Here is a 55,529-nt window from a genome sequence, read left to right as displayed (position 1 = left end):
CCCCCCGTCCCTCCCCGAGCCGTTTACGGACGGGACGCGCCGTGAGGGACTCGCGTCCGCGCGGCGTGTTCCGTCCGTAAACGGCTCGGGGAGGGACGGGGGGTCAGGGCGCTAGGACCAGCTTCAGCTGCTCGACGGCCCAGTCGAGCTCGGTCGCGCGCACTACGAGCGGCGGCGCGATGCGGATGGTCTGCCCGTGCGTGTCCTTCACGAGCACGCCGCGCCCGATGAGCCTCTCGGCGATCTCGCGCCCGGTGCCGAACGCGGGGTCGATGTCGACGCCCGCCCACAGGCCTGCCACGCGCACCGCGGTGACGCCGTGGCCGACGAGGGCGTCGAGGCGTGCCTCGAGGTGCTCGCCGAGCGCCTTCGCGCGGGTCTGGAACTCGCCCGTCTGCAGCATCTCGACGACCCGCAGGCCCACGGCCGCAGCGAGCGGATTGCCGCCGAACGTCGAGCCGTGCTCGCCCGGCTGGATCACGCCGAGGACCTCCCGATCGGCGACGACGGCCGAGACGGGCAGGATGCCGCCGCCGAGCGCCTTGCCGAGGAGGTACACATCGGGAACGACGCCTTCGCGGTCGCACGCGAAGGTCTCGCCCACGCGGCCGAGGCCCGACTGGATCTCGTCGGCGATGAACAGCACGTTGTTCCGCGTGCAGATCTCGCGCACGGCCCGCAGGTACCCCTCGGGCGGCAGCACGACACCGGCCTCGCCTTGGATGGGCTCGATGAGCACCGCTGCGGTCTCGGGGGTGATCGCAGCCTCGATGGCGGCGGCATCCCCGAACGGCACGTGCACGAAGCCGGGCGCGAACGGACCGAAGTCGGCGCGCGCGTCGGGGTCGTCGCTGAAGCCGACGATGGTCGTGGTGCGGCCGTGGAAGTTGCCGTGCGCCACGATCACCTGCGCTCGATCGGCGGCGATTCCCTTGACGCGGTAGCCCCACGCCCGCGCGACCTTGATGCCGGTCTCGACGGCCTCGGCACCCGTGTTCATGGGCAGCACGAGGTCTTTGCCGCACAGCGCGGCGAGCGCAGCGGCGAAGGGCCCGAGTGCGTCGTTGTGGTACGCGCGGCTGGTGAGAGTGAGGCGGTTGAGCTGCTCGTGCGCGGCCGCGACGATCGCCGGATGCCCGTGGCCGAAGTTCAGCGCCGAGTACGCCGACAGCAGGTCGAGGTAGCGGCGACCCTCGACGTCGGTGACCCACGCGCCCTCGCCGCGCGAGATCACGACGGGGAGCGGGTGGTAGTTGTGTGCGACGTGGGCGTCCTCGTCGGCGATGATGCGGGCCATCGCGGAATCGACGGCGGTCGTTGCGGAGGTCATGGCGTCAGCTCCTTCGTCAGCGCCGCAGTTCGAGCGTGCAGCACTTGATGCCGCCGCCGCCGAGGAGAAGCTCGGACAGGTCGACGAGGATCGGGTTGTAGCCGCGCTCGCGCAGCTGAGCTTCGAAGCCCTTCGCGCGCGGCGAGATGATGACGTTCAGGCCGTCGCTGGAGGAATTGAGCCCGAACACGGCGCCGTCTTCGTCCGACACCTGGATCGCGTCGGGGTAGCGACGGGCGAGCTCTGCCTGCGAGGCCTCGTCGAACGCGTGCGGCAGGTACGCGATCGTCGCGTGCTCGACGCCGCCTTCGCCCTGCACCGGATCGAGCACGGCGATCGCGGTGTCGAGGTGGTAGAACCGCGGGTCGACGAGGGTGAGGCTGACGACCTCTTTGCCGAAGACGTCGGCGAGCTCGCGGTGGCTGTCACCGGTCGACCGGAAGCCGGTGCCGGCGAGGATCACATCGCCCACGAGCAGGAAATCGCCTTCGCCCTCGTTCACCTCGACCGGCTCGGCGACCTCGAAGCCGTTGGCGGCGAACCACTCCATGAACGCCGGACCCTCGGGCACGCGCTCGGCGAAGCGGAACTTCGCGCCGTACGCCACGCCGTCGATGAGGAACCCGCCGTTGGCGGTGTAGACCATATCGGGAAGACCCTCGATCGGGTCGATCAGGTGCACCTCGTGGCCGAGCTCGAGATAGGTGTCGTAGAGCTTCTGCCACTGCGCGACCGCCTTGGCGGTGTCGGTCGGGTTCGCCGGCTCCATCCACGGGTTGATCGTGTAGCTCACCGTGAAGTGCTCGGGACGGCACATGAGGTAAGTGCGGCGGTGCTGGATGCGGGCGACGGCTGCGGAATCGGCCGAGGTGGCCGGCGCGGTGCTCTGCGTGGACAAGTGTGCTCCTTGCGGGGTGCGGCGGACGCTGTCCACTGGCCCGGCGGACCTTCAGGGAGGGAAGGCGGCGAACCGGGCACGCCGGTGACCATTGTCTCACGGCCTCCGTGGAGTGCGCGGTTACAGTCAGCCCGCGGCGAGCGGGTCGACGCGGCGAAGACCCGGGATGCCGTCGAAGGCGGGATCCGGAGACGCGATCGTCTCGATGCCGTAGGCGAGGGCCGTTGCCGCGTGCACGGCATCGCGCCCGCGGATGCCGGTGCGCTCGATGAGCTCGAGCGAGAGGTCGAGCACTTCGCGGTCGAAGTTCAGCGTCGTCACCAGTGATGTCACGTAGCGGCCTTCCGCCGCAGCGACCCGGGGATCACCCGTGCGCCGGAAGCGGTGGTGAGTGAACTCCTGCACCATCTCGACGCTCGCATACGCCCTGACTGTGCCGCGGAGGAGACCAGCGAGGAATGCCCGCGCAGCCGAACGATGCTCGGGAGATTCGCCCATCGCATAGATCGCGGTCGCCGAGTCGATGAGGATCGCCTCGTCGCCCATCGGGTTCACGGGATGTTCCGGAGGTAGTCGCGCTCCATGAGCTCCTTCTCGTCTTCCCAGTCGATCCCTCCACGAGACGGATTCGCGTCGCCGCTGCGAAAGAGAGCCTCCATCGCCTCACGCGGGCTCAACCGGCGGCGTTCCCGCAGGCGTCCCTCCACCGCCTCGCGGATGTACGCGCCGACACTCAGCCGTTCTGCCTGAGCCTCGGCGAGCAATCTCTCGTAGAGCTCCTCGTCGAAGAGCACCTGCACACGTCGTTCAAGCGTCGCCATGCGGCACATGCTACGCCTCCTGCACAGCCATGCACAAGCATGTGCAGGTCACTCCCCGGCGAGCACGACGACCTTCCCGACAGCGTGCCCGGCATCCATGTGGGCCATCGCGTCGCCGGCCTGCTCGAAGGGCCACGTGCGCTCGAGCACCGGGGTGATGCGCCCGTCGGCAGCGAGGGTGGCGAGCTCGGCGATCACGTCGGGCTTGGCAACCGCCGCCACCGCAACCAGATGACGCCTCGCCCCGATCCCGAGCACGATTGCCCCGAGGATCCGCCCGATGGGTCCGAGCACGCGCCCGCCCTCACCCGAGACGAGCGCCACGACGCCCCCGTCGACGACGAGGCGCTGCAGAACACGCAACGGGGCTGTCCCGGCGATATCGACGACGACGTCGTACGACGCTGCGGGGAGGGCCGCGGCATCCGTCGTCCGGTACTCCCACGTGCGCGTCGCGCCGATGCCCTCGACCAGCGCGCGGTTGCGCTCGCCGCACAGGGCGTGCACCTCGGCGCCGCGGAGGGCTGCGAGCTGCACCGCGAACGTGCCGACGCCGCCGGAGGCCCCGATCACGAGCACGCGGCGGCCGTCGAGGTCGCTCTGGCCCGCCTTCGCCGCGCTCGCGAGCGCCTGCCACGCCGTGCCCGCGGCGACCGGGAGGGTCGCTGCGGTCACCGCGTCGAGGGCCGCGGGCCGCTTCGCGAGACGGGATGCCGCGACCACGGCGTACGCGGCGAGTCCACCGCCCGGCAGCTCGCCGACGACCTCGTCCCCCACGGCGAGCGCATCGACACCGGGCCCGACGGCGACGACGGTGGCGGCGGCATCCATCCCCCGCACGGGGTTGCGCGGGCGCCGGAGTCCGAAGACGAGCCGCAGCATCAGCGGCTCGCCGCGCATGACGCGCACGTCGCCGTTGTTGAGGCCGGTCGCCCGGAGGCGCACGAGCACCTCGCCCTTTCCGGGCGAAGGCACCGGGACCTCGGTCGCGACGAGGGTCTCGGGGCCGCCGTAGCGGGCCTGGGCCCAGGCGGTCATCGTGCGCGGCAGGGTGTTCTTGTTGTCGGCCATGTCATGCCTCCGGGTATTGGAAGATGTCGTCGAGCCCGACGCCGAACTCGCGGGCGATCTGGAAGGCGAGTTCGAGCGTGGGCGAGTACTTGCCCTGCTCGATCGCGATGAGGGTCTGGCGGGTGACGCCGATGCGCCCTGCGAGCTCGGCCTGCGTGAGACCGCGCGCCTCGCGCACCGCACGGATGGAATTGGTGACCTTGGTGGGCTTCACCATCAGACGAGCCCCCGGCGGTAGGCGATCACGCTCGCGATGCCGCCGACGATCGTCGAGACGGCGAAGCCGTAGTACATCGTGTTGGCGATCCAGAACCAGTCGACCTCGAACATGCACAGCACGATCACGCCGAGGCCGGCGATCACCAGGAAGGACTCGCCGACGCGGTTTCCCATCCGCGCGATGTCACGGTCGCGCTGATCGCTCGTTCCCACTTCGTCGGGGTGTCGGATGCCGGCGACGATTCCCCACAGGATGCTGACGACAATCGCTCCGACGATGCTCGCGCCGATCATCCACAGCATGATCGGCACCCAGTCGACGTCCGAGACCGGACCGCCGCCGGCGGCCTGGAGCAGGATGATCGTGTACACGATCGTGCCGACGATGCCCACGATCAGGCTCGCCCAGATGTTCCGCTCCTCGTAGGCCATGACGCCCTCCCTCGATGATGTCAAGTTCTCTTGACATCCAAGATAGACGGGCCTAGCGTTCGGTGTCAATAATCCTTTACACATCGAGGAGCAGTCATGACCACCGACATTCGCACCGCCCGCTGGACGGGCGCCGCCTACCTGGCTCTCGGCCTCGCCGGGATGGCCGGCTTCCTGCTGGTCCGCCCCCGGGTCGCCGCCGAGCCGCAGCTCGCGGCACTCGGCGTGACACTCGAACTCGCCGTCGTGATCGCGCAGGCAGCGGCCGCCGTCGGCTTCTTCGCGCTGTTCCGCCGCGACCGCCCCGTCGAAGCCTTCGCCACGGCGACCTTCGGGATGGGCAATGCGCTCGCGATCCTCGGCAGCGCAGCGCTGCTCACCGCGGCGATCGCGGTGTCGAGCGATCCCTCGCTGGCACCGGCGGGCGACCTCGACGGCACCGTCGTACTGCTGCGCGTCGTCGCCGACGCGTTCTGGTCGGTGGGCAACGTCTTCTTCGGACTGTGGCTGATCCCGATGGGCTGGTTCGTCCTCTCCACCCGACGCATGCCGGTCGTGCTCGGCTGGTTCCTCGTCGTCGGCGGCGTGGGATATGTGCTCAGCGCCGTGCTCGTCGTCACCGCGCCGGGGCTCGTCGCCGAGTTGATGGTCATCCCCGCAACCGTCGGCGAGTTCTGGATGATCGGGTACCTCCTGATCCGCGGCATCCGTCCCGCGATCGTCGATGCGAACCCGCAGTCCACGGCGATCTCCGAGCAGCGCTCGGTTTAGGATGCTGGGGCCGTCGGCGCCGACGGCCCCCGTCATCCCCCGGAGTTCTCATGCGCAAGCGCTGGATCGCGCTCATCATCGTCGTGTCCGTCCTACTCGTCGCCGTCGCCGGTGCGTACTGGGTCGGCCGCAGCCTCTTCCACATGCCCACCGCGAAGGGCGTCGACTCGGTCATCGGCGAGATCGGCGGCGAGCGCGTGCTCGGCGTCTTCGCCCACCCCGACGACGAACAGACCGTCAACGGCCTGTTCTGGCGCGCGAAGGACCGCGACGGCGCGTACACCGCGATGATCACGGCGACCGCCGGCGAGGCCGGGCACCAGGTGCCCGTCGTCGCGCGCCAGGAGGACCTCGGTCTCGTACGCACCGCCGAGGCGCTGAAGAACAGCTTCAACCTCGGCGTCGACGAGCACGAGGTGTGGAGCTATCCCGACGGCGGCGTGCCCGAGGTGGACGAGCAGGAGCTCGTCGACCGCCTCGTCGAGGCCATGAAGCGGATCGAGCCCGACGTCGTCGTCGGCTTCTGGCCCGCGTCGGGCGCGACCGGACACCTCGACCACATGGAGATGGGCCGGGTCACCGAGCTCGCGATCGCGCAGCTCGAAGAAGAGGCGGAGGCGGGTTCGTACGCCGGCCCCGACCACCTCGTCTACACGATCAGCCCCACCACCGCTCTGTCACTCTTCGGCGGCGAGCAGGGCCAGCTCGTCGTCGCGAACCAGCCTGACCCCGAGTACGCGATGTCGGCCGAGACCGGCAAGAAGCACGAGGGCTGGGCGATCCACGCCTCGCAGGCGAACTACCTGCAGGCGGCGTACTACCTGCCGGCGTGGCTCGTCTACGCCCTGTGGGACCAGGAGTTCTACCACGTGCGCGACCTGCAGGCCGACCCGCTCGGGTGATCGAGGCCGCGCACGGCACTAGGCTCCCGCGTATGGAGCTCGTCGTCGTCCTCTTCGTCTACCTCGTGCCGTTCGCCATCGGCGCGTTCGTGCTCTACTGGGTCGTCCGGGCGGCGGTGCTCAGCGCCCTGCGCGCGCACGACGAGGCGCGTCGGCCGGCACAGCCGGTCACCTCGCACCTGGATGCCGACGGCCTCTGACCCGCGTCAGATGACGGCCTCCGACCAGCGGTCGGGATTGCCGAAGCGGTGGGCGGTGATCGAGATCGACTGCTCGTGCAGGAACGGCAGCAGCTCGAGCCGACCGGCCGTCGTCACCTCGTTGTCGTAGACGGCGAGGTCGGGGTCGCCTCCGGTCGCCTCGGCGAGCGCGCGGTGCGCAGCGGCGACAGCATCCGTCGACCCGACGAGCCGCACGCGCGCCGGTCGATCCGGGGCCTCGGCCATGCGCTCGAGCCATTGCTCCTCGGTCTCGACGTACACCGGCACCTCGAGATCGCTCAGCACGCGCCGCACGGTAGCCGGGAGCCCGACGGGCGCGCTGATCGCGAACGGGGCACCGGCGCGGATGCCGGCCACCGCCACCCGCAGGAGCGCATGCCACGTGGCATCCCCCGTCGCCCGCACCGCGAGGCTCGCGATGGGCCGGTACCGGAAGAGGTTGCGCTCGACGCCGAGGCGCGAGACGTCCTTCACCTGTCCGAACTCGCGGTCCCACGCGATCGCGTCCGACAGCGCGCCGCGGCGCAGCCACTCGAACGCGTCGTAGTCGAGTGAGGGCTGTGCGGCCTCGATGAGCGCCGTGATGCGCGAGTCGAGCCCGCGCAGGTGCAGCGTCGCCGAAGACGTCGCCCCGGACGAGGGCCGCCACGAGCCGAGGCCGACGAGGTAGTTGGGGCCACCCGCCTTGGTGCCGGCGCCGACCGACGAGCGCTTCCAGCCGCCGAACGGCTGGCGCTGCACGATCGCACCCGTGATGCCGCGGTTGACGTAGAGGTTGCCCGCCTCGACCCGGTCGAGCCAGAGTGCGAGGTCGTCGGGGTTCTGCGTGTAGAGCCCTGCCGTCAACCCGTAGGCGACGGCGTTCTGCAGCTCGATCGCCTCGCTCAGCGAGTTCGCGTGCATGACGCCCATGACGGGGCCGAAGAACTCCTCGCGGTGGAAGCGCGAGCCGGGTGCCACGCCGACGCGGATGCCGGGTGTGAAGAAGCGTCCGGCGTACTCGGGTCCGCGATCGACGGCCTCGGGCTCGACCAGCCACCTCTCGCCCTCGTCCAGGGTCGACAGCGCCCACGCGAGCTTGCCGCGCGGCGCCTCGACGACCGGGCCGACCTCGCTCAGCGCATCGGTCGGCGGACCGACCCGGAGTGACCGCGTCGCGTCGACGAGCTGCCGGGCGAATCGCTTCGAGCGACCGACCGGGCCGACGAGGATGGCGAGGGATGCCGCGGAGCACTTCTGTCCGGCATGCCCGAACGCACTCTTGATGAGGTCGCCGGCGGCAAGATCCAGGTCGGCCGAGGGCATGACGATCATCGCGTTCTTGCCGCTGGTCTCGGCCAGCAGCGGCAGATCGGGCCGCCACGAGCGGAACAGCGCTGCGGTCTCCCACGCGCCCGTGAGGATCACGCGGTCGACGTCGGGATGCGACAGCAGCTGCTGCCCGAGCGATCCTTCGTCGATGTCGACGAGCGCGAGCACGTCGCGCGGAACACCCGCCGCCCACAGCGCCTCGGCGACCACGGCCGCGCAGCGCCGGGCCTGCGGCGCGGGCTTGAAGACGACGCCGGACCCCGCGGCGAGAGCGGCCAGCACGCCGCCCGCGGCGATGGCGACGGGGAAGTTCCACGGCGGGGTGACGACGGTGAGCCGTGCGGGCACGAACACGGCGCCGCTCACGGTGTCGAGCTCGCGCGCGGTCGCGGCGTAGTAGTGCGCGAAGTCGACGGCCTCGCTGACCTCGACGTCGGCCTCGGCGAGAACCTTGCCGGTCTCGGAGGCGGCGACCTCGATCAGCTCGGCCCGACGCTCCTCGAGCGCGCGGCCGGCGTCCGCCAGCACGGCGGCGCGATCGGCGGCGGGCTTCGCACCCCACGAGGCTGCGGCATCGCGAACCTGCGCCACGATGCGCTCGAGCACGTCGGCGTCGTCGACCCGCGCGGCCGCGATCGTCGCGTCACCGGCCGTCGACGACTCGATCCGCGACAGGATGTCGCGAGCCCATGCCCGGTTCGCCGGCAGCGCCGGGTCGGAGTCGGGCGCATTGCGGAACCCCGGCGCGCCCGTCGCGGCACGATCGGCCTCGCGGGGCGCGAACACCGCGGTCTCGACGAAGGCGTCGCCGGCGAACTGCTGCTGCTCGGCTACGGGCGCCAGCGGCGCGGTCTCGCCGGGATCCGACGTCGAGGCGCGCGCGATGCCGAGCACCGCGCGCGTGAGGTCGGCGTCGGCGGAGGGTGCGCTCGCTTCGTCTCGCTGCGCTCGCTCAGCGACCGAGATGTGCGGCTGCGCTCGCTCAGCGACCGAGGCCTGGGTGCGATCCTGCGAGCGGTTCGGACCGATGCGCAGGCCCGTGTCGGCAGCCCGCACGAGCGAGGCCGAGAACCGATCGCGCTCGCGCTGGAACATCGCCGGGTCGTCGGCGAGATCGAACGCGGCCGAGAGGAAGTTGTCGCTCGACGCGTTCTCCTCCAGCCGCCGCACGAGATAGCTGATGGCGACGTCGAACTCGTCGGGACGCACGACCGGCACGTAGAGCAGTACGGGCCCGACCTCGCGCGTGACGGCTTCGACCTGGCCCTGCGCCATGCCGAGCAGCATCTCGAACTCGACCCCATCGGCCACGCCTCGCTCGCCCGCGAGCAGCCACGCGTAGGCGACGTCGAAGAGGTTGTGCCCCGCGACACCGATGCGCACCCCCGCGGTGCGCGTGGGATCGAGGGCGAAATCGAGGCACCGCAGGTAGTTCGCGTCGGAATCGACCTTCGCGTCGTAGGTGGCCAGCGGCCACCCGTGCATCGCGGCATCCACCCGCTCCATCGCGAGGTTCGCGCCCTTGACGAGCCGAACCTTGATGCGCGCTCCCCCGTCCGCGACCCGCTCCTGCGCCCACGCGGTGAGCTGCTGCAGCGCCGGCAGTGCGTCGGGCAGGTAGGCCTGAAGCACGATCCCCGCCTCGAGATCCCGCAGGCGCGGGTCTTCGAGGATGCGCGTGAACACCGCGATCGTGAGGTCGAGGTCGCGGTATTCCTCCATGTCGAGGTTGATGAAGGTCCGGTCCGAGGCCGCCGTGAGGTACAGCGGCAGCAGGCGCTCGACGACCGCGTCGACCACTTCGTCGAACGCCCACATCGAGATGTGGCTCGCGATCGCCGAGACCTTCACCGACACGTAGTCGACGTCGGGCCGGCGGATCAGCTCGTGGATGCCCTCGAGCCGCCGCAGCGCCTCGCCCTCGCCGAGCACCGCCTCGCCGAGCAGGTTGAGGTTCAGCCGCGCGCCGCTCTCGCGGATCTTCGCGATCGCCGGTCCGAGCTTGTCGGGCCGGGCGTCGACGACGAGGTGCCCGACCATCTCGCGCAGCACGCGCCGCGCGATCGGCACGACGGGCGACGGCAGCACGGGCGCGACGGCTCCCCCGAGCTGAACGGCCGATCGCAGGTACCACGGCAGGAAGGCGGGCACGAGCGGTGCGACCCGATGGAGATTGGATGCCGCGGCGGCCAGACTCTCGGGACGCATCACACCGTCGACGAACCCGATCGTGAACGGGAGTCCGTTCGGGTCCTTCAGCACGCCGGCGAGCCGCTCGGCGGCGGGGTCGACCTCGACCTCGTCGGCCTCGGCGATCCAGCGCTCGGCCAGAGCGATCGCGGCGTCTTCGAGGGTGGCGGGCGGAGCGGGTTGCGAGGCCATCGGCATCCTTTGCAGAGGTGGGGTGCTTCCAGTGTGCGCCTAGGCATCCATCATGAAAAGCGATGATCTGCGATCATTACTCGTCGGGATCATCGATGAGTCTGCGAGGTGCACGCATGTTCGAGCTGCGACGGCTGCGCCTGCTGCACGAACTCGCCCTGCGCGGCACGCTCTCTGCCGTCGCCGAGGCCCTCGCGTACAGCCCGTCCACCATCTCGCAGCAGCTCGCGCAGCTCGAGAAGGACGCGGGCGTTCCGCTCCTCGTCCCCGATGGGCGCCGCGTGCGGCTGACCGAGCACGGCGCGCTGCTGGCCGCGCACGCAGCACGGGCCCTCGAACTCGACGAGCGGGCGCGCGGCGACCTCGAGGCGCTGCAGCCCGGGATCGCACCGGTGCGCGTGGCGACCATGCAGACCGCGGCCCACGCGATCCTGCCCGGAGCGCTCGCACTGCTGGCCGAACGCGAGCCCGACCTGCGGGTCGAGGTGACCGAACTCCCACCCGAGGAAGGGCTGTTCGAGCTGTCGGCACGCCGGTTCGATCTTGTGATCGCCGAGCAGTACCCCGGGCACACCCGCGCCCACGTCGACGGGCTCACTCGCCGCACTCTCGGCGCCGACGCGATCCGGCTCGCCGTCGGCCCGTCCGAGCCGCCGGTCGACCTCGCGGAACTGCACGATCGCGCGTGGGTGATGGAGCCTCCCGGCACTGCGGCCCGCCAGTGGGCGGTCCAGCAGTGCCGGGCGGCCGGCTTCGAGCCCGATGTGCGGTTCGAGCTCGCCGACCTCACGGCTCACGTGCGGCTCATCGCCGCAGGGCTCGCCGCGGGCCTCCTCCCCGACCTCATCTGGGCCGGGGCGGCGCCGCCGGTGCGTCTCATCGATCTCGATGGCGCACCGGCGCGAGAGATCTTCGTCGCGCAGCGCTCGTCGTCGACCTCGCGCTCGGGCATCCAGGCGGTCGATGCCGCCCTGCAGGATGCCTTCCCGGCGAGCCGGCAGACGTGAGGCTGCGACGGATCAGACCCGATCGGTGCTGTCGGCCGGAACCTCTGCGCGTCGGCGCGTGATCGGCTCATCGCCTGCGTGCGTCACCGAGGGGTCGGGGTCGCGCGTGATGGGCTGATCGGTCGCGGTGTCGGCCGACACCGGACGCCAGTTCTCGGTGCGCTCGCCGTCGGTGCGTCGGTTCTCGGTGCGAACACTCTCGGTGCGCTCGGGGGCAGCATCCGTCCGCGTGTTCTGGACAAAGGGGTCGACCTCGTCGGCCTTGCGGAGAGTCTCGGCGTGCTCGGCTCGCAGCTTCTCGGCATCCGCGCGGTGCTCGTCGATCGAGCCGGCGTGACGTTCGGCATCGATCGAGGCCTGGGCCGCCCGCGCCTTGGCCTGCTCGGCAGCGGCTGCCGCAGAGGCCTCGTCGGCGCGGGCCTGGGCGATCTGAGCCTCGCGCTCACGCGCGGCCATCTCGGTCGCACGGGCGTCTTCGCGCAGCTTCTCGGCCTTCTCGTGCTGGGCTGCCTCGTGGCGTTCGCGCGCTCGGCGCGAGTTCATCATGAGGACGACGACGATGATCACGGCGACCACCGCGATGCCCACGATGATCCAGATGAGGGTGGTGGTGTCCACGGCTCACTCCTTCTCGGTTCGGCGCCGAGGGGGTCGCGGCGCTCCGGGGTTCCACTGAACCCGACTCGACCGAGACCGACAATGCCCTTGCCACGGCGGCGCGAGTGCGCTACCGCGCGAGGCGGATCAGCGCCGGAGACTCAGCTCCAGACGCTCGGCGCCGGCTTCTTCGTCGAGGGCAGAGCGGATGCCGCCGCCCACTCGCTCACCCAGGGCTCGAGCTCGGGCAGGTTGTCGGGGCGGTGCAGAGCCTCGAAGAGCTCCTCGAGGGGCACGATGCCGCCGCTGCGGCGCAGGAATCGCGCGCGCACGATCATCTCGGCGTACACCTCGCCGTCGACCACGGCGCGGTGCACGAGGTACGACGACTTGTCGTCGTGGCCGAGGAGCCGCGACTCGACGGTGAACGACTGCCAGAGTTCGAGCGACTTCCGGAAGGTGATCGTCTCGCTCGCGACGACCGCGTACCAGCGATTGCGGTTCAGGAGGTCCCACAGCCCGGTGCGGATCAAGAGGTCGAACCGGCCGAGGTCGAACAGCGACCCGTAGCGCCCGTTGTTCATGTGTCCGAGCAGGTCGATGTCGGTCGGGAGCGTGCGCACCCGTACGCGCCCGACGGCCGTCGGCGCGATGGGTCCGTTGCGACGCAGCATCGCCTTCGCGCGCAGGATCGTCATGAGGGTGCGCCAGATCACGTTCACGAGGAGCGATGGTAGCGATCGACGAGGGTTCGCGACATTCCGTTGTGGGTTCCCGACAGGCGGGAATCGGCATCCGCTTTCCCCCTCCACAGCTCCGCCGGGTCGATTTCGCCCCGCGCCGACCCGAGCGTAGAGTCGCCCCATGGAAGCCGAACTCCAGACCGACATCGTCGTCCGTCCGGTCCGGGACGTCGACGCCGAGGCACTCGGACGCGTCCACGCCACCTGCTGGCACGAGACGTACGACCACCTGATCAGCAAGGCGGCCCTCGAGGCCGTCTCCCCCAAGCGACTCGCCGAGCTCTGGACCCACTGGGCCGTCCAGGGTCCCGACTTCAAGATGTTCGCCGCGCTCGAGGGCGGCGAGATCGTCGGATTCGCAGGCTCCGGTCCCGCCCGCGACAAGGACGCCCCGCGCTTCCGTGAGCTGTACTTCATCTACCTGCTCGACACCCACCACGGCACCGGAATCGGCCAGCGCCTCTTCGACGCCGTCGTCGAGGCCGACGAAGAGGTCTACCTCTGGGTCGCCGACGACAACCCGCGCGCGCACCGCTTCTACGTTCGCAACGGGTTCGCGCTCGACGGCGCCTCGCACACCGAGCCGTTCCTCGGCGAGACGCTCACCGAAGTCCGCTTCGTCCGCTGACCCGCACGGCTGACGTGCTGCAGGTCTGGGCCCTCGCGGGCATCCCCGAGATCACGCCCGGCACCGACCTCGTGGCGGCGATCGCGGATGCAGCGGCCGGTACCCTCGAGGACGGCGACATCCTGGTGGTGACGTCGAAGATCGTCTCGAAGGCCGAAGATCGCATCATCGCCGCCGAGGGCCGCGAAGACGCCATCACCGCCGAGACGGTCCGGGTCGTGGCCTCGCGCGTCACCCCGAACGGCGGCACCACCCGCATCGTGCAGAGCCGGCTCGGCATCGTCGCCGCGGCCGCCGGGGTCGACGCGTCGAACACGCCCTCCGGCACGATCCTGCTTCTGCCGGAAGACCCCGACGCCTCCGCGCGCGCCCTCGCAGCAGGCCTGCGCGAGAAGTTCGGCGTCGAGGTCGGCGTCCTCATCTCCGACACCCTCGGCCGCGCGTGGCGCGAGGGGCAGACCGATCACGCGATCGGCGCCGGCGGAGTGCACGTCTTCGAGGACCTGCGCGGGGCGACGGATGCCGAGGGTCGCCCGCTCTCGGTGACCATGCCGTGCGTCGCGGACGAGCTCGCCGGCGCCGCCGACCTCGTCAAGGGCAAGACCGCCCGGCTGCCGGTCGCGGTCGTCCGCGGGCGCGCCGACCTCGTCGGCTCGCTCGACCTGCCCGGCGCCCGGTCGATCGTGCGCCCGCTCGAGAGCGACATGTTCCGCCTCGGCGCCGACGAGGCCTACGCCGAGGGGTACGAAGCCGGGCTCAGCGCCCGCTGACCTTGCCGAACAGGCGCGCGATCGGGGCGAGCACGAGGGGTCGTGCCGCGACCCACGCGCCCGCGATGACGAGCATCGAGACGGCGAAGATCCAGAACCCGGTCCAGTTCATGGCGTAGGCGTCGGGATCGGTCGAGCCCTGCGCGGCGTACATGTGGTTGAGGTTGCGCAGCGCCCCGGTCGCGAAGACGAGCACGACGTGCACGAAGATGAACAGGCAGAAGTAGAGCATCACCGGGAAGTGCACGGCCCGCGCCCACTCCACCGGATACGCCTTGTTGAGGCCCGTGGCGTTCTTCGGCCAGATCCCCGACATGCGCACACCGGTGATCGCGGCGAGTGGTGCTGCGATGAACACGGTGGTGAAGTACGCGAGCTGCTGCAGCGAGTTGTAGTTGACCCAGCCGTTCTCGGTGGGCCAGTCCAGCGACACGTACTGCAGCGCCGACGACAGGGCGTTGGGGAACACCTCCCACGAGGTGGGGACGATCCGCATCCACTGCCCCGTGGCGAACAGCAGCACGACGAAGATCGCGCCGTTGACCAGCCACAGGATGTCGAGCGACTGGTGGAACCACAGGTTCAGGCTGATCTTGCGCTTGCCGTTGTTCCGCGGCGACCAGAACACGCTCGGCCGCTTCTCGGTCCGCACCTGCAGCCCCGAGCGGATGATCAGCACCATCAGGAAGACGTTGAAGAAGTGCTGCCACCCGAGCCACGCCGGGAACCCGACGGGCGCCCCCTCGGGCAGGTGGTACTCGCCCGGATACGTGGCGAGGAAGTCCACCATGAAGTCCAGGCTCAGGAACCACCGCACCGCGACGACCAGCAGCAGCCCGGCGTACAGCAGGCCGCCGCCGCCGATGATGACGGCACCCGCCCACTGCAGCTTGGTGAAGGGTCCGATGCGGACGGGGTCGGGCCGCCGCTCGGGCCGCGTGAATGCGGCCTTGCCGGGCCACACCGTGGGCGTGAACGGCAGCGGGGTCGACACGTCGACGGTCGGGCGGACGGATGCCAGGGCCGCGGTCCCCACGGCGGGCGACGTGTCGGCGACGGGGGCGGTTGCGTCCGCTGTCGCCGAGGCGGCAGCATCCGTCGCCGTGGTCGTGGCGGCAGCCGCGGGCACGAAGTCCGCCGGAGGCCAAGGCTCGCCGCCCGCGACGCGCGGCAGTCCGCGACGCACCGACGGCGCCGCGGCTGCGGCGGCCACAGTCATCTCCGGGGTTTGGGGCGTCTCAACGGCAACGGCGTCGGCGTGTTGCGGCGTGTCGTGCACAGACGGCGCCCCGAACCCGGCCGGAGCGGCGGCCGACGCTGCCACAGCCTCGGCCGCCGTCGTCCTAGCAGCCTCAGCCACCTCGCCAGTCTCAGCCACCACCGCCGCGACGTCGACCGGCGCGTCTCCACCCGCGGGCCACGCCTCGCCACCCGCCACGCGCGGGAGCCCGCGACGGATCGCCGTGCCGTACGTCGCCATCCGGGCTACGCCTTCTTCGCCTCGAGCGCCGCGATGAGCTGCGGCACCACGGTGAACAGGTCTCCGACCACGCCGAAGTCGGCGATCTCGAAGATCGGGGCGTCGGCGTCCTTGTTGATCGCGACGATCGTCTTCGCCGTCTGCATGCCGGCCTTGTGCTGGATCGCGCCCGAGATGCCGAGCGCGACGTACAGCTGCGGCGACACCGAGACACCCGTCTGCCCGACCTGGTACGACTGCGGCACGTACCCCGCGTCGACGGCGGCGCGCGATGCGCCCACGGCGGCGCCGAGCGCGTCGGCGAGCTGGTCGACGAGCGAGAACTGCTCGCCCGAGCCGAGTCCGCGCCCGCCCGAGACGACCTTCGCGGCTCCGCGCAGCTCGGGACGCGACGACGACACGACCGCTTCCTCGACGGCGCCGACGGTCGCGGTCTTCCGCCCCGACCGGACGACCTCGAGCGTCTCGACCGCGGGCGAGGCCACGGCATCCGCCCGCGCGTCGATCGCGCCCTGGCGGATCGTGATCACGGGCGCTCCCCACGTCACGGCCGAATCGACGTTGTAGGCGCCGCCGTAGACCGAGTGGTGGGCGACGACGCCCTCGGCATCCCGTGAGACGCCCACCGCGTCGACCGCGATGCCCGAACGCGTGCGGGCGGCGAACCGGCCGGCGACTTCGCGGCCTTCGATCGAGTGCGACACCAGGATCGCGTCGGGCCGAACCAGGTCGGCGGCCGAGGCGAGTGCGTCGACGGCGGGCACGGTGAGGCCCTCCGTCGGGGCGGCGACGAGGACGGATGCTGCGCCGAGCGCCGCGGCATCGGCTGCGAGCTTCTGGTCCCCCACGACCACCGCGACCGGAGTGCCGACCGAGGCTGCGGCGCCGAGGAGACCGGCGGCGGACTTCGCGAGCGCGCCCGACGGGGTCACGTCGAGGAGGACGAGGATCGAGTCATCTGCGAACGTCATGGCAGCCATCCCTACGCGAGCCGGTTCTGGATGAGGAACTCCGCGAGCTGCTCGCCCGCGTCGCCCTCGTCGACGATCTTGACGCCCGCCTCGCGGGGCGGCTTCTCCGCGATCGCGATCACGATCGAGCGGGCCGCTGCGGGATCGTGCGCGTCGATGCCGAGGTCGTCGAGGCTGAGCGCCTCGAAGGGCTTCTTCTTCGCCGCCATGATGCCCTTGAAGTTCGGGAACCGGGCGTCGGGAAGGGCCTCGGTGATCGAGATCAGCGCCGGGTACTCGGCCGACATCTGCGCGGTCGCGCCATCCGACGCGCGCACGCCCGAGACCTGCGTCTCGGCGATCTCCACCGACGAGAGAGAAGTCGCCGACGGCACATCGAGCAGCTCGGCGAGCATCGCCGGCAGAACTCCGCCCGAGCCGTCGGTGGACTGGTTGCCCGTGATCACGAGGTCGAAGCCGGTGCGCTTGAGCGCTGCGGCGAGCACCTCGGCGGTCAACCCCAGATCGGCGCCGAGCAGGGCGTCGTCGACGACCTGCACGGCAGATGCCGCACCCATCGCGAGTCCCTTGCGCACGGTCGCGGTGGCATCGGACGACGCCATCGACAGCACGACGACCTCGGTGCCGGGGTTCTTGTCGGCGTACGACAGTGCCACCTCGAGCGAGCGCTCGCCGATCTCGTCGAGCACGCGGTCGTTCGCGGCGCGATCGGCCAGACCCGTTTCGAGACTGAGCTTGCGGTCACCGTAGGTGTCCGGGACTTCCTTGACCAGGACGACGATCTTCATACTCACTTCACCGTTCTGCAGCGGACGTTCGTCCTGCCGAGTCTATTCAGCCCGCGGCTCCGGCGACGCCTCGCCCAGAGGAAACCGACTACCGTGGAGCACGATCTCAGGAGGTGCGTTGTGGCACGCGTGAAACGCCTGACCGTGGATCCGATCGCCGAGGCCAAACGGCAGTGGCTCTCCCACGGATGGACGGATGCCGCCGCCGGCATGACCGCGGTGACCTCGATCATGCGCGCACACCAGCTCATGCTCGCCCGCGTCGACGAGACGCTGCGACCGTTCGGCCTCACCTTCGCGCGCTACGAGCTGCTCACCCTTCTCAGCTTCACGAGAGGGGGACGGATGCCGATGGCCTCGGCATCCGCTCGTCTGCAAGTGCACCCGACGAGCGTCACCAACACCGTCGACCGGCTGCAGACGGACGGGCTCGTCGCGCGCGAACCGCACCCCGACGACGGCCGCGCGACCCTCATCGTGCTGACGGATGCCGGTCGCACGCTCGCCGAGCGGGCGACGGCGGCGCTCAACGCCGAGGTGTTCACACAGCCGGGCCTGGACGCCGCCGACACCGACGAGCTCGTCTCGATCATCGCGCGGCTGCGCCGGGATGCCGGCGACTTCGACGACCCCCGCCCCTCGCCCGACCCGCTCTGACGTCTCAGCGGTTCTGGAAGTCGGGGGCCCGCTTCTCGCGGAAGGCGGCCATGCCCTCCTTCTGATCGACGGTGTCGAACAGCGACGCGAACACGTGCCGCTCGAAGCGCAGTCCCTCGGTGAGTGGCACCTCCATCGCGGCGTCCAGCGCCGCCTTGGCCGCATAGAGCGACGGCAGCGACTTCGACGCGATGGTCTCGGCGACCTTGCCGGCCTCGGCCAGCAGGTCGGCTGCCGGCACGACGCGTGAGACGAGGCCCGCACGCTCGGCCTCTTCGGCGCCCAGCATCCGTCCCGTCAAGACGAGTTCGGCGGCCTTGTAGTACCCGACCGCGCGGATCAGGCGCTGCGAGCCGCCCATGCCGGGGATGACGCCGAGGTTGATCTCGGGCTGCCCGAACTTCGCGGTGTCGGCGGCGAGGATGATGTCGCACATCATCGCCAGCTCGCACCCGCCGCCGAGCGCGTACCCCGACACTGCCGCGATCACCGGCGTCCGTACCGCCGCGAACTGCGCCCACCCGCCGAAGTGGTCGGCCATCAGCATCTCGAGGCCGGACTTGGACTCCATCTCCTTGATGTCGGCGCCTGCCGCGAACGCGCGCTCCGACCCGGTGACGACGATCGCACCGATCCCCTCGTCGGCGTCGAAGGCGGATGCCGCGACCACGATGTCCTTCATCACCTGCGAGTTCAGCGCATTGAGCGCCTCGGGCCGGTTGATCGTGATCCAGCCGACGCGGCCGCGCGTCTCGACGAGGATCGTCTCGAAATCGGTCATGGTTCTCCTCGGTGTGCGTTTCGTCTCGCTGCGCTCGCTCAACGACCGTCGCGGATCGTGTGGATGATCCCCGAGAAATCCTGCCCTGCGCCGGGGCCGTCCGCGAACTGCCGGTACAGCTCGCGCGCGAGCATGCCCATGCGCGCGTCGACGCCCGTGAGCGCGATCGCCTGCTCGGCGAGGCCCAGGTCTTTGTTCATAAGGGCGCCGGCGAACCCCGGCTGGTAGTCGCGATTGGCGGGGCTCGTGGGAACGGGGCCGGGCACCGGGCAGTTCGTGGTGAGCGCCCAGCACTGCCCCGACGCATTCGAGGCGACATCGAACAGGGCCTGGTGCGACAGCCCGAGCCGCTCCCCCAGCACGAACGCCTCGGCGACCGCGATCTGCGACACCGCGAGGATCATGTTGTTGCAGACCTTCGCCGCCTGCCCGAGCCCGGCACCGCCGCAGTGCACGACGCGCCTGCCCATGGCAGCCAGCAGCGGCTCGGCGGCCGCGAAGTCGTCGTCCGATGCCCCCACCATGAACGCGAGCGTCGCGTTCTCGGCCCCAACGACGCCACCCGAGACGGGGGCGTCGATGCCGCGATGACCGGCCGCCTCGGCCAGCGCATGCGCCGCCCGCGCGTCGTCGACGGCGATCGTCGAGCAGTCGATGAAGAGGGTTCCGGGCGCGGCCGCGGCGAGGAGGCCTTCGACCCCGTCGGCTCCGCGATAGGCGCCGAGCACCTGCGCGCCGGTCTGGAACATCGTGATCACGACGTCGACGCCCGAACGCACGGCGTCGACGGCCGACGCGGCGACAGCGAGCCCCGCGACGGATGCCGCCTCGGTCGCTGCCGGAAAGACGTCGAACCCGACGACGGCGTGCCCGGCGGCGGCGAGGTTCTTCGCCATCGGCAGGCCCATGTGACCGAGGCCGAGGAACGCCACGCGGGTCATCGCGCGCCGCCGAGCAGCTCGCGCCCGATGATGACGCGCATGATCTCGTTGGTGCCCTCGAGGATCTGATGCACGCGCAGGTCGCGCACCACCTTCTCGATGCCGTACTCCTGCAGATAGCCGTAGCCGCCGTGCAGCTGGAGGGCCTCGTTGGCGATGCGGAACCCGGCATCCGTCGCGAAGCGCTTGGCCATCGCGCACTGCATGTTGACATCGCTCGACGCGGCGCCCGGGTCTTTCGCATCGAGCGCGGCCGCGGCATCGCGCACGAGCGCCCGCGCCGCGTGCAGGTCGGTCGCCATGTCGGCGAGGGTGAAGACCACCGACTGCTTCTCGGCGAGGGGCTCGCCGAAGGTGAAGCGCTCGTGCACATAGCGGATCGCGCGATCGAGCGCCCACTGGGCGCCGCCGAGTGAGCAGGCCGCGATGCTCAGCCGCCCGCCGTTGAGGGCCGACATCGCGATCTTGAACCCCTGCCCCTCGCCGCCGAGGACGCTCGTGGCGGGCACCCGCACCTCGTCGAGGATCACCTGGCGGGTGGGCTGCGCGTTCCAGCCCATCTTCTTCTCGTTCGCGCCGAACGAGAGTCCCGGCGTCCCGTCGGAAACGAGGAACGCGGTGATGCCCCGCGCACCCGGCTCGCCCGTGCGGGCCATCACGATGTAGACGGATGCCGCGCCCGCGCCCGAGATGAACTGCTTGACTCCGGTGAGTACGTACTCGTCGCCGTCGCGGATCGCACTGGTCGTGATCGCGGCGGCATCCGACCCTGCGCCGGGCTCGGTGAGGCAGTAGCTGCCGAGGTGGGTCATCGCGGTGAGCTGCGGAAGCCACTCGGTGCGCTGATCGGCCGACCCGTAGGTGTCGATCATCCAGGCGACCATGTTGTGGATCGAGATGTACGCGGCGATCGCGGGATCGCCCATCGCGAGCGCCTCGAAGATGAGCGCCGAGTCCGACCGTGACAGGCCGGTGCCGCCCACATCCTCGCGCACATAGATGCCGCCGAGACCGAGATCGCCGGCGCGCTGAAGCGTGTCGAGCGGGAAGTGCTTGCGCTCATCCCAGTCCAGCGCGTGGGGGGCGAGTTCCGACTCGGCGAAGTCTCGGACCGCCTCGAGGATCGCGGCGCGTTCGTCGTCGCTGATCGTGGTGGCTGCGGGCGGGGTGATCGTCATCGACACCGGGGCTCCTTCGGCTTTGCGGACGCCTTCGTGGGGCATCCTGCTGAGCGTGTGCGTGCCGGCATTGGCACGGTGATCATTTTACATGGACGTCCTTGTATTTGCGAGGACTCCCGCGAATGCCTCCTGTTCGCCCGTCGTTCACCGGCCGCACACCGCGGGTCGGTACGACGGACTTCGGCACGCGTCCGCGTGCCGACCTCCCGACCCGAGGACACCGATGCCTTCGCCTTCGCCCCGGCGCACCGCCGCGATCGTCGCCACGACCGCCGCCGTCTGCGCGCTCACGCTGACACCCCTGACCGCGGCATCCGCCGCGATCGTGCCCGACCCGATCACGCACTCCGCCGATGCGGCTGCACTCGCTCTCGCGCCGCTCGGCACCTACGAGACCGGCGTCTTCGACGCGTCGGCAGCCGAGATCGTGAAGGCCCACGGCGATCGCCTCTACGTCGTCAACGCGCAGGCGGGCGCGGTCGAGGTTCTCGACTACTCCGATCCGGCCTCGATCGCCTTCGAGTACGCGATCGAATCGGACGGCATCGCCAACTCGGTCTCGATCCGCGCCGACGGCCTCGGCGTCATCGCCTTCGAAGCTTCGGTGAAGACGGATGCCGGCCACCTGGTGTTCTTCGACGCGAACGCCGATGACGCCGAAGACGCCTACCTCGGCGAGGTCACCGTCGGCGCGCTGCCCGATATGGTGACGATCACCTCCGACGGCAAGTACGCCGTCGTCGCGAACGAGGGCGAGCCCGCCGACGACTACACCGTCGACCCCGAGGGCTCGGTCAGCGTGGTGAAGCTCCACCCCACGAAGCTGCGCGCATCGAACCAGGGGAACGTCCGGACGGCGGACTTCCATGCGTTCGAGGAGGGCGGCTCGAAGACCCTGCCCGCGGACGTGCGCGTCTTCGGCGAGGTCCCCGAGGCCGGGAACCCCGTCTCGCGCAACCTCGAGCCCGAGTACATCACCGTCGTCGGCACGACCGCGTACGTGACGCTCCAGGAGGCCAACGCGGTCGCGGTCGTGAACCTGAACTCGGCGACGGTGAACGACATCTGGTCGCTCGGCTTCAAGGACCTCGGGGTCCCGGGCAACGGCATCGATCCGAGCGACCGCGACCCGCGCAATGCGCCGACCTTCGGCATTCGCACGTTCGAGGACCTGTACGGCATCTACATGCCCGACGCGATCGACTCCTACTCCGCCGACGGCGAGACCTACCTCGTCACCGCGAACGAGGGCGACGCGCGCGAGTGGGGCGACTACGTCGAGCCGGTTCGCGTGGCGGACCTCGAGGATGACGGCTACGGCCCGGTCTGCGCCGACAGCCCGCTCGCGGGTCTCACCGGAGCTGCCGATCTCGGCCGCCTGAACGTCACGATCGCCAACGGCTTCGACGCCGAGGCGAAGTGCTACAGCGAGCTGTACGCCTTCGGCGGCCGCTCGTTCTCGATCTGGACGACCGGCGGCGAGCAGGTCTTCGACTCGGGCGACGCGTTCGAGCAGATCACGCACGCTGCCGCGCCTGAGTTCTTCAACTCGAACCACACCGAATCGAACCTCGAGGGCCGCAGCGACGACAAGGGTCCTGAGCCCGAGAGCGTCGTCATCGGCGAGATCGGCGACCGCACCTACGCGTTCATCGGGTTCGAGCGCGTCGGCGGCATCGCCGTGTTCGATGTCACGACACCGGCGGAGTCGTTCTTCGTGACCTACGTCAACAACCGCGACTTCTCGGTCTCGGTCGAAGACGCCGATGACACCGACGCCGCTCTCGCGAGCGCCGGCGACCTGGGTCCTGAGGGCATCGCCTTCATTCCGGCCGCATCGTCGGCCACGGGCACTCCGCTGCTGGCCGTCGGCAACGAGGTCTCGGGCACCACGACGCTGTTCGAGATCACCGAGCTGCTCGACTAAGTACCCGTCCGGCCGGGTCGTGGCCCCCTCCCCGTCATCGGGTGAGGGGGCCACGTGTTTCGCGGGCTCAGGCCTCGGCATCCCACGGGGCGAAGGCGCGCAACTCGATCTGGCCGTTGCGGGCCATCGGATGCCGCGATGCGATCTCGATCGCCTCGTCGAGGTCCGTGACCTCGAGGATGTCGAATCCGAGGATCACTTCGCTCGTCTCGGCGAACGGCCCACGGGTCGCGAGCACCTTGCCGCCGCGCACGCGCACGACCGTGGACTCCGCCGGCGGCGCGAGGATCTCGCCGATCACGCGCTTGCCGCTGGAATCGAGGGGGTCGACCCACAGGTCGATGTCGGACTCGTCGGACGGCTGGTCGGGCTGGGCGTCGCTGACGACGAACATCATGTACTTCATGGTCTGATCCTTCCGTGGTGAGGCGGGCGGATGCCACCCTCACTGTGGGCGTCGACCGGCACCGGGCCACATCGACACTTCCGGGCATCGTGTTCTGACCCCCTGGCGGGCTCGGATGCCGGGTGCCATGCTGACGCGCGGGGGAACGCACGAAAGGATCGCGACTTCAGTGGACATCTATCTGCACCTGCCCGGCATCGTCGGCCCTTCGATCGACAAGGCGCACAAGGACTGGATCGAGGTCACGAGTGTCACGTGGGGCGTCGAAGGCACGCGCAACCCGGGCCGCGGCGGCGGGGGCGGCGGCGCGGGGCGGGCGACCCAGCATCCGCTCATCGTGTCGACGACCACCAGCATCGCGACGCCGCTGCTGTTCGAGGCGGTCGCGAAGGGAACCCGCTTCGCGACGGCTGCGCTCGAGGTCGTCCGGGCCACCGCGGGAGCGGCCGACGTCGTCCATCGATGGGAGTTCGAGGACGTGCAGGTCGTGATGCTGGATGTCGCCGGCGCCGAGCCCGGCTTCACCGACGTCTTCGAACTGACCTCCGCTCGCACGAGACTCACCGTCTCGGCGCAGGATCCGCGCGGCGGCGCCGGCACGCCGGTGACCGAGGGCTGGGACTTCACGGCGCAGCGCGCGTGGTGATCTGACCGGGCGTCGAGACGGCGCAGAGTGTCGCTGTGGCCATCGCCACAGTGCACTCTGCGTCGTCTCGACGGGGATGGGGCGGATGCTGCGGCTCAGCGCGCCCGCTTCGTGTGCGCGCCGACCGGCTCGCGGTCGACGAGCACCGCGACCGACCGCGCGGGCACGGTGACACTGCCGGTGGCGGCATCCCACGTCGTCGTCTTCACGACGGCGTCGGACCCGTTCGCGAGCGCCGGCGTCAGCGAGAAGCCACGACCGGCGAGCGCCGAGACCGCCTGCGTCGTCGGTTCGACGCCTGCGTTGAACACCACGAGCGCGCCCTCGAGGGCCGGATCGACGTCGGCGCCGACCAGGTCGTCGATGAGCATCACGATGACGCCGGGGGCGGCATCCGTCCCGCTGTTCGGGAACGACACCTTCTCGCCGATGAGCTCGGCAGACCCGAGCCGCAGCAGACCCACCTCTTCGCGCACCTGCAACAGGTCGAGCGCCGCCGCCTCAGCCGCACCGATGTCGGACGCCGCGGGCTTGAGCGCCGGGTTCGCGAGGAGCGGGCGCATGGTGTCCCACTTCTCGGCGTTGTCGGCCGCGCGCGGCAGGCCCGAGCCGAAGGTCGACTCCTGACCGGTCCAGTCGATGCGGTTGAACCAGTCGCCCGAGTTGTAGCTGTTGCGATCGAGCGACTTCGAGCGGAGGAGCTCGGTGCCGGCGTGCCAGAACGACGGGGTCTGCGAGAACGTCGTCGTCGCGAGCGACAGCGTGTTCATCCGCACGCGATCGCCCATCGACGTGCCGACCGGCAACTTCAGCACCGACAGGTCGTAGAGCGTCTCGTTGTCGTGCGCGTCGACGTAGGTGATGATCTCGTCGGGCTGGTCGGCGTAGCCGGCCGGCGCCCCGCGGTAGTCGAGCTCGTCGCCCGCCTTCACAGCGCCGGTGTGGTCCGTCAGCGTGTAGTCGCGGAGGTTGCCCGCGAGCCCGAGCTTGACCAGATCGGTCTGGTGCGCGAGGTCGGCGAGGGCCTGCTCCGTCGTGCCGTTGATCGGCGCGCCGTTCGGGTCGGTGCCGAGCCCCGTGCCGAAGCCCTGCTGCTGGAAGGTCTCGGCCGCCACCGGGCTGCCGCCGTGCACCGCGTCGCGCAGGCGATCGCTGAACGTGCCGATGCCGGTCTTGCCGAGCTGCCCCTGCGTGGCCTGGGTGAAGAGGGCGTTGTTCGCGACCTCACCGAAGTTCCAGCCCTCGCCGTAGAGGTAGATCGCCTGTCCGTCGACCCCGTCCTGCTTGAGCGTGAGCTCGTCGAGCGCATCGCGGATCGCGAGCATGTTGTCGCGCGAGTGGTGACCCATCAGGTCGAAGCGGAAGCCGTCGACCTTGTAGTCGCGCGCCCACGTGACGACGGAGTCGACCATGAGCTTCTGCGCCACCTCGTGCTCGGTCGCGACATTCTGGCAGCAGGTCGAGGTCTCGACGGCACCTGCGAGATTCAGTCGGTGGTAGTAACCGGGCACGACCTGGTCGAGCACCGATTTGGCGCCCTGACCCGACTGCGCGGTGTGGTTGTAGACCTCGTCGAGCACGACCTGCAGGCCCATGCCATGGAGCGCCCCGACCATCTCGCGGAATTCGCCGACGCGCGCACCGCCCTCGGGGTCGACGGCGTACGAGCCCTCGGGAACCGTGTAGTGGTACGGGTCGTAGCCCCAGTTGAAACCGTCGGCGTCGGCGACCCCTTCGACGCACGCCTGCTGCTCAGCGCTGTCGGCGGCGAACGACGTGAGGTTGCAGTCGGGCACGGCCTGAAGAGAGCGGTCCTCCTCGATCGTGGCGATGTCGAACGACGGCAGCAGGTGCACGGTGTTGATGCCGGCGTCTGCGAGCTGCCGCAGCTGCTGCGTGCCCGCGCTGTCGCGCGTGAAGGCCCGGTAGGTGCCGCGCTCCTCGGCGGGCACGGACTCGTCGCCGATCGAGAAGTCGCGGATGTGCAGCTCGTAGATCGCGCGGTCGACGGGGCGGTCGATGATCGGCGCCTTCGTCTTCTCCCACTGCTTCGGCTTGAGCTTCTTGTCGTCGAGGTCGACGGCGACCGAGCGCTCGGAGTTGATCGTGAGCGCCACCGAGTACGGGTCGGTCACCGTGTTGGTGACGATCGCGCCCTCGGTCGGCGCGTAGACCACGACCTCCCACAGGTACTCGGCACCGGCGAGTGACTTCGCGCCCTTCACCGACCATGCTCCGGATGCCGCGTCCCACGTCGCGGCGTGGCGCGCGGGCTCGCCCTCGGCGCCCGCGTCCCATGTGAGGAGCGTCGCCGACGAAGCCGTCGGCGCCCACAGGCGGAACGTCGGCTTGCCGCTCTTGAAGGTCACCCCGAGGTCGAGGTCTCCGACGCCGTCGGCGTAGAGGTCGTCGAGCACGCCCGGGATCTGCACGCCGGTGTAAGCCGTGAGGGTGCCCTCGGCGTCGCGCTGCGACACCTTGAGCTGGCCCTGCAGCAGGGCGGCGACGGCATCCCGATCCGCTCCCTCGACGCGCAGCGCGACGAAGTCGGCGAGCGCGGGGAAGCGCTCCTGCTGGGCGTCGGTGAGTCCGCCGTCGACGACGGCGAGATCGAGGGCGTCGCCACCGCTGACCTGCTCGTCCTCGAGCGTAAGGGTCGCGTCGGCAGAGGAGTGCAGCTGCCAGCTCGCACCCACGGCGTCGGTGCCGAGGTTCGTGGGCCACGCGATCGTGTCGGCGTCGATCCAGTGCGCGCGCAGCTCACCGGTCCCCGCGAGCGGCGGGTTGGCCACCTCGATCTCGAGCGTGTGTGTGGCGAGCGTGTAGCGGAAGACGACGGCCTCGCCGTCGGACGTGCTGAACGCGTAGTTCGCGCCGCCGGGCACTCCGTCCTGGCCGTAGTTCTCGCTCCAGCTGAGACCGTGGGCGGCCTTCGCCTCATAGGCGCCGGCGGCGATGCCGGCGGTCGAGAATTCGTACACGCCGTCCCTGTCGCCGTCCGCCATCATGGTCGCCAGGCACTCGGGCGCCCAGTCGCCCGCGCAGCCGACTTGACTCTGGTAGTTGCCGGGAAGCGTGACGATCGGGCCCTCGGCCGACGACTGCACGATGTTGGTCCGCGGGTCGTAGTAGAACGTGACGGTCGCGTCCTGCGCGAGCGTGAACGCGATGTTCGCACCGCCCGGCACGCCGTTCGCGCCGTAGTTCACGGTCCAGTTGCCGTTGAGGGCCACCTTGTACTCGTACGAGCCGGCGGGCAGCGCGAAGGATCCGGTGTAGATGCCGTCCTTGAGCGTCAGCTTCGCCTTCTCGCACGCGGGATCCCAGTCGCCGCCGCAGCCCATTTCGGTGTTGAGGCTGCCGGGAACGGTGACGAGCTCGGTCGGCACCTCGGGCTCCTCTGCGGCGAACCCCGCGATCGCGAACGTCGAGGCGGCGGAGTGGGCGCCGGCGGCATCCGTCGACACCGCGCGGTACTCGACGAGCGTGCCCTTCGCGAGGTCGCCGACGTCGTGGAAGACGCGGGGGTCGGTGTCTTCGGCGGTGCCGAGGGCGTTCCAGTCGTCCGAGCCCACCACGCGCCACGCGAAGCTCGTCTCGCGCCACGTGTCGCCGGCGCTTGCCGACACCGCGGCCTTGCCCGAGACGCCGGAGCCTGTCGCCGGTGCGGTGATGGTGAGCTCGGCCGGCTCTGCGGGGGCGGTAACCGCACGGTCGGCGCGGTAGACGACCGCCGAGAGCGCGGGGACGGTGACGGATGCTGCCGCTGCGGCATCCGTCGACACCGCGTCGCCGCCGCCATAGACCGGCGTGTACGAAGCGCCCGCGGTGAGCGTCGTGAGGCTCACGGTCTGCGCGGTGGTCGCGTTGTTGAGCGCGACAAGGTACTCGACCTTGTCGGTGCGGTCGATGCGCGAGAAGGCGTAGACGCCTGCGCCGTCGGCGGCGTACCGCTCGATCTGCGCTCCCGTGACGAGCGTCGGGTGGTCGGCGCGCAGCTGCGACAGCGCCGCGATGTGCTCGTAGACCGGCACATCGGTGGCGAACCGGTCGACGGCACCGGCGATCTCGCCGGTGACGAGCGGCTGCTCGACGTACTCGGCGACCTGCGAGGCGAACAGCGTCTGGCGCGCGCTCTTGTCGTTGCCCTCACCGGCACCGGCGAAGCCCTGCTCGTCACCGTAGTAGACGACCGGCTGGCCGCGCCCGAGGAACATCAGGTCGTGGGCGAGCAGATCGCGCTCGAGGGTCTGGCCGGAGTTCTTGAGGAAGAACCCGATGCGGCCCATGTCGTGGTTGCCGAGGAAGGTCGGCAGCGCCGTCGCGGACGAATCGGGCGTCGTGTAGTGGTCGTCTCCGGCGAAGAGGCTCCGCAGGCCCCTCGCCGAGTTGCCCTGCGCGAAACTCGACGCGGACGACTGGAACGTGAAGTCGAGCACCGAGTTCATGTCGGTGTCCCGGACGTACGGCGAGAGCTTGACCGGATCGGCGTCGTAGACCTCGCCGAACATGAAGAAGTCGGGCTTGCCGTTCGCGTGTGCGTAGTCGAGGACTTCGGTGGACCATTCCTCCCAGAACTCGAAGTTCACGTGCTTGGCGGTGTCGATGCGGAAGCCGTCGATGCCGAGGTCGATCCAGTCCTGGTACACGTCCACGAACCCGTCGACGACGGTCGGGTGCTCGGTCATGAGGTCGTCGAGGCCCGAGAAGTCGCCGAGCGTGACCGACTCCCCGCTCCAGGTCGAGTCGCCGCGGTTGTGGTAGAGCGTCGGGTCGTTCAGCCACGCCGGGACCTTGAGGTTCGCATCGGCGGGCGCGATGACGGGCGTGTACGGGAAGCTCGTGGCGGCATCCAGCGTCGGGAAGGTCTCCGAGCCTGCGTTCGCGGCGATGTCGAAGGGCTCACCCTCGGCGTCGCGGTAGGGGCTCGTCGCCTGATCGATGTAGGAGTACTGCCCCTCCTCGTACGAGATGACGTCCGCGGTGTGGTTCGTGATGATGTCGAAGTAGACCTTGATGTCTTTCGCATTCGCCTCGGCGATGAGCGCCTCGAGCTCGGCGTTCGTGCCCAGGTGCGGGTCGAGCTGCGTGAAGTCGGTGATCCAGTAGCCGTGGTACCCGGCGCTCGCGTTCGCGCCCTCGCCCTGCACGGGCTTGTTCTTGAAGCTCGGCGTCAGCCAGATCGCGGTCGTGCCGAGCCCGTCGATGTAGGCGAGGTTCTCGCGCAGGCCCGCGATGTCGCCGCCGTGGTAGAAGCCCTTGTCCGTCGGGTCGAAGCCGTGCGCCATGCGGTCGCCGGCGATCGCCGCGGTGTCGTTGGACGTGTCGCCGTTGGCGAAGCGGTCGGTCATGACGAAGTAGAACTGCTCCTGGCTGCCGGGCTGCCGCACGGGATCGGCGACGAGCGCGTCATCGGCCTCGGTGTAGCCGGCGCGGAGGGACTCGGCCTCGACCACGACCTCGACCTGCTTGGCGACGTCGTCGAAGACGAAGCGCAGCGTCGACGGACCGCCGACTGTGAGCGGCACGTTCTGCCCGTCGATGCCGTACGACTCGTCCCACGCGTGGTTCACGGCGATCTTGTACTCGAACGTACCGGCGGGCACGGTGAACTCGGCCTCGTACACATCCGGCGTCGTGGTCGCGGTGAGGTCGGTCGCCGTGCACGACGGCTGCCAGTCCTCGGTGCAGCCGAGCTCGTTCTGCAGACTCCCGACGAGCGTGAAGGTGCGCTCATCGGCCGCCGCGGGGGCTGCGACGACGATGCCCCCGGTCAGGATCACCGCGGCGGCGGTGAGGACCGCGGCGAGTCGTCGTGCACGTGCGGAGGTCGGCTTCGAGCGCATCATCTTCGACACAGGGGCTCCAGGGGGAGGAGGGGCACGGCGACGTGCCCGAGGTGCAGGTGTTCCGCCGACGCTAACCCGGATGATTCGAAACTGCAAGCGCTTACATTGTGAGAAAGGCTTAATACGGCGGATGCCGGGGCCTCGGCATCCGTCCCCAAGCGCATAGGAGCAATCGCTTGCACCCGCCGTCGGGCCCTCAGAGCCTCTCGATGATCGTCGCGTTCGCCAGGCCGCCGCCCTCGCACATCGTCTGCAGGCCGTACCGCCCGCCGGTCGCCTCGAGGTGGGCGACGAGCGTGCCGAGCAGGCGCGTCCCCGACGCGCCGACGGCGTGGCCGAGCGCGATGGCGCCGCCCCACGGATTGAGCTTGGCCGGATCCGCGTCGAGCTCTCGCGCCCACGCGATCGGCACCGAGGCGAACGCCTCGTTGACCTCGTACGCATCGAGGTCGGAGATCGCGAGACCGCTGCGCTCGAGGATGCGCCGGGTCGCCGGGATCGGCCCCGTCAGCATCATCATCGGATCATCGCCGACGACCGCGAAGGCATGGAATCGCGCGCGCGGCGTGAGTCCCAGCTCGGCGGCCTTCTCCTCGCTCATGATGAGGGCCGCCGATGCCGCATCGGTGAGGGGCGACGCGTTGCCCGGCGTGATCCGCCAGTCGAGGTCGGGGAAGCGCGCGGCGAGCTCGTCGGTGCGGAAGGCCGGGTTCAGCCCGGCGAGGCCCTCGGCGGTCGTGCCGGCGCGGACCGTCTCGTCCGTCGTCACGGCCTCGGCCGACCCCGGCGCGAGCACCGGCAGCACCTGGGAGTCGAACCGTCCCTGCGTCCACGCCTCGGCTGCGCGCCGGTGCGACTCGGCCGAGAACGCGTCGAGCTCGTCGCGCGAAAGCCCCCAGCGCTCTGCGATCAGCTCGGCCGAGACCCCCTGGTTGACGAGCCCGTCGGGGTAGCGGCGCGCGAGCCCAGGCGCGAGAGAGCCGCCCTGCCGAGACGACCCCAGCGGCACGCGGCTCATCGACTCCACGCCGGCGGCGATGACGATGTCGTACGCGCCGGCGATCACGCCCTGCGCGGCGAAGTGCGCGGCCTGCTGACTCGATCCGCACTGGCGGTCGATCGTGGTCGCGGGCACCGTCTCGTCGAAGCCGGCGGCCAGCACCGCCTGGCGCCCGATGTTCATCGCCTGATCGCCGATCTGGCTGACGCAGCCCATCAGCACGTCGTCGATCTGGCGCGACGCGAGGCCGTTGCGCTCGAGGATCGCGGTGAGCACCCCCGCAGCGAGGTCGACGGGGTGCACGGCGCTGAGCGCTCCCCCGGGCTTGCCGCGACCCGACGGGGTGCGGACGACGTCGACGATGACGGCTTGGCGCATGAGAGCCTCCTGTTCCTCCACCCTAGAACGCCGGACGCATGCCGGCCCTGCCCACCCGGACCGGGGGCCTCGTCTGCATTCGGGCGCTGTGTTACTGTGCGCCTAGATGCGCGGAATCGCGCGTCATCTCGGTGCCTCGCGGGGGAGGAGACGATGAAGCGATCGGCTGCGCTCCTCGCGATCGTCGTGGCCACGACGCTCGCCGTGTCCGCCTGCGGACGCACCGATGCTCCGGAAGACGACGGCCGCATGACCATCGACGACACTCCTGCGACCGGCGAGATCACGGTGTGGACGGCGGGCGGCAACGGCGCAAAGCTCGAGCCCTTCGTCGCGGCGTTCGAAGCGGACAACCCCGACGCCACGATCGAGGTGACCGACATCCCCTGGAACGAGGTCACGACCAAGATCCGCAGCGCCCTCGCCGCCGGCACTGAGCCCGACCTCGTGCTGATCGGGCTTCCCGATGTCGCCATGCTCATCGCGACGGACGAGTTCCAGCCGGTTGCAGACGGCGTCGTGGATGCGAGCGGCATCCTCTCCGACGTGCAGGAGGCGACCGAGCACGACGGGCTTTCTTATGCCGTCCCGTGGTTCGTCGAGACGAGGCTGTTCTGCTACCGCAAGGACTTCGCCGCACTCGCGGGCGCCACCGCCCCGACGACGTGGGACGAGCTGCTGGCGTTCTCGGACGACCTGCGCACCCTCGGCACGATCGAGACCCCGCTCCTGGTGCCCATCGGCCCCGATCAGCGAGTCGGGGAGTTCCTCATGCCCCTGCTCGCGCAGGCCGGCGGGTCGGCGATGAACGACGACGGCACCGCGTTCACCCTCGACACCCCCGAGATGGTCTCCGCCCTCGAGTTCTACGGCCGACTGTTCGCGGAAGGGCACGCTTCGCCTGGCGGGACGACCGGCGGCAACCCGATCGGCGATGCCCTGGCCGGGCGCATCGCCGCGTTCTATGTCGGCACATGGATCATCCCCGCGATCGTCACCCAGGTCGGACAGGCCATGGTCGACTCCGCCGTCGCGTGCATCACCGTTCCCGCGGGAAGCGCCGGCAATGCATCGCACCTCGGAGCCGCCACGTGGGCGGTCCCCCGCGACGCAGAGAACGCCGACGGCGCGTTCAAGTTCGTGCGGTCGCTCGTCTCGCTCGAGGCGCAGCAGGCACTGTTCGACGCCACCCACGAGCTTCCGGCCCTGACCGCCGCGTGGGAGCACCCGCCGCTGCAGGACGACCCGTGGATCGCGACGGCGCTGACCCAGCTCGACAGCGTCGTCACCAATCCGCCGGTGCCCTCGTGGAGCGAGCTCGAGCAGACCGTCGGCGCCGAAGCCGAGAAGGTCGCGCGCGGCACGAGCACACCCGAGCAGGCCGCTGCGGCGATGCAGCAGAAGGCCGACGAGCTCGGCGTCGGCTGGTAGCGGCGGTGCCGGCCCGGTCGCGCGGCTCACTGGCCGCCAACCGGCGGCGGACGCAGGGGTGGGCGGCGTGGCTGCTGGCACTTCCCTTCGTGGTGGTGTTCGCCGCGTTCATGCTGCTCCCGATCGCCGGGTCGCTCGCGATGTCGTTCACCGACATGACCGTGCGCGATGTCGGCACCCCGTTCGCGGTGAACCTCATCGGCTTCGATCAGTACGCAGCGCTGTTCGCAGACCCGCTGTTCGTGCAGTCGCTCGGCAACACGGCCGCCTTCGTGCTCGTCTGCATCCCGATCACGATGGCGATCGCGCTCGCGATGGCGGTGGCTCTCGACGCCGGCATCGAGCGCCTGCGCACCGTCTTCCGTGTCGGGTTCTTCGCGCCGGTCGTGACCGCCGTCGTCGCGATCGCGATCGTCTGGCGGTTCATCCTGCAGCCCGACGGCCTTCTCAACGCGGCGCTGGCGGTCGTCGGCATCGAGGGACCGGATTGGCTGAGCGACCCCGCGTGGGCGCTGCCGGCGATGATCCTGATGACGGTGTGGCGCAACTTCGGACTGCTCGTGATCATCTTCCTCGCGGGGCTCCAGGCGGTGCCGCCCGAACTGCATGAAGCCGCCGCGGTCGACGGCGCGGGTGCGGGGGCGCGATTCCGCCGCATCACCCTGCCGATCCTCACGCCGACGCTGCTGCTGGGCGGCGTGCTCCTCTCGGTGAGCTACCTGCAGTTCTTCGAAGAGCCGTTCGTGATGACCGGGGGCGGACCGCTCGGGTCGACGACATCGGTCAGCCTGTTCGTCTACAACCAGTTCGGCTTCGGCGACTACGCGTTCGGCGCGGCGGGCGCCTACGTGCTCTTCGTGATCATCGCCGCCGTCTCCGCCGCATGGTTCCGCCTGCTGCGGTCGCGGGAGTGAGGCGGTGCGGCAGATGAAGCAGAGCATGACACGGGCGCCCGAGACCGCCGGGACGGCGCGGTGGCGACGCCCGCGCGCCGGCGCGGCGGCCGCGCTGTACCTCGCCGTATCGATCGCCCTCATCCTGACGCTGCTCCCCTTCGCGTGGATGGCGCTCGGGTCGCTCAAGACCGAGGTCGAGTTGAGCCTGAGTCCGCCCACCTTCCTGCCGCTCCAGCCGACGCTCGACAACTACTCGACGTGGCTCACGCAGCTGGACTTCCCGCTGCACCTCGGCAACTCGCTCATCGTCGCGGTGGTCGTGGTCGCCGGGAACCTCGTCTTCTGCACGATGTTCGGCTATGCCCTCGCCAAGCTCGATTTCCCCGGCAAGCGGATGCTGTTCCTGCTCGTCATGGGCACGCTCATGGTGCCCGGCATCGTCACGATGATCCCGCTGTTCGTCATCGTCGCGAACCTCGGGCTCGCCGACACCTATGTCGCGCTCATCCTGCCGTTCATCGCGACACCGCTGGGCGTCTTCCTCATGCGGCAGTACATGCTCGCGATCCCCGACCCGCTGCTGGAGGCGGCGCGGATCGATGGTGCGGGCGAGTTCCGCGTGCTGCTGCGCATCGTGGTCCCGCAGTGCGGGGCGCCGCTGGCGACGCTCGCGATCCTCACGTTCCTGTCGTCGTGGAACAACTTCCTGTGGCCGCTCGTGGTCGCCCAGTCCGAGGAGTTGTATACGCTGCCGGTCGCACTCGCGCTCTACGCGATCGGCCCGAACGGCATCCAGTACGGCCTGCTGATGGCCGGCACCGTCCTCGTGGTCGCACCCGTCCTCGTGCTCTTCGTCGCGCTGCAGCGCTTCGTGATCCGCGGAATCGCGACCACCGGCATCCGCTGATCGAGCTTCGACCGCTACGCCCGGCGACCCTCAGGTGTTCCGTAGGCGCTGCGCTGCGCGATGACGGCGAGCGTGCACCGCGAGATGCAGACGAGCTTTCCCGCATCGTCGACGATGCGGATCTCCCACACGTGCGCGCGGCGGCCGATGTTCACGGGCGTCACCGTCGCCGTCACCCAGCCCGACGAGATCGGGCGGATGTGGTTCGCGTTGATCTCCTGCCCGACGACGTGGAACCGCTCGCGGTCCACCGCGAGGTGGCCGGCCCACGACGCGAGCGTCTCGGCGAGCGCGACCGACGCCCCACCGTGGAGGACACCCGCCGGCTGCACGGTGCGCCGGTCGACCGGCATACGGCCGATCAGCGCGTCGTCCTGCACCTCGAGGATCTCGATGCCGAGATGCTCGATCAGCGTCCCCGACGCCATCGCGTCGAGGTCGACGTCGGCGAGGTCGCCGTGCCAGATGCTCATCCCTCGGCTTCCGCCTCGCGTTCGGCGGCGGCGAGGGTCGCGGCATCCGCCTCGTAGCCGTCGATGTGGCGCTCGTCGGGACCGTTGTACTCCGACAGCGGGCGGATGAGCGCGTTCGAGGCGAGCTGCTCCATGATGTGGGCGGTCCAGCCGGTGATGCGCGCCGCGACGAACAGCGGCGTGAAGGTCAGCGTGTCGAAGCCGATCAGGTTGTAGGCCGGACCCGAGGGGTAGTCGAGGTTCGGGTAGATGCCCTTGCGGCCGACGAACTCCGACTCGAGGGTGTCGTAGAGCGCGGCGACATCCGGCCGGTCGTAGTGCGCGACGAGCGTGTCGAGCGCCGCCTTCATAGTCGGCACGCGCGAGTCGCCGCGCTTGTAGACGCGATGCCCGAAGCCCATGATCTTGCGCTTCTCCGCGAGCGCGGTGTCGAGCCACGGGCCGACGTTGGCGGCTTCGCCGATCTCGTCGAAGATGTGCAGCACGGCCTCGTTCGCGCCGCCGTGCAGGGGTCCCTTGAGCGCGCCGATCGCGCCGACGACCGCCGAGTACAGGTCGCTGAGCGTGGAGGTGATGACGCGCGCGGTGAAGGTCGATGCGTTGAAGGAGTGCTCGGCGTAGAGGATCATCGACCGGTTGAAGGCGTCGACGACCACGCGGTCGGCCTCTTCGCCGAACGTCATCCAGAGGAAGTTCGCCGAGTAGTCGAGGTCGTCGCGCGGCGCGATCGGCTGCTGCCCACGACGCCGGCGCTGGCCGTAGGCGACGATGGCGGGAAGCACGGCGAACAGCCGGATGCTGCGCGCGAGGTTCTCCTCCGCGCTCCCGCTGACGTCGAGCACCGAGCCTGTGCCGGCGAGGTCGCGCGCGCCGATGATGCTGACCGCCGTGCGCACCTCGTCCATCGGGTGGGCGTCCACCGGCACGAGGTCGATGGCCGCCCGGACGTCGGCGGGCAGCGAACGGTACGACCGCTCGGTCGCACGCAGTTGTGCGAGCTGCACGTCGGTCGGCAGCTCGCCGTGCCACAGCAGGTACGCCACCGCCTCGAAGGGCTGGGTCGCCGCCAGCTCCTGCACGGGATACCCCCGGTACAGCAGGGAGTTCGTCTCAGGGTTGACCTTCGACACCGCCGTGTAGTCGACGACGACTCCGGCGAGGCCCTTCTTGATGTCGGGTTCAGTCATGGAATGCTCCTCTAGCGGGCGATCTGGAAGTTGAAGACGTCGGTGTCGAAGTGGTTGTACTGCTCGTAGTCGATCAGGTCGTACAGGTCGGCGCGGTGCTGCATCTCGCCGAGCTTCGCAGTGAGGTGGCCCTCGTCGTCGAGCGTGTCGAGAGCACGGGATGCCGCACCCATCGCGATCCGCAGGAGCGAGACGGGCCAGATCACGATGTTGACGCCGACGTCTCGCAACTGATCCGTCGAAAAAAGCTCGGACTTCCCGAACTCGGTCATGTTGGCCAGGATCGGCACGTCGACGGCGGCGCGGATCGCGGCGAACTCCTCGAGCGAGCGCATCGCCTCGGGGAAGATCGCGTCGGCACCGGCATCCACCAGCGCCTTCGCGCGATCGATCGCGGCATCCAACCCCTCCACCGCGCGGATGTCGGTCCGCGCCATGATCAGGAAGTTCGGGTCGCGGCGCGCATCGGCGGCCGCGCGGATGCGCTTGATCGCGGTGCCCTCGTCGACGACCGACTTGCCGTCGAGATGTCCGCAGCGCTTCGGGTTGATCTGGTCCTCGATGTGGGCGCCGGCGAGCCCGGCGTCTTCGAGGGTCTGGATCGTGCGCGCGACGTTCATCGGCTCGCCGAACCCCGTGTCGGCATCGATGATCGCGGGCAGGTCGGTCATGCGGGCGATCTGCTGCCCGCGACCGGCGACCTCGGTGAGGGTCGTGAGGCCGATGTCGGGGAGGCCGAGGTCGGCGGCGAGCACCGCACCCGAGATGTAGACGCCCTCGAAGCCCTTGCGCTCGATGAGTCGCGCGGAGAGCGGATTGAACGCCCCCGGGAAGCGCAGCAGCTCGCCGCTGGCGAGACGCTCGCGGAACGCCCGGCGTTTCTCGTGCGCGGGAACGGCGGAGTACAGCATCAGAACAGGCCCTTGGGGGCCGGCGCCGAAGCCAGCACACCGTGCTCGGCGACGATCGTGAGCTGCTGCACCTCTTCGGCGCTGAGCTCGGGCAGACGCTCGGCGAGGCCGAGGAACCGCTCGATCTCTTCGGCCGACAGAACGGGCTCGGCGAGGATGCGGAACTTGCGGACGTAGTCCTCGCGCGCGAACGGCCGCGCTCCGAGCGGGTGCGCGTCGGCGACGGCGATCTCGTCCTCGATGACGGTGCCGTCGGTGAGGGTGATGGCCACGCGACCGCCGAAGGCCTTCTCGTTCGGATCTTCGGAGTGGTACCGGCGCGTCCACTCGGCATCCTCAGCCGTCGTGATCTTCTTCCACAGCTCCACGGTGTCTGCGCGCGCCGCGCGTTCGGGCGTGTACGAGTCGACGTGGTGCCAGCCGCCGTCCTGAAGCGCCACGGCGAAGATATACGGGATCGAGTGGTCGAGGGTCTCGCGCGACGCCGTGGGGTCGTACTTCTGCGGGTCGTTCGCGCCCGACCCGATCACGTAGTGCGTGTGGTGCGAGGTGTGCAGCACGATCGACTCGACCCGGACATCGTCCGGTCCCTCACCGAGCGCCGCGTGGCGCAGCGCCTCGTGCTCGCCGTGCAGGCGCCGGGCGAGGTCGATCCAGGCCTGCGCCTGGTACTCGGCGGAGTGCTCCTTCGTGTACGAGTCGAGGATGCCGCGCTTGGGCTCTCCGGCAGCCGGGAGCGGAACGTCGTACGACGCCTCGGGGCCGTCGAGCATCCAGGCGATCACGCCGTCTTCACCCTCGTAGATGGGCGAGGGCGAGGTCTCGCCCCGCATCGCGCGGTCGACGGCTTCGACCGCCATCTTGCCGGCGAACGCCGGGGCGTGCGCCTTCCAGGTCGAGATCTCGCCCTTGCGCGACTGCCGCGTCGCGGTCGTGGTGTGCAGCGCCTGCCCGACCGCCTGGTAGATCGTCTCGGTGTCGAGCCCGAGGAGCGTGCCGATGCCGGCGGCGGCCGACGGGCCGAGGTGGGCGACGTGGTCGATCTTGTGCTTGTGCAGGCAGATGGCCCGAACGAGGTCGATCTGGATCTCGTAACCGGTCGCGAGCCCGCGCACGAGCGCCGCGCCGTCGGCGCCGACGTGCTGGGCGACCGCGAGGATCGGCGGGATGTTGTCGCCGGGGTGCGAGTAGTCGGCCGCGAGGAACGTGTCGTGGTAGTCGAGCTCACGCACCGCCACGCCGTTGGCCCACGCCGCCCACTCCGGCGATGTGCGTCGCTCGAGCGGGCAGCCGAACACGGTCGCGCCGTCGCCGCCGACCGAGACGGCGTGGTCGAGCGCCTGCTGGCGCGCGGCGCTCACGGGGGCGCGGGTGAGGGATGCCGCAGCCACCGCCGCGTTGTCGATGACGCGGTTGATGATCATGTCGACGACGTCGGGCTCGACCTCGACAGGGTCGGTGGCGACCTCGGCGATGTGCCAGGCGAGCTGGCCCGAGCGTTCGAGGTTCTCGTCGCTGCGGTGGACGCGGAGGTGATGGGTGACGGTCATGATCGTCCTTCAGGTCAGGGATTCCAGGATGTTGGTGAGCGCGTTGTGCAGATGCACGTGCGTGGCGTGCGCGGCGAGGTCGGCGTCGCGCGCGGCGATCGCGGTGGCGATCAGGCGATGCTCGGCGACGGATGCCGCGAGCCGGTCGGGGTTGTCGCGCGCGAGGCGCCGCACCCGCACGAGGTGCGTGCGGACGCCGCGGAGCGCGGCGGTGAGGTAGTCGTTGGCGACGGCGGCGTCGAGCTGCCGGTCGAAGCGCGCGATCACGGCGTAGTACGCGTCGAGCCCGCCGACGAGATCTGCGTCGCCGAACTCGCGCGCGAGGTCGGCGAAGGCCGCGGCATTCCCCCGCTCGGCGGCGAGACGGGCGGCGGTCTCCTCGAGTGCGCGACGCACCTCGAAGATCTCGCGGATGTCGTCGGCATCGATCGGCGTGACGACCGTGACGCGCGGCGACTGCTGGGCGACGAGTCCGTCGGCGGCGAGGCGGCTGAGCGCCTCGCGCAGCGGCGTGCGGCTCACCCCGAGGCGGGCGGCCTGCTCGACTTCGCCGAGCACGGCCCCGGGCGGCAGGGAGCCGGACTGGATCTCGTCGAGGAGAGTCGAGTACGCACGGTCGCTTGCACGCACAGCATCCACCTCCTCGACCGATCGTCCTCCGTCATTGTATACATAAGCGATGGACGAGGGTCAAACAGGTATACCGAGAGGCCTCTCGGTATACACAAGTGCCGCAAACGCGGCGCGCCTCAGCTGTCGTCCGTGTCGGTGACACCTTCGTAGAGTCCGATGCTGTTGCCGTCGGGGTCGGCGATGACCGCCCACCAGCTGGTTTCGGTGATCGGCGACTTCGCCATGAGCACCTCCGCGCCGGTGGCGGTGGCCTGCGCCACCGTGGCATCGATGGAGTCGACCTCGACGTACGACCGCGGCTGCGTGAAGCCCTCTCCTCGTGGAGCGAGCCCGCCGCCCGAGATCTGGTTCGGCGCCCGCCACATGGGGTACCCCTCGAATCCGGGCAGCTCGGCGATCTGCCAGCCGAAGAGCGCCGAGTAGAACTCCGTCGCCTTCGCGAGATCGCTCACCGGGATGTCGATGTGCGTGATGTCTCCGTGCGCCATGGCACGCTCCTTCCGCCGGTCCGCCCAGTCTTGTCTCGCACGCCGGCAGGTTCAAGGGCCGGGCGCACGTTCGGATCCGTCAGAGTATTCACAAATTTGTGAATTCGGCGTAGTGTCACCGCCATGACCAGTGTCATCCGCACGAACGGCCTCACGAAGCACTACGGCCGCGTCCGCGCCCTCGACGGGCTCGACCTCAGCGTCGAAGCCGGGCAGATCCACGGCTTCCTCGGCCCGAACGGCGCCGGCAGGTCTTCCAGTTCGACCCGCGCAAGAAGGGCCGCGCCTATTCGAAGGGCAACCGGCAGAAGGTCGCCCTCATCGCCGCGTTCGCGGTGCCCGCCGACCTGTACATCCTCGACGAGCCGACGAGCGGCCTCGATCCCCTGATGGAAGTGGTCTTCCGCGGCGAGATCGCCCGTGTGACGGATGCCGGTGCCACGGTGCTGCTGTCGAGTCACATCCTCTCCGAGGTCGAGCTCCTGTGCGACCGCGTGTCGATCATCCGCGCCGGCCGGATCGTCGAGGAGGGGACCCTCGAAGAGCTCCGCCACCTCACCCGCACCGAGGTCTCGTTCGAGGGCTCGGACGCCGCTGCGGCTGCCGGCATCCCCGGCGTCCACGACGTGGCAACGGGCGATGGTCGCGTCCGCTTCACGGTCGACAGCGACGCGATGACCGGGATGCTGCCCGAGCTCGCAAGGCGCGCCGTGACGGGCCTGCGCGTCAACCCGCCGTCGCTCGAGGAGCTGTTCCTGCGCCACTACGGCGACGACCTGTCGGCATCCGCCGAGAACCCCGCCGAGCGCGCATCGTGAACAGGTTCGCCGCCCTCTACCGTCAGCGCCTGCACCGCGACGGGCTGCAGCTGTCGCTGTGGATCGTGGGCACCGCCCTCTCGCATTCGCCGCGTATGCGGGGGTGCAGGACTCGTTCGGCAGCGAGCAGGACCGCCAGATGCTCCTGGTGGCCGCCATCGCCAATCCGGTCATCCTGCTGTTCCGCGGACTGCCGTCGGGCGCCGACGAGGGGGCGTTCATCGCGTTCCTGATCGTGCCGTTCCTGTGCATGCTCGCGGCGTTCATGAGCTCGTTCCTCGCCGTCCGCCACACCCGCGCCGAGGAAGAGAGCGGCCGCGCCGAACTCGTCGGAGCGACGCCGGCCGGGCGCATGCTGCCGACCGTCGTGACGCTCGTGCACGGACTCGTCGCGAACTTCGCGCTCAGCATCCTCACCGCCCTCGCGCTGATCGCGGTGGGCCTCGAGGCCCCCGGCTCGTTCGTGGTCGGGTCTGCCGCGGGCGTCGTGGGCGTCTTCTTCCTCGGGGTGGGACTCGTCGCCGCCCAGTTCATGCGCACCTCGCGTGGCGCGAACACGGTCGCCGTCACGGTGCTGCTCTCGACATATCTCCTCGCCGGCATCGGCAACGCGCTCGGCACCCCGAGCGACGACCTGCAGCGCATGGAGAGCTCGTGGCTCACGTGGCTCTCGCCGTTCGGGTGGGCCGAGAACTCGCGCCCGTTCGCCGACGACGACCTGTGGCCGCTCGTGCTGTGCAAGCTCGTCGGACTCGCGCTGGCCGCCACCGCCATCGTGCTGCAGAGCAGGCGCGACATCGGATCCGCCTTCGTCGCCGAGCGCCCCGGCCGCGCCGACGCGCACCCGGCGCTGTCGACGACGACAGCCCTCGTGTGGCGACTGTCGGCGGGGTCGATCGTCGGCTGGTCGATCGGCGCCGCGATCTCCGGGCTGCTCGCGACGACGCTCGCGTCGGTCGTCGAAGAGATCGGCGCCGAGAACCCCGCGGTCGAGGCGATCCTCGCCCAGATCACGAGCCGGCAGGGATCTATCGCGCAGGGGCTGCTCACGACGTTCTTCGTGATGATCGGCATCCTCGCCGCATGCGCCGCCGTGCAGACGATCACGCGGGCGCGGCAGGAGGAGACCCACGGCACCGCCGAGCCGGTGCTGGCGTCCCCGATCGATCGCGTTCGATGGCTGGCCGACTTCGTGGTCGTGGGGTTCGCGGCGGTCGTCATCATCCTCACGGCCGGTGTGGCCGCGGCATCCCTCGGGATCCTCGTGAACGACGGCGACCCCGATCTGTACCGCGGGGCGATCACCGTCGCAGTCGGCCAGGTGGTCGCGGCAAGCGTGTTCCTGGTCGTCACGGCGCTCGTCTTCGTCGTCGCCCCACGGTGGACGATCGCCGCCGGGTGGACGCTCGTGCTGTTGGCCGCCGTCGTCGGCCTCTTCGGCCCGATCTTCGGGATGCCGGAGTCGCTCACGTGGCTCTCGCCCGTCGCCGCAGCACCGGTGCCCGTCCCCGACGGTGTGGATGTGCGGGGGCTGTGGTGGCTGCTGGGTGCGATCGCCGTCGCCGGGGCGGCTACCTTCGGACTCATGCGCAGACGTGAACTGGCGGCCGGCGGTTGAGTGGCGTGGAGTTCCCCGGAATCGAACCCGCCGAACAGGCCGCGGCCATGATGACGGCCGCAGGCATGGCGCGCATGCCCGCCCGTGTGATGATGGCCCTCGTCGGCTCGCCCGACGAGGGCTACACCGCCGCCGAACTCGCCGGTCGCCTCGGCGTCTCGGCCGGCGCCGTCTCGGGCGCCGTGCGCTACCTGCAGTCGATGCGCATCATCCAGCGCCTCTCGCGCCCCGGCGACCGCCGCGACCGGTACGACCTGGCCGACGACGCGTTCGCCGGCGTTGTGACCGGCAACGCGCCGCTGTACGCGCGGCTCGGCGACCTCATGGAGCGCATCGCCGACGAGAACACCGACGCCCCGATCTCGGTGGCACGCGCGCGCGACGTCGCCGACTTCCTGCGGTTCCTCGCCGAGCGGATGCCGCAGCTCGCCGACGAATGGCAGGCGCAGCGCGCCGCACGGGAGCGGTAGCCTTGCCCGAGTGAGTGACACCCCCCGCTACATCGTGGCCACCGACGGCGCCTGCAAGGGAAACCCCGGCCCCGCCGGCTGGGCGTGGGTCGGCGAAGACGGCGAGTGGGCCGCGGGCTCGGTGCCCGAGGGCACCAACAACATCGGTGAGCTGATGGGCCTGCTGAAGGCGATCGAAGACCACCCCGACGTCGAGAACCTCGTCGTCCAGGCCGACTCGAAGTACGCGATCGACACGTACACGAAGTGGATGGACGGCCACCGGCGCCGCGGCTGGAAGACCTCGACCGGCGCGCCGACGAAGAACGTCGACCTGCTCGAGCAGCTGATCGTCGCCCGCGACGCCCGCCGCGCCGTGGGCCTTCCCGACGTCGTGCTCGAGCACGTGCGCGGACACTCGGGCCACGTGCTCAACGCCTGGGCCGACGAGCGTGCGGTGCGGGCTTCCGAGCACGCCGCCAAGGGCATCGCGAGCGCATGGTCGTCGCTCGGCGGCAAGGAGCGGCTCGACGTCTCGAGCGCACCGAAGAACGGGCGGTGAGCGAGTTGCCGCCGGCGAACGCCTGACCAAAGAAGGAGGCCCCATGCGCGCCATCGTGCAGCACCGCTTCGGCGATCCCGCCGACGTCCTCGCCGTCGAAGACGTCGATCTCCCCGAGCCCGGACCGGGCCAGGTGCGTCTGCGGGTGATCCTCTCGCCGATCCACAACCACGACCTCTGGACGGTGCGCGGCAGCTACGGCTTCGTCCCCGACCTGCCGGCGCGTGCCGGCACCGAGGCCGTCGGCGTCGTCGATGCCCTGGGCGAAGGCGTCAGGGGCTTCGAGGTCGGTCAGCGCGTCGCCACCGGCGGCACCTTCGGAGTCTGGGCCGAGTACGTGATCGCGCGAGCGGGCGGGCTCATGCCCGTGCCCGACGGCCTTTCCGATGAGGCTGCGGCGCAGCTCGTCTCGATGCCGTTCAGCGCCATCAGCCTGATCGACGACCTGGGGCTCGGCGCCGGCGACTGGCTGGCCCAGAATGCCGCCAACGGTGCAGTCGGGCGTCTGGTCGCACAGCTCGCCGCCGCTCGGGGCATCGAGGTCGTGGGGCTCGTGCGCCGCGCGGCGGGCGTCGACGAGCTCGCCGCGCAGGGCATCGGCCACATCGTCGCGACCGACCGCGCCGACTGGCGCGACGAGGTGCGCGCCCTCACGGGCGGCGCTCCCATCCGAGCGGGCGTCGACTCGGTAGGCGGATCGGCGAGCGGCGAGCTGCTGTCGATCGTGGCCGACGGCGGATCGCTCGTCGTGTTCGGTTCGATGGAGTCGCCGGTGGTCAAGGTGCTCTCAGGTGACGTGATCTTCCGCGGCGTCACAGTGCGCGGATTCTGGGCGAGCACGGTGGCCGCCCGGATGCCCGCCGAGAAGCGGAACGCTCTCTTCGGTGAACTGATCGCCGGCATCGCATCGGGGGCGCTCACGCTCCCCGTCGCCGGGACCTTCGACCTCGCCGACATCGGCACGGCAGTGGCGGCGTGCGCTGAGCCGGGCCGAGGCGGCAAAGTGCTCCTGCGCCCCTGATCGAGGTCAGCCGCCCGCACTCGCCACGTGCTCGGCGAGCGCGTCGAGCGCGGCGCGCTGGCCCGTCACGAGGCGATCTCGCGCAGCATCCGCACCCGTCCACTCCACCCGGTCGACCTCGGGGAAGCGCGCCGTCCGCCCCGATCGCGGCGGCCATTCGAGCTCGAACTCGCCGAACACGAGCCCGTCGAGCGAGAAGCCGGGGCCGTCGGCGATGAAGACCGTGACGCGCTTGCCCGAGGAGTAGGCGAAGGTGCCGAGCTCGGCGTACGGGCCCGCGGGCGGCTCGAGACCGAGCTCTTCGCGGAACTCGCGCTGCGCGGCATCCAGCGCCGGCTCATCACCCTCGTCGAACTCGCCCTTCGGGATGGACCAGGCGCCGGCATCCTTCTGCGCCCAGAACGGCCCGCCCATGTGTGCGATCAGCACCTCGAGGGTGGGGCCGAGCCGGTAGAGCAGGATGCCGGCGCTCGTGGTCATCTCACACGACGCGGGTCTTCGGTGAGACCGTGTAGGTCTCTTCGGGGTCGGTGATCGCGACCGGCGCGAGCGCCGCGTCGATGGCGGCGACCGTGTCGTCGTCGAGGGTCACGCCCGAGGCTTTGACCGTGTCGTCGAGCTGCTCGGGGCGCGAGGCGCCGACGAGGGCGGCGGCCACGTTCGGGTTGTGCAGCACCCACGCCAGCGCGAGCTGCGGCATCGTGAGCCCGGCTTCGGCGGCGATCGGCTGCAGCTTGTGCACGGCCTCGAGCACCTCGTCGCGGAGGAACCCCTTGATGAAGTTCGCACCGCTCTTCTCGTCGGTCGCGCGCGACCCCGTCGGCAGCGGCTGGCCCGGCAGGTACTTACCCGTCAGAACGCCCTGCGCCATCGGCGACCACACGATCTGCGAGATGCCGAGCTCTTCCGAGGTCGGCACGACCTTGCCCTCGATGACACGCCACAGCGCCGAGTACTGCGGCTGGTTCGAGACCAGCTGGAACTTCATCTCCTTCGCCAGCGCGTGACCCTCGCGCAGCTGCTCGGCGGTCCACTCCGAGACGCCGATGTAGAGCGCCTTGCCCTGGCGGACGACGTCGGCGAACGCCTGCATCGTCTCCTCGAGGGGCGTCTCGTAGTCGTAGCGGTGGGCCTGGTAGAGCTCGACGTAGTCGGTGCGCAAGCGCTTCAGCGACCCGTTGATCGACTCGAGGATGTGCTTGCGGCTGAGGCCGGTGTCGTTCGGGCCCTTGGGCCCGGTCGGCCAGTAGACCTTCGTGAAGATCTCGAGCGACTCGCGGCGCTGGCCATGGAGCGCCTCGCCCAGCACCGACTCGGCGAGGGTGTTGGCGTACGTGTCGGCGGTGTCGAAGCTCGTGATGCCGAGGTCGAGCGCGCGATGCACGGTCTGGATCGCGGCGTCGTTGCCGACCTGGGAGCCGTGGGTCACCCAGTTGCCGTAGGTGATCTCCGAGACTTTGAGCCCGCTGTTGCCGAGGTATCGATAATTGACCATCCGTCCACGCTACCCGCGGGAACGGGCAGGCGGGTCAGTCCTCGGCGGGCGTCGCTGCGGCGACCGCCTCGTCGTCTTCGGTGGCGACGAGCTGGCCGCACGCGCCGTCGATCTCCTTGCCGCGGGTGTCGCGGAGGGTCGTCGGGATGCCGGCGTCGTTGAGGCGGCGCACGAACTCGTTCTGCACATCGACGTCGGAGGCCGTCCAGATCGAGCCCGGGGTCGGGTTGAGCGGGATCGGGTTCACGTGCACCCAGCCGCGACCGCGCTGATTGAGCTTCTCGGCGAGGAGATCGGCGCGCCACGCGTGGTCGTTCATGTCCTTGATGAGCGCGTATTCGATCGAGACGCGGCGACCGGTCTTGTCGAAGTAGTCGCGCGCGGCGTCGAGGGCCTCATCGACCTTCCAGCGCGAGTTCACGGGGATCAGCTCGTCACGCAGCTTGTCGTCGGGGGCGTGCAGCGACAGCGCGAAGGTGACCGGGATGTCTTCGTTCGCGAGCTTCGTGATCGCAGGGACCAGCCCGACGGTCGACACGGTCACACCGCGCGCGCTCATGCCGATGCCGTGCTTCTTGTCGGTCATCACGCGGACGGACTGCATCACGCGCGCGTAGTTGGCGAGCGGCTCGCCCATGCCCATGAACACGATGTTGGTGACCCGCTCGCCCTCGTGGCCGACACGGCGCGGGTCGCCGAGGCCGCCGTCGGCGATCAGCCGGTTGGCGCGGATGACCTGCTCGATGATCTCTGCCGCCGACATGTTGCGCGTGAGCCCTGCCTGGCCGGTCGCGCAGAACGGGCAGTTCATGCCGCAGCCGGCCTGCGACGACACGCACAGCGTGATGCGGCCGGTGTAGCGCATGAGGACGGACTCGACCAGGGCACCGTCGTGCAGCTTCCACAGGAACTTGATCGTGTCGCCGCGGTCGGTCTCGAGGCGGCGCACCTCGGTCAAAAGCGGCGGCAGCATGCCCCGCACGAATTCCTCGCGACCCTCGGCGGGGAGATCGGTCATATCGGCCGGGTCGTGCGTGTAGTGCGTGAAGTAGTGCTTCTCGAGCTGCTTGGCCCGGAACCCCGGAAGCCCCAGCTCCTTGACCTTCTCGACGCGCTGCTCGGGGGTGAGGTCGGCGAGGTGGACGGGCGGCTTGCCGCGCTTCGGAGACGCGAACTGCAGGAGCGGGCGGCCCTCGGCATCCTTCTTCTGCGACCATCCCTCGGTCGCCGGACGCACCTGGCGGGGTTTCGTGGCGCGCACAGGCGAGGTCTCGGTCATATGTCGAGGGTAGGGGACAGACCTGGACGCGCGCCCGAGGGCTAGCGTGGGGATCGTGGATGCCGAACAGCTGACACCGCCGGCGCCGACGCCGGCACGCCGAGGCGGTCCTCGCCGGCGGCTGCTCGTCGCGGGCGGTGCCGGCCTCGCGATCGTCGTGGCGCTCGCGGTGTGGGTGTCGGGGCTCGGTTCGGATGCCGAGACTCCGCCCGACGAGGATGCCGCCGAGTCTGCGGGTGTGGTGGATGCTGCGGCGGCCGAGGCACAGGCGCTCGCGGGCGATCCCCGAGCCGTCGAACTGCTGCGGATCCCGCTCGACGGCTCGTTCGGCAACTACGTCTCCCTTCCGGCCTCGAGCTATCTCCCGCAGTTCCCCGCCAAGGGGCCCGTCGACTGGGTGTCGGCTCTCGGCGAGTACCACGGCTGGGACGTGTGGATCGGGAGCGCCCGTGCTGTCAGCGGCGTCGTGCAGCGCGAACACTGCATCCTCATCGAGCGGGGTGCCGCGTCACGCTCGCGGTGTGTGCCGGCGGCACTGCGAGAGGATGCCGCCCTGCTCGTCTCGGTGCCGTATGCGCTCGTCGCCCCGGACGAGCGCCCGGCCGCGATGCTCGAGGGGCACCGGCTCGCGTTCTGGTGGGGCGACGGCGGGAGCGTCGCCGTGCTCCTCGCCGACCCCGAGGCCGTTCCCGCTTCGGACTAGGGTTTCCTCGTGGTCCCTCCCGAGAACCTCCTCGCCTTCACCCTCGCCGCCTTCGTGCTCATCGTGATCCCGGGGCCGAGCGTGCTGTTCACGATCGGCCGGGCTCTCGCGCTCGGCCGGATCGGCGGGCTGCTGAGCGTGCTCGGCAATGCCCTCGGCCTCCTTCCGATCATCGGCCTCGTCGCGATCGGCGTCGGCGGCGTCGTCGCACAGTCGGTCGTGCTGTTCACGATCGTCAAGGTGGTCGGCGCGGGGTACCTCGTGTTCCTCGGCATCCAGGCGATCCGACACCGCGGCCGCGCCGCCGCCGAGGCCGCGGGCGGCGTCATCGCGTCGCGGTCGGCATGGCGTCAGCTGGGCGAGGGATTCGTCGTCGGGGTGACCAACCCCAAGACGATCGCATTCTTCGTGGCGGTGCTGCCGCAGTTCGTCGACCTCGCGGCGGGTGCCGTGCCGCTGCAGATGATCCAGCTCGGCCTCGTCTTCTTCGTGATCGCGCTGATCTCCGACGGAGCCTGGGCCCTCGCCGCAGCCGGCGCCCGTACGTGGTTCGGCCGGTCGCCGAAGCGCATCGCGGCGCTGTCCGCCACCGGGGGCGGGCTCATGATCGGCCTCGGCGGCGTGCTGCTGTTCACCGGCGCGAAGAACTGAGGCGGGCGCGGTTCTTGCCGCCCGTGTTTCCCCTCCCCCTTCCCGCGAGTGCACGACTTGTCCGCGAGTGCACGACCTTCACGCGCGGGTAGCCCGTGCACTCGGCGGCATGCCGTGCACTCGGCGCGCGCGCGAGGGCGAGCGAGGGCGAGCGGGCGCGAGGGCTACGCGGGCTGCGCGGGCTGCGCGCCGAGGTTCACGAGGTTGCCGTCGGGGTCGCGAACCTGGGCGACGCGCTCGCCCCACGGCATGTCGGCGGGCGGCTGCACGGACGATCCTCCGGCATCCAGGAACGCCGTGTGGTGCGCGTCGACGTCGTCGACGTAGAACCACAGGGCGACGCGGTCGCCGGCCGCGGAATCGGGGGCCTCGGCATCCCGACCGATGCCGAGGGATGCCGCACCGACCGCCAGCGACACGTAGACGTCCTCGCCCGCATCCTCGAACCGGAAGTCGACGCGGCCTCCCAGAGCCCGCTCGTAGAACGCCACCAGCCTCGGCAGGTCGCGGGTCGACAGGATCGGGAACAGGCTCAGCACCGCCACGGACGCCAATCTACGCCGCCCTATCCCGCGAGTGCACGGCATACCCGCGAGTGCACGACCTACCCGCGCAGGGAGCCCGTGCACTCGCAGACAACCCGTGCAGTCGGCACCCGCCCGAAGCGAACCGGCGCCGCCCCGGTCAGTTCAGGAACACGTCCGGGAACAGCTGGTCATCGGGGGTGCCGGGAACGGCGGCGTAACCCGAGAAGTCGGTGATTCCGGCATCCCGAAGCACGTCCTCGACGATGAGCGTCTGCCCGGTGAACGATCCCGCGGGCTTGAGGAAGATCTCGTAGGCGGCGTCGGCGTAGATCTCGGGGGTGCGGCTGACCTTCATCATCATGTCGCCGCCGAGGGCGAACTGCACCGCTGCCGTCGCGATCGTCGTCGCGGGCCACAGGGTGTTGGCGGCGATGCCGGCCTTCGCGAACTCCGCCGCCATGCCGAGGGTCGCCATCGTCATGCCGTACTTCGCGAGCGTGTAGCCGGTGTGGGCGCCGAGCCACTTGGGGTCGAGGTTCAGCGGCGGCGAGAGCGAGAGGATGTGCGGGTTCTCGGAGTCCTTGAGGATCGGCACGGCGGCGCGGCTGAGCATGAAGGTGCCGCGCACGTTGACGTCCTGCATGAGGTCGTACTTCTTGGCCGGCAGGTCGAGCGAGCGCGACAGGTCGATGACGCTGGCGTTGTTGACGACGATGTCGATGCCGCCGAACTCACCCTGCGTCTTCAGCACCGCCTCGGTCACATCGTCGTCGTTGCGCACATCGCCGACGATCGGCAAGGCGTTGCCGCCGGCCGCACGGATCTGCTCGGCGGCGGAGTGCACGGTGCCTTCGAGCTTCGGGTGCGGGGTGTCGGTCTTGGCCAGCAGCGCGATGTTCGCGCCGTCACGGGCTGCGCGCAGCGCGATCGCGAGGCCGATGCCACGGCTGCCGCCCGACATCAGGATGGTCTTGCCGGCGAGCGTCTTGTCGGTCATGGTTCCTGCTCTTTTCATCTTCTGCGTGTCCCGATTGCTTGGTTGCGTGTCCCGATTTCTCGGCTGGAGAAGGATTGTCGGCCGAGAAAGCGGGACATGCTCACCCGCGAGAGGCGGATTTGGCGGATGCTGCGGCGAAAGCCGCGACGCGCGCGCGGGCGTCGTCGGTGCCGAAGCGGGCGCCGATGGATGCGGCCTCGTCGTCGAGGTTCTCGGCGAACGAGCGCCCGGCGCCGGTGCGGACCAGGCGCTTGGCCTGCCCGAAAGCCGCGGTCGCGTTCTGCAGCCAGAAGTCGGCCACGGCATGTGCGCGGGCGCCGACCTCGTCGCGCGGGACGACCTCGGTCACCAGGCCCCAGTCCAGCGCCGTCGCAGCGTCGATCGTGGTGTCCTGCAGCACGAGCTGCAGCGCACGGCGCTGGCCGACGGCGGCCGGCAGCAGCGTCGAGACGCCGAGGTCGGGGGTGAGGCCGATGTTGGCGTACTTGCTGACGAACTTCGCCGAATCCGCCGCGACGATGTAGTCGGCGGTGAGCATCAGGCCGAGTCCGCCGCCGGCGACCGCGCCCTGCACGGCGGCGACGATCGGCTTGTCGGACTCGACGAACGTGCGGATGCCGTCGTGGATGACGTGCGCGGCCTGCGTCACATCGGCGCCTGAGGCACCGGACGTCGCCATCTCGAAGACGTCGCCGCCGGCGCAGAACGCGGGGCCGGCGGCATCCAGGATCACCGCTCCCACCGACGGGTCGCTCGTGACCTCGTGGGCGACCGCGCGCCAGCGCTGGCCCATCTCGAACCCCATGGCGTTGAGGAACGCGGGGCGGTTGAAGGTCACGCGGGCGAGCCCGCCCTCGATGTGGACGAGGATCGAGTCAGTCATCGGTTCTCCTTGCTCGTGCTCACTTAGGGGCCATGCGGATCGCGCCGTCGAGGCGGATCGTCTCGCCGTTGAGGTAGCCGTTGTCGACGATCGCCATCACCAGACGCGCGTACTCGTCGGGGCGGCCGAGGCGCTGCGGATACGGGACCTGCTGGCCGAGCGAGTCCTGCGCGGCCTGCGGCAGGCCCATGAGCATCGGGGTCTCCATGATGCCGGGGGCGATCGTGAGGACACGGATGCCGTAGCGCGCGAGCTCGCGGGCGACCGGCAGTGTCATCGCGTGCACGCCGCCCTTGCTGGCGGAGTACGCGGGCTGGCCGATCTGACCGTCGAAGGCGGCGACGCTCGCGGTGTTCACGATGACGCCGCGGTCACCGCCGTCGGCGCCGTCGGCGGGCTCGGTGCGGGCCATCGCCGCCGACGCCTGGGCGATGACGTTGTAGGTGCCGATCAGGTTGACGCGGATGATCTTCTCGAAGCCGGCGAGCGGCGTCGGCTCGCCGTCGCGGTCGAGCACCTTGGCGGGCGGCGCGATGCCGGCGCAGTTCACGACGACGCGGAGGGGTCCGTCAGCCGCTGCGGTGGCGACGGCTGCGGCGACCTGCTCGGGGTCGGTGACGTCGGCGGCGGCGAAGGAGCCGCCGAGTTCGGCGGCGATGTGCGCGCCCGCCGATGAGGGCAGGTCGACGATCGTGACGGCCGCGCCGGCGGCGGCGAGGCGCCGCGCGGTGGCGAGGCCGAGGCCGCTCGCACCGCCGGTGACGAGGGCGGATGCGCCCGTGAGGTCCATCTGTTCTCCTTCGAACCGGTATCGGGTTCCACCATACGTGGAACTGGGTCCCAGGCGCGCGGCCTCCGGGCACTCGGGTGCCAGCCTACGCGCGGGCCTGCTGTTCATAACTCCGGAAATCCGTGGCCGCTCGTCGGCGACATCTCCGGAATTCCGGCCTTCCGTGCCGGCCGCCGCCACGATCATCCTGAATTATGAACACGTGGCGCCGACGCCACCTCGGTGCGACGATGGATGCCGACGACAGAGAGGCCCGACATGACCGACCGCGCCGCCATCACCGGCACCGTGACCGAGATCGACGGACAGCCCAACCTCGTCCTGACCCGCACGTTCGCGGCGCCTGCCGTCGAGGTGTGGCGCGAACTCACCGACTCGGCGCGCCTCGAGCGATGGATCGGACGGTGGGAGGGTGACCCGAAGACCGGCCACGTCGTGTTCTTCATGACCGCCGAGGGCGAAGAGGCCCCGCCCGAGGAGTACACGATCCTCGAGTGCGATCCGCCGCGGCGCTTCGCCGGCGACACCTCGCAGGGAACGGGATCGTGGCACCTGTGGTTCGAGCTCATCGAGAAGGGCCCGACCACGCTGCTCGTGTTCGGGCAGCGCCTGAACCCCGGCGAGGACGTCGGCTCGATCGGCCCAGGGTGGGAGTACTACCTCGACCGCCTGGTGGCGGCGCACATGGGTCGGGATGCCGGCACCGTCGCGTGGGAGACCTACTTCCCCGCGATGCAACCGGCGTACCAGAACCTCACCCCCCGCCCCTGACCCCGCTCTCGCGCACCTCCGTTTCCGGACGGAACACGCCGCGCCTTGACGCCGCCGACACGGCGTGTCCCGTCCGTAAACGGTCAGGGGTCAGCCCGGGCCGAGGATGAAGTTCCAGGTGCCGGCCGCGACGGCGGCGGCCACCGCGATCAGCGCGATGGCGAGTGCGATCGCCATGAGCGCCCACTCCGCCGCGCCGAACGTCGAGGGCCGCGCCCACGTGCGCGCACCCGGTGCCCCGAACCCCCGAGCCTCCATCGCCGTCGCGAGCTTGGACCCCCGCCGGATCGAGAGCACCAAGAGCGCGAACGCCATGCCGAGGAAGCGCCGCACGCGACCGCGATCGGCGACGCCGCGCGCCCGCCGGGCGAGCTCGAGCGCGCGCCAGTCGTCGAGGAACAGCCCGACCATGCGCAGACCCGCGAGAGCGCCGAGCACGAAGCGCGCCGGCAGCTTGAGTACCTGCCCCAGCCCGTCGGCGAGGTCGGTCGGGTCGACCGTCGCGAACAGCACGACCGACGGCAGCGCGATCGCGAGCACACGGATCGTGGTCGCGAGCGCGAGCACGAGCGACCCCTCGCTCACGCGCACGAACAGCCACTCGACATACACCTCGCCGCTCGTGCGCCCGTAGAGCGCGATGGTGAGACCGGTGAGCGGCGCGAGCGCCCACACGATCCACGTGCGCGCCCAGAACTCGCGCCACCCGAGGCCGACCAGCGGCATCAGGAGCAGTTCGAGCGCGAGCGCGACGGTCGCCGAGACGACGTCGAGGGTGAGGACGAGCGGGATCGTGATGATCGCGGACGCACCGAGCTTCGCGACCGGGTTGACCCCCGCCATGCGTCCGGTGCGCGCGTGCGCGTCGAGGAGGGTCACGGAGCGACCCCGCCGCCCGTCGCCGGTCGCAGGGCGAGCACCTCCGCATGCAGTGCCTCGACGACGTCGAGGTCGTGCGTGATCGCGACGATCGCCGATCCCTCGTCGCGCAGCCGCGCGAGCAGGGCGACGAGCTCTGCCCACGTGCGCGCGTCCTGGCCGAAAGTCGGCTCGTCGAGCACGAGGACGCGCGGCGCCGTCGCAAGAGCCGCGGCGACAGTGAGCCGGCGCTTCTCGCCGCCCGAGAGCGTGTACGGATTCGCGCGGGCGAGCGGAGCGAGACGCAGCCGGTCCAGGAGCTCGTCGACCCGCCGCGACGTCTCATCCGCGCCGAGGCCGAGCGCGCGCGGCCCGACTTCGAGCTCTTCACGCACCGTCTTGGCGAGGAGCTGGTGCTCCGGATCCTGGAACACCGTGCCGATGCGGGTGAGCAGCTGCCGCGACGCCCAGCAGATCGGCGTCGACCCGGCGCCGTCTGCGAGGCCGGGCGACGCCACGAGCGCACCGGCTGCCGGAGCCAGCAGGCCGGCGAGCGTGAGCCCGAGCGTCGACTTTCCTGCCCCGTTGGGGCCGGTGATCGCGAGGGCCGACCCCGCCCGAACATCGACGTCGATCCCCGCGGCGACGGGGTGTCCGGCCACACGCTGAACGGCCAGCTCGGTCGCCGACAGCAGGACCTCGCCGGCCGCCCGCTGCGGAGCGGACGGATGGGCGGGCGGGATGCCGGGCACCCACACGCCGCGCGCCGCGAGGCTCTCGCCTGCACGCCCGAGAACCGCGTCAGGCGTTCCGTCGGCGATGACGCCGCCGGCACCGAGCACGATGACGCGGCTCACCAGGGGCAGCCACACCTCGACGCGGTGCTCCACGACGACGAGCGTCGCGGGATGGGCCTCGAGCAGTCGCGTGACGGCATCCCGCACCTCGGCGACGCCTGCCGGATCGAGGTTGGCGGTCGGCTCGTCGAGAAGGACGATTCCCGGACGCATGGCCAGGAGACCGGCGAGAGCGAGCCGCTGCTTCTGACCCCCCGACAGCGCCTTGGTCGGGCGATCGAGGGCGACGTCGAGCCCCACCGCCTCGAGCGCGGCACCGACACGAGGCCAGATCTCGTCACGAGGGATGCCGAGATTCTCGCAGCCGAAGGCGACGTCGTCGCCGACGCGGGCGAGGATCACCTGGGCGTCGGGGTCCTGGAGGACCAGCCCCGCACGGCCCCGGGCCTGCGCGGCGGGAACACCGTCGATGAGCAGTGCACCCGCCTGCTCACCCTCGTCATCCCCGCCGAGGACACCGGCGAGCCCGTGCAGGAGCGTCGACTTTCCCGACCCGGACGCACCGAGCAGCAGTACGCGCTCCCCCGGTTCGATGCGGAGATCGGCATCCCGGATCGCCCATGCGTGGCGCGACGCATGCCGCCAGCCCCACCCGCGCGCCTCGACGGCGGCGGGACGGGAGGCCATGCCCGTCACCTAGACGCGTGCGCGCGCTTCGCGCCCGGACGCGAAGCGATCGAGCGCGCCTGTCGCGGCGAGTCCGCGCGCGAGCAGCCACGACAGCGCGCCCGCGATCACCGCACCCGAGATCGATGTGCTGATGAGGTAGACGACGACGAACGAGATGTCGGCGCCGGCGTACCAGAGCAGCAGGTTGTTGATGCCGCCCGCGAGCGCAGCGCCGATGCCCGCGAGGATCGCGACAGGGAGCGACCAGCGACGGTAGAAGAACAGCAGGAAGACCAGCTCGGCACCGAGTCCCTGGATGAGGCCCGCCTCGAGCGTGAGGAAGGCGCCCCACGTGTTGCCCACGAGCGTCAGCGCCGAGACCCCGGCGGCGACCACCTCGGTGAAGACGGCGGCTCCGGGCTTGCGGATGATGAGCGCGCCGAGCACACCCGCGAACAGCCACGGACCGTCGAGCAGCCCCTGGAGTCCCGGCAGCAGCGGCTCGAGAAGGGCACTGGGCCCGCGGTAGGCGACATTCCACAGCAGGAAGATGAGGCCGGATGCGACGCCGATGACGCTGGCGACGACGATGTCGACGACGCGCCAGCGAAGGACCCGCTTCGGGGGTCCGGCTGGTGCGACGGACGTTGATTCAGACGTGGAAACGTGCATGATCTCTCCTCCCTGCGCCGGCATGATCCGGATCAGGTTCGACGGTCGAAGCGTGGATCGCTTCCTCTCAGCCCGGCTCACCGGACTCCCGTGGTTTCGCGATGAGTATACCGCCGACGCACCGGGGTATCGTGACGGGGTGACCCTGGACGACGCCCCCGCGCCGACGCGCCGTGCGCGCCGCGTGGATACGGGCGACGTCCCCCTGGTCGCCGAAAGCGACACCCGCTCGGGTCACGTCGATTCCACGCCGGAGACGGATGCTGCGCCCCTCGCGCCCGTCGGCGACGACGCGGCCGCCAGCCCCGCCGAGACCGATGCCGCTCCGGCTCCTCAGCGACTCGCGCTTGCCTGGGTCGACGAGGACGCCGTCGCCCTCCCGCCC

Annotated in this window: 54 protein-coding genes, 2 pseudogenes and 1 riboswitch; of the genes and pseudogenes, 21 read left to right on the top strand and 35 right to left on the bottom strand. The window is 70.4% G+C overall.

Translation table 11 applies throughout. The features are described from left to right. Nucleotides 1-103: 103 nt before the first annotated feature. The 7 genes from rocD to FFS15_RS16675 form a co-directional block, all read right to left on the bottom strand. Nucleotides 104-1,330: an ornithine--oxo-acid transaminase gene (rocD, locus tag FFS15_RS16705; protein ID WP_137846173.1), complete on the bottom strand. Its 1,227-nt coding sequence runs from the start codon at nt 1,328-1,330 to the stop codon at nt 104-106. A 16-nt stretch (nt 1,331-1,346) separates the two neighbouring features. After that, nucleotides 1,347-2,228 carry a dimethylargininase gene (ddaH, locus tag FFS15_RS16700; protein ID WP_349290470.1) on the bottom strand — a complete coding sequence of 294 codons (882 nt, stop codon included), beginning with the start codon at nt 2,226-2,228 and terminating at the stop codon, nt 1,347-1,349. Between the two features lie 126 nt (nt 2,229-2,354). Further along, on the bottom strand, nt 2,355-2,774 hold the full coding sequence (locus FFS15_RS16695) for a type II toxin-antitoxin system VapC family toxin (protein ID WP_249354166.1): 420 nt from the start codon (nt 2,772-2,774) through the stop codon (nt 2,355-2,357). A 5-nt stretch (nt 2,775-2,779) separates the two neighbouring features. Next, complete coding sequence (locus tag FFS15_RS16690; protein ID WP_137846171.1) at nt 2,780-3,049, bottom strand: hypothetical protein; 270 nt, start codon at nt 3,047-3,049, stop codon at nt 2,780-2,782. Between the two features lie 48 nt (nt 3,050-3,097). After that, nucleotides 3,098-4,120 carry an NAD(P)-dependent alcohol dehydrogenase gene (locus tag FFS15_RS16685; RefSeq protein WP_137846170.1) on the bottom strand — a complete coding sequence of 341 codons (1,023 nt, stop codon included), beginning with the start codon at nt 4,118-4,120 and terminating at the stop codon, nt 3,098-3,100. A gap of 1 nt (nt 4,121) precedes the next feature. Then, entirely contained in the window at nt 4,122-4,337 is a 216-nt protein-coding gene (locus FFS15_RS16680; protein WP_137846169.1) for a helix-turn-helix transcriptional regulator, read from the bottom strand. Next, nucleotides 4,337-4,771: a hypothetical protein gene (locus FFS15_RS16675; protein ID WP_137846168.1), complete on the bottom strand. Its 435-nt coding sequence runs from the start codon at nt 4,769-4,771 to the stop codon at nt 4,337-4,339. Before FFS15_RS16675 ends, FFS15_RS16680 begins: the two co-directional genes overlap by 1 nt. 96 nt (nt 4,772-4,867) lie before the next feature. Between FFS15_RS16675 and FFS15_RS16670 the strand changes: the two genes are divergently transcribed. From FFS15_RS16670 to FFS15_RS18705, 3 genes are read left to right on the top strand one after another with little or no spacing between them, the layout of a single operon-like run. Further along, nucleotides 4,868-5,542: a DUF4386 domain-containing protein gene (locus FFS15_RS16670; RefSeq protein ID WP_137846167.1), complete on the top strand. Its 675-nt coding sequence runs from the start codon at nt 4,868-4,870 to the stop codon at nt 5,540-5,542. 50 nt (nt 5,543-5,592) lie between these two features. Next, nucleotides 5,593-6,444: a PIG-L family deacetylase gene (locus tag FFS15_RS16665; protein ID WP_137846166.1), complete on the top strand. Its 852-nt coding sequence runs from the start codon at nt 5,593-5,595 to the stop codon at nt 6,442-6,444. A gap of 32 nt (nt 6,445-6,476) precedes the next feature. Beyond that, nucleotides 6,477-6,644 carry a hypothetical protein gene (locus tag FFS15_RS18705; protein WP_171013247.1) on the top strand — a complete coding sequence of 56 codons (168 nt, stop codon included), beginning with the start codon at nt 6,477-6,479 and terminating at the stop codon, nt 6,642-6,644. 6 nt (nt 6,645-6,650) lie between these two features. Here the strand turns inward: FFS15_RS18705 and FFS15_RS16660 are convergent, their stop codons facing one another. Further along, nucleotides 6,651-10,358 (bottom strand): bifunctional proline dehydrogenase/L-glutamate gamma-semialdehyde dehydrogenase, encoded by a 3,708-nt coding sequence (locus FFS15_RS16660; protein ID WP_249354158.1) that lies wholly within the window; start codon nt 10,356-10,358, stop codon nt 6,651-6,653. 116 nt (nt 10,359-10,474) lie between these two features. Between FFS15_RS16660 and FFS15_RS16655 the strand changes: the two genes are divergently transcribed. Continuing rightward, a complete protein-coding gene (locus FFS15_RS16655) occupies nt 10,475-11,365 on the top strand; it encodes a LysR family transcriptional regulator (RefSeq protein WP_137846164.1) in 891 nt (296 codons plus the stop codon). A 12-nt stretch (nt 11,366-11,377) separates the two neighbouring features. Here FFS15_RS16655 and FFS15_RS16650 read toward each other — a convergent pair whose 3' ends face one another. Next, nucleotides 11,378-11,983: a hypothetical protein gene (locus tag FFS15_RS16650; RefSeq protein ID WP_137846163.1), complete on the bottom strand. Its 606-nt coding sequence runs from the start codon at nt 11,981-11,983 to the stop codon at nt 11,378-11,380. Between the two features lie 140 nt (nt 11,984-12,123). Next, nucleotides 12,124-12,684, bottom strand: coding sequence for an acyl-CoA thioesterase (locus tag FFS15_RS16645; RefSeq protein ID WP_137846162.1), 561 nt, complete (start codon nt 12,682-12,684; stop codon nt 12,124-12,126). Nucleotides 12,685-12,826: 142 nt separating this feature from the next. On the opposite strand from FFS15_RS16645, the gene FFS15_RS16640 reads away from it, so the two are divergent. Both FFS15_RS16640 and FFS15_RS16635 read left to right on the top strand, forming a co-directional pair. Then, entirely contained in the window at nt 12,827-13,333 is a 507-nt protein-coding gene (locus FFS15_RS16640) for a GNAT family N-acetyltransferase (RefSeq protein WP_137846161.1), read from the top strand. Nucleotides 13,334-13,347: 14 nt separating this feature from the next. Then, nucleotides 13,348-14,103: a coenzyme F420-0:L-glutamate ligase gene (locus FFS15_RS16635; protein WP_137846160.1), complete on the top strand. Its 756-nt coding sequence runs from the start codon at nt 13,348-13,350 to the stop codon at nt 14,101-14,103. On the opposite strand, the gene FFS15_RS16630 is transcribed toward FFS15_RS16635, so the two are convergent. From FFS15_RS16630 to FFS15_RS16620, 3 genes are read right to left on the bottom strand one after another with little or no spacing between them, the layout of a single operon-like run. Further along, the gene (locus tag FFS15_RS16630; RefSeq protein ID WP_137846159.1) at nt 14,090-15,583 is read right to left on the bottom strand and encodes a cytochrome b/b6 domain-containing protein; all 1,494 of its coding nucleotides are present in this window, start codon (nt 15,581-15,583) and stop codon (nt 14,090-14,092) included. The two genes, FFS15_RS16635 and FFS15_RS16630, sit on opposite strands and share 14 nt — an antisense overlap. A 5-nt stretch (nt 15,584-15,588) precedes the next feature. Continuing rightward, nucleotides 15,589-16,554 (bottom strand): electron transfer flavoprotein subunit alpha/FixB family protein, encoded by a 966-nt coding sequence (locus FFS15_RS16625; RefSeq protein ID WP_137846158.1) that lies wholly within the window; start codon nt 16,552-16,554, stop codon nt 15,589-15,591. Nucleotides 16,555-16,565: 11 nt separating this feature from the next. Next, the gene (locus FFS15_RS16620; protein ID WP_137846157.1) at nt 16,566-17,342 is read right to left on the bottom strand and encodes an electron transfer flavoprotein subunit beta/FixA family protein; all 777 of its coding nucleotides are present in this window, start codon (nt 17,340-17,342) and stop codon (nt 16,566-16,568) included. A gap of 120 nt (nt 17,343-17,462) precedes the next feature. On the opposite strand from FFS15_RS16620, the gene FFS15_RS16615 reads away from it, so the two are divergent. Beyond that, nucleotides 17,463-17,999 carry a MarR family transcriptional regulator gene (locus FFS15_RS16615; RefSeq protein ID WP_249354155.1) on the top strand — a complete coding sequence of 179 codons (537 nt, stop codon included), beginning with the start codon at nt 17,463-17,465 and terminating at the stop codon, nt 17,997-17,999. A gap of 4 nt (nt 18,000-18,003) precedes the next feature. Here FFS15_RS16615 and FFS15_RS16610 read toward each other — a convergent pair whose 3' ends face one another. The 3 genes from FFS15_RS16610 to FFS15_RS16600 are packed head-to-tail and all read right to left on the bottom strand — an operon-like array spanning nt 18,004 to nt 20,899. Beyond that, nucleotides 18,004-18,780, bottom strand: coding sequence for an enoyl-CoA hydratase (locus FFS15_RS16610; RefSeq protein WP_137846156.1), 777 nt, complete (start codon nt 18,778-18,780; stop codon nt 18,004-18,006). Nucleotides 18,781-18,818: 38 nt separating this feature from the next. Next, nucleotides 18,819-19,721, bottom strand: a complete 903-nt coding sequence (gene mmsB, locus FFS15_RS16605) for a 3-hydroxyisobutyrate dehydrogenase (RefSeq protein WP_137846155.1) — start codon at nt 19,719-19,721, stop codon at nt 18,819-18,821. Further along, entirely contained in the window at nt 19,718-20,899 is a 1,182-nt protein-coding gene (locus tag FFS15_RS16600) for an acyl-CoA dehydrogenase family protein (RefSeq protein WP_171013249.1), read from the bottom strand. The genes mmsB and FFS15_RS16600 overlap by 4 nt, the downstream gene beginning before the upstream one ends. Before the next feature lie 226 nt (nt 20,900-21,125). Here FFS15_RS16600 and FFS15_RS16595 point away from each other — a divergent pair, with 226 nt between their 5' ends. After that, the gene (locus FFS15_RS16595; RefSeq protein WP_137846154.1) at nt 21,126-22,829 is read left to right on the top strand and encodes a choice-of-anchor I family protein; all 1,704 of its coding nucleotides are present in this window, start codon (nt 21,126-21,128) and stop codon (nt 22,827-22,829) included. A 67-nt stretch (nt 22,830-22,896) separates the two neighbouring features. On the opposite strand, the gene FFS15_RS16590 is transcribed toward FFS15_RS16595, so the two are convergent. Further along, nucleotides 22,897-23,235 carry a YciI family protein gene (locus FFS15_RS16590; RefSeq protein WP_137846153.1) on the bottom strand — a complete coding sequence of 113 codons (339 nt, stop codon included), beginning with the start codon at nt 23,233-23,235 and terminating at the stop codon, nt 22,897-22,899. Between the two features lie 169 nt (nt 23,236-23,404). Here FFS15_RS16590 and FFS15_RS16585 point away from each other — a divergent pair, with 169 nt between their 5' ends. After that, on the top strand, nt 23,405-23,881 hold the full coding sequence (locus FFS15_RS16585; RefSeq protein ID WP_171013246.1) for a type VI secretion system tube protein Hcp: 477 nt from the start codon (nt 23,405-23,407) through the stop codon (nt 23,879-23,881). A 95-nt stretch (nt 23,882-23,976) separates the two neighbouring features. On the opposite strand, the gene pulA is transcribed toward FFS15_RS16585, so the two are convergent. Then, nucleotides 23,977-29,730, bottom strand: a complete 5,754-nt coding sequence (gene pulA / locus FFS15_RS16580) for a pullulanase-type alpha-1,6-glucosidase (protein ID WP_249354163.1) — start codon at nt 29,728-29,730, stop codon at nt 23,977-23,979. A 196-nt stretch (nt 29,731-29,926) separates the two neighbouring features. Further along, on the bottom strand, nt 29,927-31,108 hold the full coding sequence (locus tag FFS15_RS16575) for a thiolase family protein (protein ID WP_137846151.1): 1,182 nt from the start codon (nt 31,106-31,108) through the stop codon (nt 29,927-29,929). Nucleotides 31,109-31,261: 153 nt separating this feature from the next. Between FFS15_RS16575 and FFS15_RS16570 the strand changes: the two genes are divergently transcribed. Genes FFS15_RS16570 through FFS15_RS16560 form a run of 3 tightly spaced genes read left to right on the top strand, consistent with a single transcriptional unit; the run spans nt 31,262 to nt 34,342 of the window. After that, nucleotides 31,262-32,539 carry an extracellular solute-binding protein gene (locus tag FFS15_RS16570; RefSeq protein WP_137846150.1) on the top strand — a complete coding sequence of 426 codons (1,278 nt, stop codon included), beginning with the start codon at nt 31,262-31,264 and terminating at the stop codon, nt 32,537-32,539. 5 nt (nt 32,540-32,544) lie between these two features. Continuing rightward, nucleotides 32,545-33,453, top strand: coding sequence for a sugar ABC transporter permease (locus FFS15_RS16565; protein WP_249354152.1), 909 nt, complete (start codon nt 32,545-32,547; stop codon nt 33,451-33,453). 25 nt (nt 33,454-33,478) lie between these two features. Next, entirely contained in the window at nt 33,479-34,342 is an 864-nt protein-coding gene (locus FFS15_RS16560; protein ID WP_137846176.1) for a carbohydrate ABC transporter permease, read from the top strand. 14 nt (nt 34,343-34,356) lie between these two features. On the opposite strand, the gene FFS15_RS16555 is transcribed toward FFS15_RS16560, so the two are convergent. The 6 genes from FFS15_RS16555 to FFS15_RS16530 all read right to left on the bottom strand — a co-directional run bounded on the left by FFS15_RS16555 (nt 34,357) and on the right by FFS15_RS16530 (nt 39,584). Next, nucleotides 34,357-34,815: a hotdog fold thioesterase gene (locus FFS15_RS16555; RefSeq protein WP_137846149.1), complete on the bottom strand. Its 459-nt coding sequence runs from the start codon at nt 34,813-34,815 to the stop codon at nt 34,357-34,359. After that, complete coding sequence (locus FFS15_RS16550; RefSeq protein WP_137846148.1) at nt 34,812-36,002, bottom strand: bifunctional 2-methylcitrate synthase/citrate synthase; 1,191 nt, start codon at nt 36,000-36,002, stop codon at nt 34,812-34,814. Before FFS15_RS16550 ends, FFS15_RS16555 begins: the two co-directional genes overlap by 4 nt. A gap of 11 nt (nt 36,003-36,013) precedes the next feature. Continuing rightward, the gene (gene prpB / locus FFS15_RS16545) at nt 36,014-36,913 is read right to left on the bottom strand and encodes a methylisocitrate lyase (protein ID WP_137846147.1); all 900 of its coding nucleotides are present in this window, start codon (nt 36,911-36,913) and stop codon (nt 36,014-36,016) included. Continuing rightward, nucleotides 36,913-38,463, bottom strand: coding sequence for an MmgE/PrpD family protein (locus tag FFS15_RS16540; protein WP_137846146.1), 1,551 nt, complete (start codon nt 38,461-38,463; stop codon nt 36,913-36,915). The genes prpB and FFS15_RS16540 overlap by 1 nt, the downstream gene beginning before the upstream one ends. Nucleotides 38,464-38,472: 9 nt before the next feature. Next, a complete protein-coding gene (locus tag FFS15_RS16535) occupies nt 38,473-39,093 on the bottom strand; it encodes a GntR family transcriptional regulator (RefSeq protein ID WP_137846145.1) in 621 nt (206 codons plus the stop codon). A 119-nt stretch (nt 39,094-39,212) separates the two neighbouring features. After that, nucleotides 39,213-39,584 carry a VOC family protein gene (locus FFS15_RS16530; protein ID WP_137846144.1) on the bottom strand — a complete coding sequence of 124 codons (372 nt, stop codon included), beginning with the start codon at nt 39,582-39,584 and terminating at the stop codon, nt 39,213-39,215. A gap of 123 nt (nt 39,585-39,707) precedes the next feature. Between FFS15_RS16530 and FFS15_RS16525 the strand changes: the two are divergent. The 5 genes and pseudogenes from FFS15_RS16525 (at nt 39,708) to FFS15_RS16505 (ending at nt 44,052) form a co-directional block, all read left to right on the top strand. Beyond that, nucleotides 39,708-40,402, top strand: a pseudogene (locus FFS15_RS16525) (DUF4162 domain-containing protein). A 58-nt stretch (nt 40,403-40,460) separates the two neighbouring features. Further along, the gene (locus tag FFS15_RS16520; protein WP_249354149.1) at nt 40,461-42,020 is read left to right on the top strand and encodes a polyketide antibiotic transporter; all 1,560 of its coding nucleotides are present in this window, start codon (nt 40,461-40,463) and stop codon (nt 42,018-42,020) included. Nucleotides 42,021-42,025: 5 nt separating this feature from the next. Continuing rightward, complete coding sequence (locus FFS15_RS16515) at nt 42,026-42,490, top strand: MarR family transcriptional regulator (protein WP_249354146.1); 465 nt, start codon at nt 42,026-42,028, stop codon at nt 42,488-42,490. 10 nt (nt 42,491-42,500) lie between these two features. Then, on the top strand, nt 42,501-43,031 hold the full coding sequence (locus FFS15_RS16510; protein ID WP_137846143.1) for a ribonuclease H: 531 nt from the start codon (nt 42,501-42,503) through the stop codon (nt 43,029-43,031). A 43-nt stretch (nt 43,032-43,074) separates the two neighbouring features. Next, nucleotides 43,075-44,052 (top strand): zinc-binding dehydrogenase, encoded by a 978-nt coding sequence (locus FFS15_RS16505; RefSeq protein WP_137846142.1) that lies wholly within the window; start codon nt 43,075-43,077, stop codon nt 44,050-44,052. Between the two features lie 6 nt (nt 44,053-44,058). Here FFS15_RS16505 and FFS15_RS16500 read toward each other — a convergent pair whose 3' ends face one another. The 3 genes from FFS15_RS16500 to rlmN are packed head-to-tail and all read right to left on the bottom strand — an operon-like array spanning nt 44,059 to nt 46,826. Beyond that, nucleotides 44,059-44,532 (bottom strand): NUDIX domain-containing protein, encoded by a 474-nt coding sequence (locus FFS15_RS16500; RefSeq protein ID WP_137846141.1) that lies wholly within the window; start codon nt 44,530-44,532, stop codon nt 44,059-44,061. 1 nt (nt 44,533) lies between these two features. Continuing rightward, entirely contained in the window at nt 44,534-45,547 is a 1,014-nt protein-coding gene (locus FFS15_RS16495) for an aldo/keto reductase family protein (RefSeq protein WP_137846140.1), read from the bottom strand. 34 nt (nt 45,548-45,581) lie between these two features. Beyond that, nucleotides 45,582-46,826 (bottom strand): 23S rRNA (adenine(2503)-C(2))-methyltransferase RlmN, encoded by a 1,245-nt coding sequence (rlmN, locus tag FFS15_RS16490; RefSeq protein ID WP_137846139.1) that lies wholly within the window; start codon nt 46,824-46,826, stop codon nt 45,582-45,584. A 55-nt stretch (nt 46,827-46,881) separates the two neighbouring features. On the opposite strand from rlmN, the gene FFS15_RS16485 reads away from it, so the two are divergent. Both FFS15_RS16485 and FFS15_RS16480 read left to right on the top strand, forming a co-directional pair. After that, the gene (locus tag FFS15_RS16485) at nt 46,882-47,529 is read left to right on the top strand and encodes a hypothetical protein (protein WP_137846138.1); all 648 of its coding nucleotides are present in this window, start codon (nt 46,882-46,884) and stop codon (nt 47,527-47,529) included. Nucleotides 47,530-47,538: 9 nt separating this feature from the next. After that, the gene (locus FFS15_RS16480) at nt 47,539-48,180 is read left to right on the top strand and encodes a LysE family translocator (protein WP_137846137.1); all 642 of its coding nucleotides are present in this window, start codon (nt 47,539-47,541) and stop codon (nt 48,178-48,180) included. Nucleotides 48,181-48,344: 164 nt separating this feature from the next. On the opposite strand, the gene FFS15_RS16475 is transcribed toward FFS15_RS16480, so the two are convergent. The 4 genes from FFS15_RS16475 to FFS15_RS16460 form a co-directional block, all read right to left on the bottom strand. Next, nucleotides 48,345-48,725 carry a VOC family protein gene (locus FFS15_RS16475; RefSeq protein ID WP_137846136.1) on the bottom strand — a complete coding sequence of 127 codons (381 nt, stop codon included), beginning with the start codon at nt 48,723-48,725 and terminating at the stop codon, nt 48,345-48,347. Nucleotides 48,726-48,864: 139 nt separating this feature from the next. Next, nucleotides 48,865-49,704 (bottom strand): NAD(P)-dependent oxidoreductase, encoded by an 840-nt coding sequence (locus FFS15_RS16470; protein ID WP_137846135.1) that lies wholly within the window; start codon nt 49,702-49,704, stop codon nt 48,865-48,867. Nucleotides 49,705-49,804: 100 nt separating this feature from the next. Further along, nucleotides 49,805-50,587, bottom strand: coding sequence for an enoyl-CoA hydratase-related protein (locus FFS15_RS16465; RefSeq protein WP_137846134.1), 783 nt, complete (start codon nt 50,585-50,587; stop codon nt 49,805-49,807). 19 nt (nt 50,588-50,606) lie between these two features. Beyond that, entirely contained in the window at nt 50,607-51,377 is a 771-nt protein-coding gene (locus FFS15_RS16460; RefSeq protein ID WP_137846133.1) for an SDR family NAD(P)-dependent oxidoreductase, read from the bottom strand. Nucleotides 51,378-51,635: 258 nt separating this feature from the next. On the opposite strand from FFS15_RS16460, the gene FFS15_RS16455 reads away from it, so the two are divergent. Continuing rightward, the gene (locus FFS15_RS16455) at nt 51,636-52,148 is read left to right on the top strand and encodes an SRPBCC family protein (protein ID WP_137846132.1); all 513 of its coding nucleotides are present in this window, start codon (nt 51,636-51,638) and stop codon (nt 52,146-52,148) included. A 90-nt stretch (nt 52,149-52,238) separates the two neighbouring features. Here the strand turns inward: FFS15_RS16455 and FFS15_RS16450 are convergent, their stop codons facing one another. The 3 genes from FFS15_RS16450 to FFS15_RS16440 all read right to left on the bottom strand — a co-directional run bounded on the left by FFS15_RS16450 (nt 52,239) and on the right by FFS15_RS16440 (nt 55,144). Beyond that, nucleotides 52,239-53,027 carry an energy-coupling factor transporter transmembrane component T gene (locus FFS15_RS16450; protein WP_137846131.1) on the bottom strand — a complete coding sequence of 263 codons (789 nt, stop codon included), beginning with the start codon at nt 53,025-53,027 and terminating at the stop codon, nt 52,239-52,241. Next, nucleotides 53,024-54,490, bottom strand: a complete 1,467-nt coding sequence (locus FFS15_RS16445; RefSeq protein ID WP_171013244.1) for an ATP-binding cassette domain-containing protein — start codon at nt 54,488-54,490, stop codon at nt 53,024-53,026. The genes FFS15_RS16450 and FFS15_RS16445 overlap by 4 nt, the downstream gene beginning before the upstream one ends. 9 nt (nt 54,491-54,499) lie before the next feature. Beyond that, nucleotides 54,500-55,144 (bottom strand): ECF transporter S component, encoded by a 645-nt coding sequence (locus FFS15_RS16440; protein ID WP_137846130.1) that lies wholly within the window; start codon nt 55,142-55,144, stop codon nt 54,500-54,502. Further along, nucleotides 55,137-55,246, bottom strand: a riboswitch (TPP riboswitch). (Overlaps the previous gene by 8 nt.) 37 nt (nt 55,247-55,283) lie before the next feature. Between FFS15_RS16440 and FFS15_RS16435 the strand changes: the two are divergent. Beyond that, nucleotides 55,284-55,529: pseudogene (locus FFS15_RS16435) on the top strand (hypothetical protein); the annotation flags it as partial.

Source organism: Microbacterium sp. 2FI (genome assembly GCF_005502885.1).
In the GTDB taxonomy this organism is placed as follows: domain Bacteria; phylum Actinomycetota; class Actinomycetes; order Actinomycetales; family Microbacteriaceae; genus Microbacterium.
Note: the sequence above shows the minus strand (reverse complement) of the source record. Positions and strands in the feature narration are given on the sequence as shown.

Coding starts and splice junctions, on each gene's coding strand:
- rocD (WP_137846173.1), bottom strand. CDS start 1,330: ATGACCTCCGCAACGACCGCCGTCGATTCCGCGATGGCCCGCATCATC.
- FFS15_RS16695 (WP_249354166.1), bottom strand. CDS start 2,774: ATGGGCGACGAGGCGATCCTCATCGACTCGGCGACCGCGATCTATGCG.
- FFS15_RS16690 (WP_137846171.1), bottom strand. CDS start 3,049: ATGGCGACGCTTGAACGACGTGTGCAGGTGCTCTTCGACGAGGAGCTC.
- FFS15_RS16685 (WP_137846170.1), bottom strand. CDS start 4,120: ATGGCCGACAACAAGAACACCCTGCCGCGCACGATGACCGCCTGGGCC.
- FFS15_RS16680 (WP_137846169.1), bottom strand. CDS start 4,337: ATGGTGAAGCCCACCAAGGTCACCAATTCCATCCGTGCGGTGCGCGAG.
- FFS15_RS16675 (WP_137846168.1), bottom strand. CDS start 4,771: ATGGCCTACGAGGAGCGGAACATCTGGGCGAGCCTGATCGTGGGCATC.
- FFS15_RS16670 (WP_137846167.1), top strand. CDS start 4,868: ATGACCACCGACATTCGCACCGCCCGCTGGACGGGCGCCGCCTACCTG.
- FFS15_RS16665 (WP_137846166.1), top strand. CDS start 5,593: ATGCGCAAGCGCTGGATCGCGCTCATCATCGTCGTGTCCGTCCTACTC.
- FFS15_RS18705 (WP_171013247.1), top strand. CDS start 6,477: ATGGAGCTCGTCGTCGTCCTCTTCGTCTACCTCGTGCCGTTCGCCATC.
- FFS15_RS16660 (WP_249354158.1), bottom strand. CDS start 10,358: ATGGCCTCGCAACCCGCTCCGCCCGCCACCCTCGAAGACGCCGCGATC.
- FFS15_RS16655 (WP_137846164.1), top strand. CDS start 10,475: ATGTTCGAGCTGCGACGGCTGCGCCTGCTGCACGAACTCGCCCTGCGC.
- FFS15_RS16640 (WP_137846161.1), top strand. CDS start 12,827: ATGGAAGCCGAACTCCAGACCGACATCGTCGTCCGTCCGGTCCGGGAC.
- FFS15_RS16630 (WP_137846159.1), bottom strand. CDS start 15,583: ATGGCGACGTACGGCACGGCGATCCGTCGCGGGCTCCCGCGCGTGGCG.
- FFS15_RS16625 (WP_137846158.1), bottom strand. CDS start 16,554: ATGACGTTCGCAGATGACTCGATCCTCGTCCTCCTCGACGTGACCCCG.
- FFS15_RS16620 (WP_137846157.1), bottom strand. CDS start 17,342: ATGAAGATCGTCGTCCTGGTCAAGGAAGTCCCGGACACCTACGGTGAC.
- FFS15_RS16610 (WP_137846156.1), bottom strand. CDS start 18,780: ATGACCGATTTCGAGACGATCCTCGTCGAGACGCGCGGCCGCGTCGGC.
- mmsB (WP_137846155.1), bottom strand. CDS start 19,721: ATGACCCGCGTGGCGTTCCTCGGCCTCGGTCACATGGGCCTGCCGATG.
- FFS15_RS16600 (WP_171013249.1), bottom strand. CDS start 20,899: ATGACGATCACCCCGCCCGCAGCCACCACGATCAGCGACGACGAACGC.
- FFS15_RS16595 (WP_137846154.1), top strand. CDS start 21,126: ATGCCTTCGCCTTCGCCCCGGCGCACCGCCGCGATCGTCGCCACGACC.
- FFS15_RS16590 (WP_137846153.1), bottom strand. CDS start 23,235: ATGAAGTACATGATGTTCGTCGTCAGCGACGCCCAGCCCGACCAGCCG.
- pulA (WP_249354163.1), bottom strand. CDS start 29,730: ATGATGCGCTCGAAGCCGACCTCCGCACGTGCACGACGACTCGCCGCG.
- FFS15_RS16575 (WP_137846151.1), bottom strand. CDS start 31,108: ATGCGCCAAGCCGTCATCGTCGACGTCGTCCGCACCCCGTCGGGTCGC.
- FFS15_RS16570 (WP_137846150.1), top strand. CDS start 31,262: ATGAAGCGATCGGCTGCGCTCCTCGCGATCGTCGTGGCCACGACGCTC.
- FFS15_RS16560 (WP_137846176.1), top strand. CDS start 33,479: ATGACACGGGCGCCCGAGACCGCCGGGACGGCGCGGTGGCGACGCCCG.
- FFS15_RS16555 (WP_137846149.1), bottom strand. CDS start 34,815: ATGAGCATCTGGCACGGCGACCTCGCCGACGTCGACCTCGACGCGATG.
- FFS15_RS16550 (WP_137846148.1), bottom strand. CDS start 36,002: ATGACTGAACCCGACATCAAGAAGGGCCTCGCCGGAGTCGTCGTCGAC.
- prpB (WP_137846147.1), bottom strand. CDS start 36,913: ATGCTGTACTCCGCCGTTCCCGCGCACGAGAAACGCCGGGCGTTCCGC.
- FFS15_RS16540 (WP_137846146.1), bottom strand. CDS start 38,463: ATGACCGTCACCCATCACCTCCGCGTCCACCGCAGCGACGAGAACCTC.
- FFS15_RS16530 (WP_137846144.1), bottom strand. CDS start 39,584: ATGGCGCACGGAGACATCACGCACATCGACATCCCGGTGAGCGATCTC.
- FFS15_RS16505 (WP_137846142.1), top strand. CDS start 43,075: ATGCGCGCCATCGTGCAGCACCGCTTCGGCGATCCCGCCGACGTCCTC.
- FFS15_RS16500 (WP_137846141.1), bottom strand. CDS start 44,532: ATGACCACGAGCGCCGGCATCCTGCTCTACCGGCTCGGCCCCACCCTC.
- FFS15_RS16495 (WP_137846140.1), bottom strand. CDS start 45,547: ATGGTCAATTATCGATACCTCGGCAACAGCGGGCTCAAAGTCTCGGAG.
- rlmN (WP_137846139.1), bottom strand. CDS start 46,826: ATGACCGAGACCTCGCCTGTGCGCGCCACGAAACCCCGCCAGGTGCGT.
- FFS15_RS16470 (WP_137846135.1), bottom strand. CDS start 49,704: ATGACCGACAAGACGCTCGCCGGCAAGACCATCCTGATGTCGGGCGGC.
- FFS15_RS16465 (WP_137846134.1), bottom strand. CDS start 50,587: ATGACTGACTCGATCCTCGTCCACATCGAGGGCGGGCTCGCCCGCGTG.
- FFS15_RS16460 (WP_137846133.1), bottom strand. CDS start 51,377: ATGGACCTCACGGGCGCATCCGCCCTCGTCACCGGCGGTGCGAGCGGC.
- FFS15_RS16455 (WP_137846132.1), top strand. CDS start 51,636: ATGACCGACCGCGCCGCCATCACCGGCACCGTGACCGAGATCGACGGA.
- FFS15_RS16445 (WP_171013244.1), bottom strand. CDS start 54,490: ATGGCCTCCCGTCCCGCCGCCGTCGAGGCGCGCGGGTGGGGCTGGCGG.
- FFS15_RS16440 (WP_137846130.1), bottom strand. CDS start 55,144: ATGCACGTTTCCACGTCTGAATCAACGTCCGTCGCACCAGCCGGACCC.